Origin of the sequence: Marinobacter sp. LV10R520-4 (assembly GCF_002563815.1) — a bacterium.
Lineage (GTDB): Bacteria > Pseudomonadota > Gammaproteobacteria > Pseudomonadales > Oleiphilaceae > Marinobacter.
Window position 1 is genome coordinate 922746 of the sequence record NZ_PDJM01000001.1, and the last position, 57671, is coordinate 980416.

46 protein-coding genes, 7 tRNA genes, 3 rRNA genes and 1 pseudogene (1 of these 57 only partly in view) are annotated in these 57671 nt (G+C 55.5%); 28 read left to right on the forward strand and 29 right to left on the reverse strand.

The features are described 5' to 3' along the window. The 13 genes from tuf to tyrS all read right to left on the reverse strand — a co-directional run. Positions 1 to 928, reverse strand: the 5' portion of a protein-coding gene (tuf, locus tag ATG98_RS04365; protein ID WP_098419649.1) for an elongation factor Tu. The gene continues 269 nt to the left of window position 1, outside the view; the window shows 928 of its 1197 coding nt (coding positions 1-928); the start codon lies at positions 926 to 928; its stop codon lies off the left edge, out of view. A gap of 49 nt (positions 929 to 977) precedes the next feature. Then, positions 978 to 1053, reverse strand: a tRNA-Thr gene (locus ATG98_RS04370). A gap of 13 nt (positions 1054 to 1066) precedes the next feature. Further along, positions 1067 to 1141, reverse strand: a tRNA-Gly gene (locus tag ATG98_RS04375). A 9-nt stretch (positions 1142 to 1150) separates the two neighbouring features. Beyond that, a tRNA-Tyr gene (locus ATG98_RS04380) sits at positions 1151 to 1234 on the reverse strand. 39 nt (positions 1235 to 1273) lie between these two features. Beyond that, positions 1274 to 1349, reverse strand: a tRNA-Thr gene (locus ATG98_RS04385). 256 nt (positions 1350 to 1605) lie between these two features. Next, entirely contained in the window at positions 1606 to 2346 is a 741-nt protein-coding gene (locus ATG98_RS04390; RefSeq protein ID WP_098419659.1) for a type III pantothenate kinase, read from the reverse strand. Further along, complete coding sequence (locus ATG98_RS04395; RefSeq protein WP_098419660.1) at positions 2343 to 3308, reverse strand: biotin--[acetyl-CoA-carboxylase] ligase; 966 nt, start codon at positions 3306 to 3308, stop codon at positions 2343 to 2345. The genes ATG98_RS04390 and ATG98_RS04395 overlap by 4 nt, the downstream gene beginning before the upstream one ends. 247 nt (positions 3309 to 3555) lie before the next feature. After that, positions 3556 to 3669: ribosomal RNA gene (rrf, locus tag ATG98_RS04400) — 5S ribosomal RNA — on the reverse strand. Positions 3670 to 3780: 111 nt separating this feature from the next. Beyond that, positions 3781 to 6673, reverse strand: a 23S ribosomal RNA gene (locus ATG98_RS04405). Positions 6674 to 7052: 379 nt separating this feature from the next. Further along, positions 7053 to 7128: transfer RNA gene (locus ATG98_RS04410), tRNA-Ala, on the reverse strand. Positions 7129 to 7223: 95 nt separating this feature from the next. After that, a tRNA-Ile gene (locus ATG98_RS04415) sits at positions 7224 to 7300 on the reverse strand. 214 nt (positions 7301 to 7514) lie between these two features. Next, positions 7515 to 9065 (reverse strand): 16S ribosomal RNA (locus ATG98_RS04420). The 16S, 23S and 5S rRNA genes sit together here with 2 tRNA genes alongside, the layout of an rRNA operon. A 487-nt stretch (positions 9066 to 9552) precedes the next feature. Continuing rightward, positions 9553 to 10755, reverse strand: coding sequence for a tyrosine--tRNA ligase (tyrS, locus tag ATG98_RS04425; protein WP_098422219.1), 1203 nt, complete (start codon positions 10753 to 10755; stop codon positions 9553 to 9555). Between the two features lie 302 nt (positions 10756 to 11057). Between tyrS and ATG98_RS04430 the strand changes: the two genes are divergently transcribed. Together ATG98_RS04430 and ATG98_RS04435 are read left to right on the forward strand one after the other, a co-directional pair. Then, complete coding sequence (locus ATG98_RS04430) at positions 11058 to 12500, forward strand: OapA family protein (protein ID WP_098424371.1); 1443 nt, start codon at positions 11058 to 11060, stop codon at positions 12498 to 12500. 2 nt (positions 12501 to 12502) lie between these two features. Further along, complete coding sequence (locus tag ATG98_RS04435; protein WP_098419662.1) at positions 12503 to 13600, forward strand: anhydro-N-acetylmuramic acid kinase; 1098 nt, start codon at positions 12503 to 12505, stop codon at positions 13598 to 13600. A gap of 76 nt (positions 13601 to 13676) precedes the next feature. Here ATG98_RS04435 and erpA read toward each other — a convergent pair whose 3' ends face one another. The 3 genes from erpA to argC all read right to left on the reverse strand — a co-directional run bounded on the left by erpA (position 13677) and on the right by argC (position 15576). Beyond that, a complete protein-coding gene (gene erpA, locus ATG98_RS04440) occupies positions 13677 to 14030 on the reverse strand; it encodes an iron-sulfur cluster insertion protein ErpA (RefSeq protein WP_098419663.1) in 354 nt (117 codons plus the stop codon). Positions 14031 to 14235: 205 nt separating this feature from the next. Further along, positions 14236 to 14433 carry a hypothetical protein gene (locus tag ATG98_RS22170; RefSeq protein ID WP_228706011.1) on the reverse strand — a complete coding sequence of 66 codons (198 nt, stop codon included), beginning with the start codon at positions 14431 to 14433 and terminating at the stop codon, positions 14236 to 14238. A gap of 105 nt (positions 14434 to 14538) precedes the next feature. After that, positions 14539 to 15576, reverse strand: a complete 1038-nt coding sequence (gene argC / locus ATG98_RS04450; protein ID WP_098422220.1) for an N-acetyl-gamma-glutamyl-phosphate reductase — start codon at positions 15574 to 15576, stop codon at positions 14539 to 14541. Between the two features lie 177 nt (positions 15577 to 15753). Between argC and ATG98_RS04460 the strand changes: the two genes are divergently transcribed. The 5 genes from ATG98_RS04460 to hemL all read left to right on the forward strand — a co-directional run bounded on the left by ATG98_RS04460 (position 15754) and on the right by hemL (position 20754). Then, a complete protein-coding gene (locus tag ATG98_RS04460; protein WP_098422221.1) occupies positions 15754 to 17544 on the forward strand; it encodes a chloride channel protein in 1791 nt (596 codons plus the stop codon). A gap of 2 nt (positions 17545 to 17546) precedes the next feature. Beyond that, positions 17547 to 17969: a protoporphyrinogen oxidase HemJ gene (gene hemJ, locus ATG98_RS04465; RefSeq protein WP_098419667.1), complete on the forward strand. Its 423-nt coding sequence runs from the start codon at positions 17547 to 17549 to the stop codon at positions 17967 to 17969. A 79-nt stretch (positions 17970 to 18048) separates the two neighbouring features. Further along, positions 18049 to 18810 carry a bifunctional hydroxymethylpyrimidine kinase/phosphomethylpyrimidine kinase gene (gene thiD, locus ATG98_RS04470; RefSeq protein ID WP_098422222.1) on the forward strand — a complete coding sequence of 254 codons (762 nt, stop codon included), beginning with the start codon at positions 18049 to 18051 and terminating at the stop codon, positions 18808 to 18810. Next, positions 18798 to 19460, forward strand: a complete 663-nt coding sequence (gene thiE, locus ATG98_RS04475) for a thiamine phosphate synthase (protein WP_098422223.1) — start codon at positions 18798 to 18800, stop codon at positions 19458 to 19460. Before thiD ends, thiE begins: the two co-directional genes overlap by 13 nt. A 13-nt stretch (positions 19461 to 19473) precedes the next feature. Next, positions 19474 to 20754: a glutamate-1-semialdehyde 2,1-aminomutase gene (gene hemL / locus ATG98_RS04480; RefSeq protein ID WP_098422224.1), complete on the forward strand. Its 1281-nt coding sequence runs from the start codon at positions 19474 to 19476 to the stop codon at positions 20752 to 20754. A 98-nt stretch (positions 20755 to 20852) separates the two neighbouring features. On the opposite strand, the gene ATG98_RS04485 is transcribed toward hemL, so the two are convergent. Further along, positions 20853 to 21449 (reverse strand): tetratricopeptide repeat protein, encoded by a 597-nt coding sequence (locus ATG98_RS04485; RefSeq protein ID WP_179888038.1) that lies wholly within the window; start codon positions 21447 to 21449, stop codon positions 20853 to 20855. Beyond that, positions 21446 to 23776 carry a penicillin-binding protein 1B gene (gene mrcB, locus ATG98_RS04490; RefSeq protein WP_098419671.1) on the reverse strand — a complete coding sequence of 777 codons (2331 nt, stop codon included), beginning with the start codon at positions 23774 to 23776 and terminating at the stop codon, positions 21446 to 21448. Before mrcB ends, ATG98_RS04485 begins: the two co-directional genes overlap by 4 nt. 193 nt (positions 23777 to 23969) lie before the next feature. On the opposite strand from mrcB, the gene ATG98_RS04495 reads away from it, so the two are divergent. Both ATG98_RS04495 and ATG98_RS04500 read left to right on the forward strand, forming a co-directional pair. After that, the gene (locus ATG98_RS04495) at positions 23970 to 25547 is read left to right on the forward strand and encodes an AAA family ATPase (protein ID WP_098422225.1); all 1578 of its coding nucleotides are present in this window, start codon (positions 23970 to 23972) and stop codon (positions 25545 to 25547) included. A gap of 83 nt (positions 25548 to 25630) precedes the next feature. After that, complete coding sequence (locus tag ATG98_RS04500) at positions 25631 to 25987, forward strand: pentapeptide repeat-containing protein (protein WP_098422226.1); 357 nt, start codon at positions 25631 to 25633, stop codon at positions 25985 to 25987. A gap of 42 nt (positions 25988 to 26029) precedes the next feature. Here the strand turns inward: ATG98_RS04500 and sfsA are convergent, their stop codons facing one another. Further along, positions 26030 to 26761 (reverse strand): DNA/RNA nuclease SfsA, encoded by a 732-nt coding sequence (gene sfsA, locus ATG98_RS04505; RefSeq protein ID WP_098422227.1) that lies wholly within the window; start codon positions 26759 to 26761, stop codon positions 26030 to 26032. Between the two features lie 185 nt (positions 26762 to 26946). On the opposite strand from sfsA, the gene dksA reads away from it, so the two are divergent. The 10 genes from dksA to pgi all read left to right on the forward strand — a co-directional run bounded on the left by dksA (position 26947) and on the right by pgi (position 39068). Next, the gene (gene dksA, locus ATG98_RS04510) at positions 26947 to 27387 is read left to right on the forward strand and encodes an RNA polymerase-binding protein DksA (RefSeq protein ID WP_018402539.1); all 441 of its coding nucleotides are present in this window, start codon (positions 26947 to 26949) and stop codon (positions 27385 to 27387) included. A gap of 57 nt (positions 27388 to 27444) precedes the next feature. Then, a complete protein-coding gene (gene gluQRS, locus ATG98_RS04515; RefSeq protein ID WP_098419675.1) occupies positions 27445 to 28365 on the forward strand; it encodes a tRNA glutamyl-Q(34) synthetase GluQRS in 921 nt (306 codons plus the stop codon). A 72-nt stretch (positions 28366 to 28437) separates the two neighbouring features. After that, on the forward strand, positions 28438 to 28614 hold the full coding sequence (locus tag ATG98_RS21785) for a hypothetical protein (RefSeq protein ID WP_007350199.1): 177 nt from the start codon (positions 28438 to 28440) through the stop codon (positions 28612 to 28614). Further along, positions 28604 to 31585 (forward strand): ATP-binding protein, encoded by a 2982-nt coding sequence (locus ATG98_RS04520; protein WP_098419676.1) that lies wholly within the window; start codon positions 28604 to 28606, stop codon positions 31583 to 31585. Before ATG98_RS21785 ends, ATG98_RS04520 begins: the two co-directional genes overlap by 11 nt. A gap of 7 nt (positions 31586 to 31592) precedes the next feature. Further along, on the forward strand, positions 31593 to 33002 hold the full coding sequence (locus ATG98_RS04525; protein ID WP_098419677.1) for a sigma-54-dependent transcriptional regulator: 1410 nt from the start codon (positions 31593 to 31595) through the stop codon (positions 33000 to 33002). A 701-nt stretch (positions 33003 to 33703) separates the two neighbouring features. Then, positions 33704 to 35068 (forward strand): polynucleotide adenylyltransferase PcnB, encoded by a 1365-nt coding sequence (gene pcnB / locus ATG98_RS04535; RefSeq protein ID WP_098422228.1) that lies wholly within the window; start codon positions 33704 to 33706, stop codon positions 35066 to 35068. Next, positions 35068 to 35571: a 2-amino-4-hydroxy-6-hydroxymethyldihydropteridine diphosphokinase gene (gene folK / locus ATG98_RS04540; protein ID WP_416376567.1), complete on the forward strand. Its 504-nt coding sequence runs from the start codon at positions 35068 to 35070 to the stop codon at positions 35569 to 35571. The genes pcnB and folK (ATG98_RS04540) overlap by 1 nt, the downstream gene beginning before the upstream one ends. Before the next feature lie 116 nt (positions 35572 to 35687). Continuing rightward, on the forward strand, positions 35688 to 36482 hold the full coding sequence (gene panB / locus ATG98_RS04545; RefSeq protein WP_098419680.1) for a 3-methyl-2-oxobutanoate hydroxymethyltransferase: 795 nt from the start codon (positions 35688 to 35690) through the stop codon (positions 36480 to 36482). Beyond that, entirely contained in the window at positions 36479 to 37327 is an 849-nt protein-coding gene (panC, locus tag ATG98_RS04550) for a pantoate--beta-alanine ligase (protein ID WP_098422229.1), read from the forward strand. The genes panB and panC overlap by 4 nt, the downstream gene beginning before the upstream one ends. A 73-nt stretch (positions 37328 to 37400) precedes the next feature. Beyond that, positions 37401 to 39068 (forward strand): glucose-6-phosphate isomerase, encoded by a 1668-nt coding sequence (gene pgi, locus ATG98_RS04555; protein WP_098422230.1) that lies wholly within the window; start codon positions 37401 to 37403, stop codon positions 39066 to 39068. On the opposite strand, the gene folK (ATG98_RS04560) is transcribed toward pgi, so the two are convergent. Together folK (ATG98_RS04560) and folB are read right to left on the reverse strand one after the other, a co-directional pair. Beyond that, positions 39021 to 39569 (reverse strand): 2-amino-4-hydroxy-6-hydroxymethyldihydropteridine diphosphokinase, encoded by a 549-nt coding sequence (folK, locus tag ATG98_RS04560; RefSeq protein WP_098419683.1) that lies wholly within the window; start codon positions 39567 to 39569, stop codon positions 39021 to 39023. The genes pgi and folK (ATG98_RS04560) overlap by 48 nt on opposite strands. Then, positions 39566 to 39925 (reverse strand): dihydroneopterin aldolase, encoded by a 360-nt coding sequence (gene folB, locus ATG98_RS04565; RefSeq protein ID WP_098419684.1) that lies wholly within the window; start codon positions 39923 to 39925, stop codon positions 39566 to 39568. Before folB ends, folK (ATG98_RS04560) begins: the two co-directional genes overlap by 4 nt. Positions 39926 to 40065: 140 nt before the next feature. Here folB and plsY point away from each other — a divergent pair, with 140 nt between their 5' ends. Beyond that, positions 40066 to 40659: a glycerol-3-phosphate 1-O-acyltransferase PlsY gene (gene plsY / locus ATG98_RS04570; protein ID WP_098422231.1), complete on the forward strand. Its 594-nt coding sequence runs from the start codon at positions 40066 to 40068 to the stop codon at positions 40657 to 40659. 51 nt (positions 40660 to 40710) lie between these two features. Here the strand turns inward: plsY and tsaD are convergent, their stop codons facing one another. Continuing rightward, on the reverse strand, positions 40711 to 41769 hold the full coding sequence (gene tsaD / locus ATG98_RS04575; RefSeq protein ID WP_098422232.1) for a tRNA (adenosine(37)-N6)-threonylcarbamoyltransferase complex transferase subunit TsaD: 1059 nt from the start codon (positions 41767 to 41769) through the stop codon (positions 40711 to 40713). A 240-nt stretch (positions 41770 to 42009) separates the two neighbouring features. Between tsaD and rpsU the strand changes: the two genes are divergently transcribed. From rpsU to ATG98_RS21795, 6 genes are all read left to right on the forward strand, one after another. Beyond that, positions 42010 to 42225: a 30S ribosomal protein S21 gene (gene rpsU / locus ATG98_RS04580; RefSeq protein ID WP_007350211.1), complete on the forward strand. Its 216-nt coding sequence runs from the start codon at positions 42010 to 42012 to the stop codon at positions 42223 to 42225. 160 nt (positions 42226 to 42385) lie between these two features. After that, a complete protein-coding gene (gene dnaG / locus ATG98_RS04585) occupies positions 42386 to 44122 on the forward strand; it encodes a DNA primase (RefSeq protein WP_098422233.1) in 1737 nt (578 codons plus the stop codon). Between the two features lie 107 nt (positions 44123 to 44229). After that, the gene (gene rpoD, locus ATG98_RS04590; protein ID WP_098419688.1) at positions 44230 to 46077 is read left to right on the forward strand and encodes an RNA polymerase sigma factor RpoD; all 1848 of its coding nucleotides are present in this window, start codon (positions 44230 to 44232) and stop codon (positions 46075 to 46077) included. Between the two features lie 267 nt (positions 46078 to 46344). Then, positions 46345 to 46421: transfer RNA gene (locus ATG98_RS04595), tRNA-Ile, on the forward strand. A 183-nt stretch (positions 46422 to 46604) separates the two neighbouring features. After that, positions 46605 to 46772 (forward strand): hypothetical protein, encoded by a 168-nt coding sequence (locus ATG98_RS21790; protein WP_179888040.1) that lies wholly within the window; start codon positions 46605 to 46607, stop codon positions 46770 to 46772. Positions 46773 to 46837: 65 nt separating this feature from the next. Then, a complete protein-coding gene (locus ATG98_RS21795; protein ID WP_179888042.1) occupies positions 46838 to 47416 on the forward strand; it encodes a hypothetical protein in 579 nt (192 codons plus the stop codon). A gap of 53 nt (positions 47417 to 47469) precedes the next feature. On the opposite strand, the gene ATG98_RS04605 is transcribed toward ATG98_RS21795, so the two are convergent. Both ATG98_RS04605 and ATG98_RS04610 read right to left on the reverse strand, forming a co-directional pair. After that, positions 47470 to 47691, reverse strand: a complete 222-nt coding sequence (locus tag ATG98_RS04605; RefSeq protein WP_098419689.1) for a hypothetical protein — start codon at positions 47689 to 47691, stop codon at positions 47470 to 47472. Positions 47692 to 47935: 244 nt separating this feature from the next. Then, positions 47936 to 48502, reverse strand: a pseudogene (locus tag ATG98_RS04610) (transposase); the annotation flags it as partial. 521 nt (positions 48503 to 49023) lie between these two features. Between ATG98_RS04610 and ATG98_RS04615 the strand changes: the two are divergent. Continuing rightward, on the forward strand, positions 49024 to 49494 hold the full coding sequence (locus ATG98_RS04615; protein ID WP_098419690.1) for a DUF2489 domain-containing protein: 471 nt from the start codon (positions 49024 to 49026) through the stop codon (positions 49492 to 49494). On the opposite strand, the gene ATG98_RS04620 is transcribed toward ATG98_RS04615, so the two are convergent. The 3 genes from ATG98_RS04620 to ATG98_RS04630 form a co-directional block, all read right to left on the reverse strand. Beyond that, a complete protein-coding gene (locus ATG98_RS04620; RefSeq protein WP_098419691.1) occupies positions 49491 to 50858 on the reverse strand; it encodes an HDOD domain-containing protein in 1368 nt (455 codons plus the stop codon). The genes ATG98_RS04615 and ATG98_RS04620 overlap by 4 nt on opposite strands. Before the next feature lie 90 nt (positions 50859 to 50948). Next, a complete protein-coding gene (gene recG / locus ATG98_RS04625; protein ID WP_098419692.1) occupies positions 50949 to 53024 on the reverse strand; it encodes an ATP-dependent DNA helicase RecG in 2076 nt (691 codons plus the stop codon). Between the two features lie 7 nt (positions 53025 to 53031). Next, positions 53032 to 53988, reverse strand: coding sequence for a hydrogen peroxide-inducible genes activator (locus ATG98_RS04630; RefSeq protein ID WP_098419693.1), 957 nt, complete (start codon positions 53986 to 53988; stop codon positions 53032 to 53034). A gap of 74 nt (positions 53989 to 54062) precedes the next feature. Here ATG98_RS04630 and ATG98_RS04635 point away from each other — a divergent pair, with 74 nt between their 5' ends. Further along, positions 54063 to 54941 (forward strand): NAD-dependent epimerase/dehydratase family protein, encoded by an 879-nt coding sequence (locus ATG98_RS04635; RefSeq protein ID WP_098422234.1) that lies wholly within the window; start codon positions 54063 to 54065, stop codon positions 54939 to 54941. Here ATG98_RS04635 and ATG98_RS04640 read toward each other — a convergent pair. Together ATG98_RS04640 and ATG98_RS04645 are read right to left on the reverse strand one after the other, a co-directional pair. Then, the gene (locus ATG98_RS04640) at positions 54938 to 55324 is read right to left on the reverse strand and encodes a Rid family detoxifying hydrolase (RefSeq protein WP_098422235.1); all 387 of its coding nucleotides are present in this window, start codon (positions 55322 to 55324) and stop codon (positions 54938 to 54940) included. The genes ATG98_RS04635 and ATG98_RS04640 overlap by 4 nt on opposite strands. A gap of 116 nt (positions 55325 to 55440) precedes the next feature. Next, positions 55441 to 57564, reverse strand: coding sequence for a RelA/SpoT family protein (locus ATG98_RS04645; protein WP_098419696.1), 2124 nt, complete (start codon positions 57562 to 57564; stop codon positions 55441 to 55443). Positions 57565 to 57671: the final 107 nt, after the last annotated feature.

A 57671-nucleotide genomic window follows, 5' to 3' on the forward strand; every position in this document is an offset into this window, starting at 1 on the left:
CAAACTTGGTGTGCGGCTTCATGCTGCCTGGCTTACACAGAACCTGACCACGTTCAACGTCATCGCGCTTGGTGCCGCGCAACAGTACGCCAACGTTCTCGCCTGCACGACCTTCGTCCAGCAGTTTGCGGAACATTTCAACGCCGGTGCAAACCGTCTTAACGGTGTCTTTAAGACCAACGATTTCCACTTCTTCGCCAATCTTGACAACACCACGCTCTACACGACCGGTTACAACTGTACCACGACCAGAGATAGAGAATACGTCTTCGATAGGCATCAGGAACGGCAGATTAATCGCACGCTCAGGCTCGGGGATGTACGAATCCAGAGCTTCTACCAGCTTACGAACAGCGGTAGTGCCCATTTCGTTATCATCTTTGCCTTCCAGCGCCATCAACGCAGAGCCAGTGATGATCGGAGTATCGTCAGCCGGGAAGTCGTACATTTCCAGCAGATCGCGTACTTCCATCTCTACCAGTTCAAGCAGCTCTTCATCGTCAACCATGTCCGCTTTGTTCAGGAACACAACGATGTAAGGAACACCTACTTGACGTGACAGCAGGATGTGCTCGCGGGTCTGCGGCATAGGGCCGTCAGCAGCGGAGCAAACCAGAATAGCGCCGTCCATCTGCGCCGCACCCGTGATCATGTTCTTCACATAGTCAGCGTGGCCCGGGCAATCTACGTGTGCGTAATGACGGTTCGGGGAATCATACTCAACGTGAGACGTCGCGATGGTAATACCACGCGCACGCTCTTCAGGAGCATTGTCGATCTGGTCAAAAGCACTTGCGGAACCTGTTCCCCATACGTCGTGACATACACGCGTCAGGGCAGCTGTCAGAGTGGTCTTACCATGGTCAACGTGACCAATGGTGCCCACGTTCAAGTGTGGCTTTTTACGTTCGAATTTAGACTTAGACATCTGACAAACTCCCTAATCAACCAGGACTGTAACGTTGACCGGCAAATAATGGAGCTCATGAGCGGAGTTGAACCGCTGACCTCATCCTTACCAAGGATGTGCTCTACCGACTGAGCTACATGAGCACAAGAACTAAATTGGAGCGGGCAGTGGGAATCGAACCCACATCATCAGCTTGGAAGGCTGAGGTAATAGCCATTATACGATGCCCGCGAGCAATAATGGTGGAGGGGGCAGGATTCGAACCTGCGAAGCTTTCGCGTCAGATTTACAGTCTGATCCCTTTGGCCACTCGGGAACCCCTCCGAGCTAAATCCGCTACGCGGATCTGCAAAAACTTTAAATTGGAGCTGGCGGACGGAATCGAACCCCCGACCTGCTGATTACAAGTCAGCTGCTCTACCAACTGAGCTACGCCAGCCCACACTCGCCTTAACAACGAGGCCGGTATACTACGGATTATCTTTTGGCTTTGCAACACCTTGGCGCTCATTGAGAGCAACAAAATGGATTCGCCAAGAACAACCTGCAATTACCGGAAAGACTGCTCATCAATATGAGCAGCTCCATGCAAAAACGAAGGCGTAGCTTAGCCGAAATCACGTCATCTTGGCCACCCTTAGCTGAGGTTTCGGCCCACTTTTTTGAACCAACGACGCAATTATGGCTTTAAATTATTAACAGGACTGCTCACGATGAATTTGCGCAAGGCCATTAAGCACCAGTTCCGGCTCCAAGCGCCCCTGCAGACCGATGCGCTGGAGTCGTGCGGCGTCGCCGCCGGTCAGTATCGCGTCACGCAAACCATAGCTCTGCATATTTTCCATTATTCGATCGGACAGCGCCGCAGCTAACCACGCTAGCCCGTGATTGACGCATTCGCTGGTCGACAGCCCGGGGCGAATATTCTCGCCCGACTCCGTCTCAAAACCAATGCGCGCCGCATCGCTACTCAGGCTGCGCAGCATCATCTGCAACCCAGGAAGTATAAAGCCGCCCAAGTGACGCCCGCTTGCAGCAACATAGTCGACCGTCATTGCACTTCCAGCATCAACCATCACGAAACCCTGGTGTTCGCTCTGCCAGGCAGCGTACATGCCATGCCAACGGTCTGCCCCCATCTTCTGAGGCTGCTGGTAACCGTTAACCAAGCCATTGCGCTCGCGCTCAGACCAGTAACAGATGACCGGAGCAGCAAACTGCAACTCCAGAGCTGCCATCAGGTTACGTCGGCTATGCTCGGAGGCTACAGTCGATACTGCTACGGATTGCACCCGCTCACCTTTAGGCAGACACAGAGCGTGTAAAGGGTCAGGGTCAGTCAAAAGACCATAGCCAAGGGCAAGCACCTCAGCACTATCCTGGCGCTCAAGCCTCCATTTAAGGCGGGTGTTTCCGGAGTCGACCAACAATATCACGAAGCGGCCCGCAAGCTAATCTCACCCGAGCGCACAGAAAACTCGCCTTTATCTGTGCGCAACACATAGTTACCACTGCTATCAACGCCTTGCCCAGTGCCTTGCCGCTCTCCGTCCCGGGCCATGAGCTCACGGTTAAAAAACTCGTCCCGCGACTGCCAGGAGTCACGGAACCCAGCAAAGCCAACACGCTGAAATTTTTCGCTGGCATCTACAATACTAGCCGTAAGATTGCTTACTAGGGCACTGCGGTTCCAAGTCAGTTGCGGCCGCGCCAGTGCAAGACTGGTCCAAGGCTGGTCAATGTCCGGCGCTTCGGTCATGTGCACATTCAGACCGAGGCCTACAATGGCATGCACTACACCTTCCTGTAGCTCGCCTTGGAGCTCAACAAGGATTCCGCCAACCTTTACGCCATCAATGAAAATGTCATTTGGCCACTTCAACCCTACCGGCGCAGCTCCAAGACGCTCCAACGCTTCTGCGACGGCTACCCCCAGCACCAGACTAAGACCATCCACTGCCGAAAACCCACCGGACAAAGACAGCCCCACACTCAGATAGATATTCTCACCCGCCGGACTGGCCCAGAGCTGACCACGACGGCCACGGCCGGCTGTTTGTGTTTCGGCGGTAACAACAGGCGTTGCACACTCTCCTCTGACCAGCATGCGCATCACTTCCGCGTTGGTCGAGTCAATTTCATCAACTACGCTCAACGTCAGCGGCCGCGAACTAGCGGAGTTGAGGTTTTTTACGATGGCCTCCTGATCCAGAAAGTCCACAAGAGTTGTTAACTGATAGCCACGGCCACGCACGGTTTGTACGTTAAAGCCTTCCTTCAATGCCCGGCGCACAAGCTTCCAGATCGCGGTGCGGCTAACGCCGAACTCGATGGCCATTGACTGTCCAGAATGGATTTTGCCGTCATTCAAACGGGTTATCAGTACCTTGGTTTTCATTTAGGGATGCCCGTGGCCAATGACTAAACGCTGGATTACACACTAAATCTGTACCAATTCAAAGTCTACGTTTGATCTCGTAACTGGTAAATCACCAAACGGGAACATACCGGGGGACGGATTTGAAATCTGTCCCTTACCTTTCTTCGGGGACAGGGGACGGATTTTAAATCCGTCCCCTGTTTCGCTTTTTCCAGGCAAAAAAAAGCCCCCACCGCGTAAGCGGAGGGGGCTTTTAGCAATAAGAGTCTGACGATGACCTACTCTCACATGGGCGAACCACACTACCATCGGCGCAGGCCTGTTTCACTTCTGAGTTCGAGATGGGATCAGGTGGTACCAGGCCGCTATGGTCGTCAGACAAAACGGTTGATCACTGGGGGATGAGATAGAACATTGGCTTGTTGGGCCGTGATATTGATTTTTTCGTCGTTATCCGTGTTGTGTCAAACCCAATTGTCTTGGGTGTTATATAGTCAAGCCGCACGAGCAATTAGTATCGGTTAGCTCAACGCCTCGCAGCGCTTACACACCCGACCTATCAACGTCCTGGTCTTGAACGGCTCTTCAGGGGCCTCTAGGGCCCAGGGAGATCTCATCTTGGAAGGGGCTTCCCGCTTAGATGCTTTCAGCGGTTATCCTATCCGAACATAGCTACCGGGCAATGCCACTGGCGTGACAACCCGAACACCAGAGGTTCGTCCACTCCGGTCCTCTCGTACTAGGAGCAGCTTTCCTCAAATCTCCAACGTCCACGGCAGATAGGGACCGAACTGTCTCACGACGTTCTAAACCCAGCTCGCGTACCACTTTAAATGGCGAACAGCCATACCCTTGGGACCGGCTTCAGCCCCAGGATGTGATGAGCCGACATCGAGGTGCCAAACACCGCCGTCGATGTGAACTCTTGGGCGGTATCAGCCTGTTATCCCCGGAGTACCTTTTATCCGTTGAGCGATGGCCCTTCCATACAGAACCACCGGATCACTATGACCTACTTTCGTACCTGCTCGACGTGTCTGTCTCGCAGTCAAGCGGGCTTGTGCCATTACACTAACCGTACGATGTCCGACCGTACTTAGCCCACCTTTGTGCTCCTCCGTTACGCTTTAGGAGGAGACCGCCCCAGTCAAACTACCCACCACACAGTGTCCTCATCCCCGATAAGGGGACCAAGTTAGAACCTCAAACATGCCAGGCTGGTATTTCAAGGTTGGCTCCACGCAAACTGGCGTTCACGCTTCAATGCCTCCCAGCTATCCTACACAAACATGTTCAAAGTTCACTGTGAAGCTATAGTAAAGGTTCACGGGGTCTTTCCGTCTAGCCGCGGATACACCGCATCTTCACGGCGATTTCAATTTCACTGAGTCTCGGGTAGAGACAGCGCCCCCATCGTTACGCCATTCGTGCAGGTCGGAACTTACCCGACAAGGAATTTCGCTACCTTAGGACCGTTATAGTTACGGCCGCCGTTTACCGGGGCTTCGATCAAGAGCTTCTCCGTGAGGATAACCCCATCAATTAACCTTCCGGCACCGGGCAGGCGTCACACCGTATACGTCCACTTTCGTGTTTGCACAGTGCTGTGTTTTTAATAAACAGTCGCAGGGGCCTGGTATCTTCGACTGGCTTCTGCTCAACCCGCAAGGGGTGTCACATACCACCAGCGTGCCTTCTCCCGAAGTTACGGCACCATTTTGCCTAGTTCCTTTACCCGAGTTCTCTCAAGCGCCTTGGTATTCTCTACCTGACCACCTGTGTCGGTTTGGGGTACGGTCTCAAATCACCTGAAGCTTAGAAGATTTTCCTGGAAGCATGGCATCAATAACTTCCCGCCACATGGGCAGTCGTCATCGCGTCTCAGAATTGAGGACCCGGATTTGCCTAAGTCCCCTCCCTACACGCTTAAACCGGGACGACCGTCGCCCGGCTTACCTAGCCTTCTCCGTCTCTCCATCGCAGTGATCCAAGGTACGGGAATATTAACCCGTCTCCCATCGATTACACCTTTCGGTCTCACCTTAGGGGCCGACTCACCCTGCGCCGATTAGCGTTGCGCAGGAACCCTTGGTCTTCCGGCGTGCGAGTTTTTCACTCGCATTGTCGTTACTCATGTCAGCATTCGCACTTCTGATACCTCCAGCAAGCTTCTCAACTCACCTTCGCAGGCTTACAGAACGCTCCCCTACCCCGCATACAAAGTATGCAGCCGCAGCTTCGGTATCCAGTTTGAGCCCCGTTACATCTTCCGCGCAGGCCGACTCGACTAGTGAGCTATTACGCTTTCTTTAAAGGATGGCTGCTTCTAAGCCAACCTCCTAGCTGTCTGAGCCTTCCCACATCGTTTCCCACTTAACTGGAATTTTGGGACCTTAGCTGGCGGTCTGGGTTGTTTCCCTCTTCACGACGGACGTTAGCACCCGCCGTGTGTCTCCCGGATAGTACTCACAGGTATTCGGAGTTTGCATCGGGTTGGTAAGTCGGGATGACCCCCTAGCCGAAACAGTGCTCTACCCCCTGTGGTATTCGTCCGAGGCGCTACCTAAATAGCTTTCGGGGAGAACCAGCTATCTCCGGGCTTGATTAGCCTTTCACTCCGATCCACAAGTCATCCCCTGGCTTTTCAACGACAGTGGGTTCGGTCCTCCAGTTGATGTTACTCAACCTTCAACCTGCTCATGGATAGATCGCCCGGTTTCGGGTCTATGCCCAGCGACTAATTCGCCCTATTCAGACTCGGTTTCCCTACGGCTCCCCTAAACGGTTAACCTCGCCACTGAACATAAGTCGCTGACCCATTATACAAAAGGTACGCCGTCACAGAACAAGTCTGCTCCGACTGCTTGTACGCATACGGTTTCAGGATCTATTTCACTCCCCTCACAGGGGTTCTTTTCGCCTTTCCCTCACGGTACTGGTTCACTATCGGTCAGTCAGGAGTATTTAGCCTTGGAGGATGGTCCCCCCATGTTCAGACAAGGTTTCTCGTGCCCCGTCCTACTCGATTTCACTAGACTCAGGTTTCGGATACAGGGCTATCACCCACTATGGCGGCACTTTCCAGAGCCTTCTCCTACCCGTTGTCCAGCTTAAGGGCTAGTCCCCGTTCGCTCGCCGCTACTTAGGGAATCTCGGTTGATTTCTTTTCCTCGGGGTACTTAGATGTTTCAGTTCTCCCGGTTCGCCTCTTACACCTATGTATTCAGTGTAAGATACCCAGCCTAAACTGGGTGGGTTTCCCCATTCAGAAATGTCCGGATCACAGCTCGTTTGCCAGCTCCCCGAACCTTATCGCAGGCTTCCACGTCTTTCATCGCCTCTGACTGCCTAGGCATCCACCGTATGCGCTTAGTTGCTTGACTATATAACCCCAAGACAACTGACTCTAAATAGAACCACGAAAAGACACCTTAGCCGAAGCCAAGACGTTCCAGGTGGAACTGATTAGAGATAGTCACTCGAAGTCATACACAACCACTTCAACGACAACACCGGATAACGCTTGAAAAAATCGTTATCACTTGAACACGTCTCTCAAAGACCGTAGAGAAACGTATTCGTGTTCTATCTCATCCAATTTGTTAAAGAGCAAATCTGACCCAGTGATCAGAAAGAAGACCTTCAGACTTAGCGGACGCTAAACTGAAACACTTATTTCTGTACACTGACCGAAGTCAGGCATTCAGGGTAACCAAGTAACTTAGAACGTCTACGAACCCACACATTCACAAATCTGTGTAATGGTGGAGCTAAGCAGGATCGAACTGCTGACCTCCTGCGTGCAAGGCAGGCGCTCTCCCAGCTGAGCTATAGCCCCAAAAAGCTATTTCTAGAATTTTGTAAATCTAGGCATTTTCGGTCGCCGCATAGCTTTCTATGCAAGTCCGGAAATAACGACGAGTTACAAGATTCTGGTGGGTCTGGGTGGAGTTGAACCACCGACCTCACCCTTATCAGGGGTGCGCTCTAACCAACTGAGCTACAGACCCGATTATCACGCCATCTTGTCGTGCCTGGACTGCGTTGCGGCTCTCACTCAGTTGGTCACGTACAACAGTACGCTCCCGTCTTCACTCCATCCGCGCCTTGCCAGACTCAACAATCTGTCGCGCTAATTCAGCGGGTCGGTCGAGACCCTTTGCTCTCTTTAATCAATCAACCAAGTAATTCGTGTGGACTCTGACCGAAGCGTTCGGCATCGTTTAAGGAGGTGATCCAGCCCCAGGTTCCCCTAGGGCTACCTTGTTACGACTTCACCCCAGTCATGAACCACACCGTGGTAATCGTCCTCCCGAAGGTTAGACTAACTACTTCTGGTGCAATCCACTCCCATGGTGTGACGGGCGGTGTGTACAAGGCCCGGGAACGTATTCACCGTGACATTCTGATTCACGATTACTAGCGATTCCGACTTCACGGAGTCGAGTTGCAGACTCCGATCCGGACTACGACGCGTTTTGTGAGATTGGCTCCCCCTCGCGGGTTTGCAGCCCTCTGTGCGCGCCATTGTAGCACGTGTGTAGCCCTGGCCGTAAGGGCCATGATGACCTGACGTCATCCCCACCTTCCTCCGGTTTGTCACCGGCAGTCTCCCTAGAGTTCTCAGCATTACCTGCTAGCAACTAGGGATAGGGGTTGCGCTCGTTACGGGACTTAACCCAACATCTCACGACACGAGCTGACGACGGCCATGCAGCACCTGTGTCAGAGTTCCCGAAGGCACCGATCCATCTCTGGAACGTTCTCTGCATGTCAAGGCCAGGTAAGGTTCTTCGCGTTGCGTCGAATTAAACCACATGCTCCACCGCTTGTGCGGGCCCCCGTCAATTCATTTGAGTTTTAACCTTGCGGCCGTACTCCCCAGGCGGTCAACTTAGTGCGTTAGCTGCGCCACTAAGGATTCAAGATCCCCAACGGCTAGTTGACATCGTTTACGGCGTGGACTACCAGGGTATCTAATCCTGTTTGCTCCCCACGCTTTCGCACCTCAGTGTCAGTGTTGGTCCAGGTAGCCGCCTTCGCCACTGGTGTTCCTTCCTATATCTACGCATTTCACCGCTACACAGGAAATTCCACTACCCTCTACCACACTCTAGCCATGCAGTTCGAAGTGCCGTTCCCAGGTTGAGCCCGGGGCTTTCACATCTCGCTTACATAACCACCTACGCGCGCTTTACGCCCAGTAATTCCGATTAACGCTTGCACCCTCCGTATTACCGCGGCTGCTGGCACGGAGTTAGCCGGTGCTTCTTCTGCGAGTGACGTCAATCCTCAAGCGTATTAAGCTTAAGGCCTTCCTCCTCGCTGAAAGTGCTTTACAACCCGAAAGCCTTCTTCACACACGCGGCATGGCTGGATCAGGCTTGCGCCCATTGTCCAATATTCCCCACTGCTGCCTCCCGTAGGAGTTCGGGCCGTGTCTCAGTCCCGATGTGGCTGATCATCCTCTCAGACCAGCTACGGATCGTTGCCTTGGTAGGCCATTACCCCACCAACAAGCTAATCCGACTTAGGCTCATCTAATAGCGCAAGGTCCTCTCCGAAGAGCGGATCCCCTGCTTTCCCCCGTAGGGCGTATGCGGTATTAATCCGAGTTTCCCCGGGCTATCCCCCACTACTAGGCAGATTCCTAAGCATTACTCACCCGTCCGCCGCTCGACGCCTGGTAGCAAGCTACCATCGTTTCCGCTCGACTTGCATGTGTTAAGCCTGCCGCCAGCGTTCAATCTGAGCCATGATCAAACTCTTCAGTTTAAATCATACAAGATCCGAAGATCTTAAATCTGCTCAAGACAAAAACTCAATTCTTGACGAGTCGTTGACTTGGTATTTCTTACCGAAATACTCCAGTCAGCGCCCACACGAATTACTTGGTTAATTTTTTAAAGAGCGTTTGAGCCGTGGCTCAATCAGGAGGCGAATTATACATCGTTTCGCTGCCCTGTCAACCGTTTATTTCGAGAAGCTTCAGAAGCATTTCCTTCCAAACCCCCCAACCTAACCGGCCGGTACTGCTTGATTCGAGAAGCGCATTCTACAGCGTATCCGAACCGTGTCAACCGTTTTCGCGTTCAAAGTTTAAATCACATTTCCTAAACTTTTCAACGTCTTACTAAACAGTTTCCGCTCGATTCCTGCCCCTCTAAAACCGGCTGTCCCTCAAGCGAGATGCGCATTCTACAGACTTCTCGGGACAGGTCAACGGGGAATTTGAAGAAAGTTCAAATTCCCCGTTATCCGCCTATTTCACCATAGTGATACGAGCAACCTTCTTCTTGCCGGCCTGGATGACACAGGTGTCGCCTTCGGCAAACATTCTGTCACCCTCAAGCTTCACCCCATCTATAAAGACGGCCCCGCGGCCCAGTACATCCCGCGCTGCCGCACCGTTCTTAACCAGTCCGGCCATACGCAGCACCGTACCAATCGCCAGCTGCTCCCGCCCCTCCAACGCAACGCTTACCTCTGGCACGTTGTCGGGTATTTCGCCTAGCGTCACACGGTTGCCCGCAGACTTGTGGGCAGTCTTCGCCGCTTCTTCATTATGGAAGCGGGTGATCAGCTCTTCTGCCAGCAGCTTCTTATAGTCCTGCGGATTGGCTCCGGAACTTACCTGGGCCTGGAACGCTTCCACTTCAGCCAGAGGCCGGAAACTCAGTAGTTCAAAGTAACGCCATAACAACTCATCGGGTACTGACAGAAGCTTGGTGTACATTTCACCAGGCGCGTCATTCACACCCACATAGTTACCCAACGACTTGGACATCTTCTGTACACCATCCAGGCCTTCAAGAATGGGCACCGTCAATATGACTTGCGGCTTCTGGCCGTAGTGCTTCTGCAATGCCCGACCCATCAGCAGGTTGAACTTCTGATCGGTACCGCCCAGCTCGACATCTGCCTCCAGGGCGACCGAATCGTATCCCTGAATGAGAGGGTATAGAAATTCGTGTATCGCAATCGGCTGACCACCAGTGTAACGCTTGTCAAAATCGTCGCGCTCGAGCATGCGGGCCACCGTATACTGTCCCGCCAAAGCAATCATGTCGGCGGCACTCATTTTGCTCATCCACTCAGAGTTGAAAGCCACGCGGGTTTTGGCAGGGTCCAGAATTTTGAACACCTGCTCTTTATACGTAATCGCATTAGCCGCTACCTGCTCGCTGGTCAGCGGCGGCCGGGTAGCGCTCTTGCCCGACGGGTCACCAATCATACCGGTGAAGTCGCCGATCAGGAAAATGACCTCGTGGCCCAAATCCTGGAACTGGCGTAATTTGTTAATCAGCACCGTGTGACCAAGATGAAGATCGGGCGCAGTGGGATCAAAACCAGCCTTTACACGCAGCGGGCGCCCTTCTTTGAGCTTGGCAACAAGCTCCTCTTCAGGAATTAGCTCGTCGATACCACGCTTGATCAGCGCCAGCGATTCATCAATCGATGCCATGAAAACCCCACCTCATAATTTGACTTGAAACAGCTCCAGTTCACAGAGTTCAATGACAACCCTGCCTATTCGCCGCGACTTTGCTAAGATACTATCGTTCGGTTTTTGACCATCACTGCACAGCCGTGGCGACGCATTGTAACAATCGCGCTCCGAGAAATCCGCGCAACAAACACCGCAACTGTAATGTTGACGTCTGTTGCCGGTGATTCTTATACGGTAATCTATCAGTCGAATTACTAAAATCGGCTTTAATACAGCGGCACACGCTGCCGGAATCTCGACTTAAACGGGTGAAATACGTGTTCAAAACATTCCCCAAGACCCACATTACAATCGCAGCAGCGGCGACCGTTGTTGTTACCACTGCCGCGCTGATGAGCCCGAGTGCAGATGTAGAAGCCAAGCGTATGTCCATCGCGCTTGATCTTGAATCGGGCACAGCCACCACCGTTGTTACTACTCTTTCTACGGTGCCAGCATCTTTAGTGCCCGGGGCAAAGACAGAAGCACCCCAGGCATCGAGCACTCCAACCGACGTAAATTCGAACCTGACGGCGACCGTCGCGCCTTCAACCATTCGTACCAATGAGGCGAAGGAGGTCCTTCTCCCCAGCCTTGGCAAGCCGGCAATAAACTGGCAATCGTTTGATGTTCGCTCAGGTGATACTTTATCGACTTTGTTCAAAAGAGCCGGCTTTAACGACGGCATTATGCTGTCGGTTATTCACGGAGCAGGCGAAGCGAAGAAACTGCAGCGCCTCTACGCTGGTGAAACCATCCGCTTCGCCACGAACTCTGAAGGCATCCTTACAGGGGTTGAGCTGCAACGCAGCAAACTGGAACGTTTAAGCATAACTCTTGGCACCGACGGCTTCACTGGAAAAAAGGTGGTTCGTGAACCAGAGGTGCGAACAGCGTTTGCCAAAGGCACCATCGATGGTTCCCTTTATCTGGCCGCCCGCGCCGCTGGTATGGACGACCGGCTAACAATGGAAATGTCTGGCATTTTTGGCTGGGACATCGATTTTGTATACGACGTGCGCAAAGGTGACCGCTTTGAAGTGATTTATGAAGAGCTTTATCTTGACGGCGAAAAATTTGGCAGCGGACGCATCCTGTCGGCTAACTTTGTTAATCGCGGCGAAGACAACATTGCCATGCTGTACACAGACGCTCAGGGTGACACTGATTACTACAGCCCCACCGGCAGAAGCATGCGTAAAGCCTTTTTGCGCGTACCACTGAACGCGCGGGTTTCATCATCCTTTAACTTGCAGCGCCGGCATCCGGTATTGGATGTTGTCAGGCCCCACGAAGGCACCGACTACGCGGCGCCCCCAGGAACGCCCATCAAAGCCGTAGGCAACGGTCGAATCAAATTTGCCGGCTGGAAAGGCGGTTACGGCCGCACGGTTGTGCTGGCACACGGCGACAATATTACAACGCTCTATGCCCACATGAGCAGACTTGGCAAAGGCATCAAAAATGGCGGACGGGTGAAGCAAGGCGAAACCATTGGCTACGTTGGCTCTTCCGGCATGGTCACTGGCCCGCACTTGCACTATGAGTTTCGGGTTAACGGTGCGCCGCGCAACTCACGCACCGTTAAGCTGCCAGACGCCAAACCCATTCCGAAAACTGAACTGACCCGCTTCAAACAGGTCACACAGCAACAGCTGGCGCAGTTCAACACGTTACGCGGCAATGAAAAACAGCCTTTGACTCTGGCTTCAGGGAAGTAAACATGACTGCCTGGATAGGGCTGATGTCTGGCACCAGCATGGACGGCATAGACGCCGTGCTGGTGTCATTTGAAACCAACACCATAAAATTTCACGCTCGCCACACTCTGCCTTACCCTGTCGAACTTCGAGCCAGACTAGAACTGGCCGCACAGAATCACGCAACACCCGATGAGCTGGGTGAACTGGACACACTGACGGGCCAACTGTTTGCCGAGGCTGCCAACATCGTTATTCAGCAATCTGGCATACCCTTAGCAGATATTGGCGCAGTGGGCAGCCATGGCCAAACCATACGCCACCAGCCTAGCGGCAGTGCGTCATTTTCCCTGCAAATTGCCAATCCCAGCATTATCGCCGAGCACACCGGAGTAGCCACTGTTGCCGATTTTCGTCGCCGTGACATGGCCGCTGGGGGTCAAGGCGCACCACTGATGCCGCTGTTTCACCAATCGTTCTTCAGTAGCGCAGAGGAAGATCGCTGCATTATCAATCTGGGTGGCATTGCCAATATTACCTGGCTGCCGAGGGCCGGAACAGGAAGCGTTTACGGGTTCGACACAGGCCCGGCCAATGCCCTGTTAGATGCCTGGTGTGCTGACCAGACTGGTCGTCATTTTGACTCTGACGGCCGTTTGGCCGAAGAAGGCATTGTCAACGAGGCGCTGCTCAGTGATCTGTTTACTGACGCCTACTTTGCAAGCCCGGCACCGAAAAGTACCGGCAAAGAACGTTTTAACCTGGGCTGGATAAAAACCCGGCTGCAGCGTTACCCAAACTTACTTGCCCCCGATGTGCAGCGCACACTGCTGCAGCTGACAGTGCTCAGTATTGCTCAGCAAATGCCGCAATCGAACGCGTTTAAAGTGTACGTGTGTGGCGGAGGGGCGCTGAATCCGGTGTTAATGCGCGAACTGTCCCAGGCGCTTAGCCCGGCTGCCGTGTGCAGCACGGAGGAGCTTGGGCTCGACCCGCAATGGGTGGAACCGGTCGGGTTTGCCTGGCTGGCCCGTCGCACCGTTCTGGGACTGAGTGGAAACCTTCCAGAAGTAACCGGCGCCAGCGGGCCGAGAGTATTGGGAGCTATCTACCCGGCCTGATAAACGCAGAGTACGAACAGTTCATCAGGCATTGCCGGCAGCCAGTTAGACAGACAACGCCAACAGCCCGTCAGATTTATATGGAGAAAGAACTGCCGCAGCCGCAAGTGGCGCTGGCGTTAGGGTTGTTCACCACAAACTGGGATCCCTGAAGGCCCTCCAGATAATCCACCGTCGACCCTACCAAGTACTGATAACTCATCGGGTCTACCAGTAATTTAACGCCGTCACGCTCGATGATTGTATCTTCGTCGTCTAGGGCGTCATCGAATGAAAACCCGTACTGAAAGCCAGAACATCCCCCACCGGTTACATACACCCGCAAATTGAGATCGGCGTTGCCTTCTTCATCAATAAGCTCTTTGGCTTTGGCCGCCGCACTGTCACTGAAAAACAGCGGGGCTGATACCTGTTGCTGAACTGCGCTCAAGTTCCCCTCCGGAATGTTGGCTGAATTTCAATGATTATCGTATTCTTGACTAAAACAATCAACTATTACCAGAGCTCAAACATTACGCATTGAGGCGCCTTGGACCGCAGGCTAGTTCGCCACCAGCTTGCTCCACAAAAAGGTGCGTTCGGCCTGCACTGTTTCTTTGCCTTCTGGCTGCGCGACTACCTGCACTTCCAGAGGCTCAAACCCGTCGGGCAACGTGAGTGAGCCATTGTTGCTGGCGGGCTGCCTGATACTGTTTGCGTAGCTTTGTCGCAGACGCCTTTAACTGGTCACGCTCAACTTCAACCTGGCCCAAGCGTGCAATTTCACTATCAGTGCCGTGCTGCACACCGGCCCAGTAGCCGCCGGCCAAAAACGTCCCACAAACCAGCGCCAACGTCAGCCTGCGCCGGCCGACACGTCTACGCTTGCTTGTTTGAGGGGCGGAGTTAGCCACCCTTAAAGGCCACACCAGTAGCTCGTGTTACAGCTGTTGCGGCTCTCATGGCAGCATGGCCGGCGCTTCCAGGCCCATGGTTTCAGCGATGCCAAACATGACGTTCATATTCTGTACGGCCTGGCCGGCAGCACCTTTCACCAGATTATCAATTACCGAGGTGACAATAACCACGTTGCTGCCTTCCTGCCGGTGCAGCGCCATGCGGCAGTGATTCGCACCACGCACACTGCGGGTTTCCGGATGACTGCCAAACGGCATCACATCCACAAAGGGCTCGGCCCGATAACGTTCTTCGTACAGTTTCTGCAACCGGTCAAAATCGCCCGGGTTATTCAATTCAGCGTAAAGCGTTGCTTCTATACCGCGAATCATCGGCAGCAGATGCGGCACAAATGTTATACCCGCGATGGTTCCAGCGGCCTGGCTCAAGCCCTGGCGAATTTCCGGCAGGTGGCGATGACCAGAGGCGCCATAGGCCTTGAAACTTTCACCAACCTCGCCGTGCAACATACCCACGCTGGCCTGACGGCCGGCACCGCTGGAGCCCGACTTGGCGTCGGCGATTAAGCGGGAGCTGTCTACCAGCCGGTTTTCCAATAAGGGCAGAAAACCGAGTTGCACCGCGGTAGGATAACAACCCGGGTTAGCCACCAGTTGGGCATCACGGAGTTCACTGCGCACGACTTCTGGCAAACCGTAAACGGCCTTTTCTGCCCACTCTGGACTCGCGTGTGGCATGCCATACCATTTAGCCCACACGCCCAGATCTTTCAGGCGGAAGTCGGCTGACAAATCCACGACTCGCACACCCGCTGCCATCAACTCTGGCACCATGCGCATAGCGACGCCGTGAGGCGTGGCGAAAAACACCAGATCACACTGGCAAAGTACAGTCACATCGGGTTCTGAAAACGCCAGATCAAAGTGGCCGCGCAGATTTGGATAAAGGTCAGAAACTGGCATACCTGCTTCCGAACGTGAAGTAATGCAATGCACTTGTGCCTGGGGATGCACCGCCAGAATCCTCAACAATTCTACGCCGGTGTATCCGGTACCACCTACAACACCTACTTTAATCACGTTTAAGCTCCTGCTTGTCTGTTTCCTGAAATTGCATTTTTAGCGGCCATTCTATCATGATAAGCCAACCGCTTATTGCAGCCCTGACCGAGGTGGCTACAATACCAAAGACAGTCTGCGCCGGATTAGACCCGGTATGAAAATCATCAACCGGCCCAGGCCCTGCATGCACCCACTATGATCCGTTCCACACGCCAGCTAACGGCAAAAATGAAAGCCAGCTTCCGACGCCGGATATCCGGGGCAGACGCGCTGCCGCAACTAGCCTTGCTGGGCCTGCTTTCCGGCTTGGTCACCGGCGGCGTCATTCTGATCTTCCGCCTCGCCATTGAGTGGCCCTTGAAATATTTCCTACCCGGGGATGGAACCGGGGCTTTCCCCTCCGAGGCTTTCGAGGGTCTGGATGTTGTCACACGGGGGGTTTTACCTCTGGTCGGCGCGTTTGGCCTTGGCGTGCTGCTGCATCGTCTGGCGACTCATGACCGTAAAGTCGGTGTTGTTCATGTTATGGAACGCCTGAACTACCACCAGGGCTATATTACTGCCAAAAGCGCCTTTATTCAGTTCATTGTAGGCGTTGCAACCGTTGTTACCGGGCAATCTGCAGGCCGGGAAGGGCCCGCAGTTCATTTAGGGGCGGCTTTTTCAAGTTTAATGGGTCAGTGGATGCGACTGCCCAACAACAGCATCCGCACCCTGGTGGCCTGCGGCTGCGCTGCGGCCATATCGGCATCGTTCAACACGCCTATTGCAGGGGTGGTTTTCGCAATGGAAGTGGTGATGATGGAATACACCATCGCCGGCTTCACTCCCATCATTCTTGCAGCCGTCAGCGCCGCGATAGTCACCCAGATCGTGTACGGCCCAGACCCCGCGTTTAATGTTCCTGCACTGATGACGAACTCACTGCTGGAGATACCCTGGATTCTGGTTATTGCAGTCATTATGGGTGTTGCAGCGGCGCTTTTCATTTACCTGGTGGAATACATGGGGCGCTTCAACCACCGCCCTATCTTATTACGCGTCATTATTGCCGGCGTTCTAATGGTTCCCGTCGCCATTTTCGTACCCCAAACCATGGGGATCGGCTACGACACGGTCAATGACGCTATAAACGGCGGACTCGGCTTCTGGCTGCTCTTGAGCGTGGGAGTCGCAAAACTCTTGATTACCGCGCTAACGGTTGGCCTGGGTATGCCCAGCAGCATCATAGGGCCTACGCTTTTCATAGGCGCGACGCTCGGCGGAGCCATGGGGTTGATCGGTGCAGAAATCATGCCGGGCCACGCCTCCTCTGTTGGCTTTTACGCCATGCTGGGCATGGGCGCGATGATGGGCGCGGTATTGCAGGCGCCTCTAGCGGCGCTGATGGCGTTGATGGAACTGACCCGCAACCCCAATATTATTTTGCCGGGCATGCTGATTATCACCACCTCAAGCTTGGTGACCAGCGAAGCGTTTGGCCGTAAATCGCTTTTTTTGACCATTCTCAAATCCCAGGGCCTGAGCTATCAGAACTCTCCGGTGATTCAAGCATTGCGGCGGGTATCGGTGGCAGCCATCATGGATAAGAGTATCCTGCGTATCCAACGCCGGCTGACGCCGGAAGAAGCACGCAAAATCCTCAAATCCGAGCCTAAGTGGCTGGTAATTGACGGCAGCAACGGACCAACGTCGCTAATGCCGGCGGTAGATCTGGCACGTTTTCTGGAGGACAGCGAAAAACTGCTGAAAACCGAAGACCAGCCCCTGCCCGAGCAGATTGACCTGATGAACATACCGGCAAACCGTCGCGATCTGGCACCGGTGCAATATCAGGCCACGCTCGAGGAGGCATTGTATGAATTTGATAACAGCAGCGCAGAAGCTCTTTATGTTCAGCGCCACGTGGCGCCAATGATCCAGAGGGTTCATGGGGTTGTGCTGAAATCAGATATCGAAAGTTACTATCAATATCGGCGGAGTTAAACATGCTTTGGGTTAAGGCTTTTCACATAATTTCGATGGTGTGCTGGTTTGCCGGCATTTTTTACCTGCCACGGCTATTTGTTTACCACGCGGCCTGCGAAGACCAGCCGGGTCGCGAACGCTTCAAAATTATGGAGCGCAAGCTGTACAACGGGATTACCACGCCGTCTATGATTGCCACGGTAATTTTTGGCGTTTGGCTGCTCAGCTATAACCTGTCTGGCTATTTCAGCCAGGGCTGGCTCCACGTCAAACTTGTATTGGTAGCGCTGCTGGTCGTTTATCACTTTTATTGTGGCCACCTGGTCAAAGTGTTCCGCGACGATCGCAACACCCGTGGCCACGTGTTTTACCGCTGGTTTAACGAATTGCCCGTATTTGTACTGCTGGCGGTAGTTATTCTTGCGGTTGTACGGCCATTTTAGGCCATCACCCCACCACTATTCCCAACAACAATCTCAGCGCAAGGAGAAAGCCATCAAACTCCGTAGCCGTCCTCAAGTATTGATCTTGTCCGGGCTGGACCCCTCCGGTGGCGCCGGTGTGCAAGCCGACATTCAATCTGTTACCTCTCTGGGCTGTCATCCGCTGCCCGTACTGACCTGCCTGACCGTGCAAGACACCCGCAACGTTTATGCCGCGGAGCCGATTGACGCCGATCTGATTCGTCGTCAACTTGAATGCCTGGCTGGCGACACGCCCATTCACGCTATAAAAACCGGCGCTCTGGGCAATGCCGACGTGGTGGACGTGCTGGTAGAATTCGTCCGCAAACGGCCACACATACCGCTGATTGTAGACCCTGTGATTAAAGCCGCCGGCGGCGGCGATCTGGCAGACTCAGAACTCATTAACGCCATGCTGACACGGCTCTTCCCTCTGGCGGAAATGATCACGCCCAACGGCGTGGAACTGGAATTACTAACCGGCGAACCTGATCCGCAAAAAGCCGCCATTAAACTCCAGCTGGCGGGCTGCGGTGACGTGTTGGCCACAGGTGGCCACGGCACCGGCGAAGCCATCATCAATGTGCTGTACCGACGTGGTGCCGAGCCCCAGAGCTGGCATATCGAACGTATTGGTGGCGAATATCACGGCACCGGTTGCACGCTGGCGTCTTCTATTGCCGCAGGCCGTGCTAGCGGCCTGTCGCAGCGCGCTGCTATCGCGCAGGCGCAGAACTACGTGCATCGCGCCATTGTTCAAGCGCTGAAAGTGGGCGAGGGGCAACCGGTGCCCGATCGGGGGATTCTGTGGAAACATTAACGCTAAAACCCGGTCTGTATGCCATCACCGACGGCCATTTAACCCCTGGCGACACACTGATAACGGCGGTAGAAGCCGCGCTGGAAGGCGGCGCGGTACTGGTACAATACCGTGAAAAGCGCTTGCCGGCAGCCGAACAGCTGCGCCAGGCCAGCGCCCTGCAATGCGCCTGCAGCAATGCCGGCGTGCCGCTATTGATTAATGACAACATCGAGCTGGCCTTGCGGGTGCAAGCAGCCGGTGTGCATCTGGGCCAAGGCGATACCACCCTGATCGAGGCTCGGCGCCTGATCGGCGAACGGGCCATTATTGGCATCACCTGCCACGCCGATATAGCGCTGGCGCAAGCCGCCTGGAAGCAAGGTGCAAGTTATCTGGCATTTGGCCGATTTTATCCATCAACCACAAAACCCGACGCTTCCGCGGCCGACACGCAAGTGCTGGGACTGGCCAAACAGTTCCAGCTCCCGGTTACCGCTATTGGCGGCATTACCCTGAGCAACGCCGAACCTCTGATACGCGCAGGCGCCGATTTGCTGGCAGTAGCCGGTGGGCTTTTCAGCACCGACATTAGTGCCACCGCAAAACGCGCCCGCGAATTTAGCCGGCTGTTTGCCCAACATCGTTCTCAATTTTTTCAAAACATTTAACAGGAGCCAAGACATGACGCACTCCGAAACCCTGTTCGAACAGGCCCAGAAATACATTCCTGGTGGAGTTAACTCCCCGGTACGGGCTTTTCGCGGTGTTGGCGGTACGCCGATCTTTTTCAAAAGTGCCCAAGGCGCGTATCTTTACGACGAAGACGATCGCCGTTACATTGATTACATCGGCTCTTGGGGACCCATGATTATTGGCCACTCCAACCCGCTTATAAAAGACGCTTTGCACGCCCAGATTGGAAAAGGCATCGGTTACGGCGCGCCGACCGCCATCGAAACCGAGATGGCCAAGAAAGTCTGTGAACTGGTGCCGTCCATCGAACTGGTGCGCATGGTGAACTCCGGCACCGAAGCCACCATGAGCGCGCTTCGCCTGGCCCGCGGCTACACCGGCCGCGACAAAGTGGTCAAGTTTGAAGGTTGCTACCACGGCCACGTTGATTCACTGCTGGTGAAAGCCGGTTCCGGAGCGTTGACCTTGGGCATACCAAATTCTCCGGGTGTACCCGCTTGCCTGGCCGAACTTACCCTGACCCTGAACTTCAACGATATTGATGACGTGCGCAAAACCTTCCGCACCATGGGCAACGAGATCGCGGCCATTATTGTAGAGCCGGTCGCCGGCAACATGAATTGCATTCCACCGGTTCCGGGGTTTCTGGAAGGCCTGCGCGAGATCTGCGACGAATACGGCACGGTGTTGATCTTTGACGAAGTGATGACCGGTTTCCGTGTATCACTGGGCGGCGCCCAGGGCTTGTTCGGTGTAACCCCAGACCTGACGGCGCTGGGCAAAGTGATCGGTGGCGGCTTACCGGTAGGTGCTTTCGGCGGCAAACGCGAAATCATGGAACACATTGCGCCTTTGGGCCCAGTTTACCAGGCAGGCACCTTGAGCGGTAACCCGCTGGCGATGACCGCTGGCCTGGCCACCCTGAACGCAATTTCCGAGCCCGGATTTCACGACGCCCTGACCCTTAAAACTGAAAAAATCTGCGCTGGCCTGAAGGCTGCAGCCGACGACGCAGGTATTCCGCTAGCGGTACAAGGGGCTGGTGCTATGTTTGGCTTCTTCTTCAGTAAAGAATCGTCCGTCACCCGCTTTGACCAGGTAATGGAATGCAATATCGAACGCTTCAAGAAGTTTTTCCAGGGCATGCTGGCGGAGGGCATTTACCTCGCGCCGTCAGCTTTTGAAGCCGGTTTTACCAGCGCCGCCATTTCCGATGAGGACATCGAGTTCACTCTGAACGCAGCACGCAAGGTCTTCGCAACGCTGTAAAATATTGCGATAACGCTGCCCCAAACAAAAAGGCCACTGCTAATCACAGTGGCCTTTTTTATATCCCGGTTTTTATGTCAGCTACCGTTTTTCCCAATTTACAACCGCGCGGCGCGGCTTTCGGCCTGCTGTGCACCGGCCACATTGCCCCGAGCCCTGCGAATGTCGGCCAACAGTAACCAGCCTGAACGCTGCAAACGCTCGTCACGCCCCGCCAGCGACAACCCCTTAAGGGTAAACTGTTCAGCGCTACCAAGCTGGCCGGTCATCACGTAGGCTTCAGACAGCTTGAAATACACCGCCGCAGACCGCGGTGCAATGCGCTGCGCCCGTTCCAGGCGGGTAATCGCCGCAGCCCCATTACCTTGCGCAATCAGGGTATCGGCCTCTTTTACCAAGCCCGCTGCCGCAGCAGGCATCTGATCACCAGATTCGCGGTACCCGGGCACGCCTGTTGGCTGTTGTGATTTCTGTTCAGGCGGCTGTTCGCTTTTGCGCCATACCTGCGGTTCATCGGCTGGTTTGGCGGCGCCGTCGGTCAGTGGCGGCTTAGGCGCCTGCGGACGCTCTCCGGCAGGCACGTAAATACCGCCACCAGGCCCACTGGCACAGCCCGCCAGTAGCAAAACGGCACAAACAACTGCGCGGCGAAACATCTGTGCTTTATTCTGCATGTCCTTTTGTACTCTCATCATTGAAACAACCCTTCAAACCAACCACGGATTTTTTGCGGCAGAGCGCCGGCACAGGTGATTGTCTGCTTTGGCTCGCTGCCGGTGATAAACGGCATCAGGCGCGCATTCTCGCATTGTTCATCGGTTAACGCCTGCTGTTGTACATTTACCCAATGGTATTGCACGCCATCGGGTACCACCGGCGTGAAACTGTTTTGCGGCACCTGCGCCATAAAATTCGACCACACCGGCAAAGCTCCGCTGGCCCCAGTTAACCGGGTAGCGCCGTTGTCGTCCCGCCCTACCCAGACGACCGCCAGCAAGTCGCCGCTAAAGCCGGCAAACCAGGCATCGCGGCCGTCATCGGTGGTGCCTGTTTTGCCCGCCAGCGCCAAAGCGCGGGGAACCGTGTTATAGGCCGAACGGCCCGTGCCCTCTTGCATGGTTTCCTGCATGGCGTATTGCAGCAGGTGCACTGCGGCCGGGTCGGCCACCTGGTTCACTTGCAAGCTGTAGCGGCTAAGCGGTTCGCCGCCCGCGTCGGTCACCTCCCGAATGGTGCGCAGCGGGGTGTTAAACCCTGAGGTCGCAAGGCCCTGGTATATCTGCGCCACATTCACCGGCGTCATTGCCACAGCACCCAACAACATAGACGGATAGTCGGAAATAGCCGAGCTAGTACCAAACACCTGCAGCGTGGACTTCACCTCGGCCAATCCGATGTCCAGACCCACCCGAACCACTGGCAGGTTGTAGGATTTAGACAACGCCTGATGCAAAGGCACTTCGCCCCGTTCCAGACCGTCGTAGTTTTTTGGCTGCCACACCGTGCCATTCTCGAATTTCAGGGTGAAGCGCGTGTCCTGCAACGGAGTAATCAGCGTGTAACGCTGGGGCTGCGACAAGGCGGCCAGGTACACAAAGGGCTTCACCAATGAACCAATCTGGCGGCTGGCATCCAGTGCCCGGTTGAAACCGGCGTAACGCGGGTCGCGCCCGCCGACCAGGGCTAGCACTTCGCCGCTGTCTTTCGCGGTCACCACCAACGCCGACTCCAGCGCTTCGTCGCCCAGCCGCGGCAGCGTTTCCGTTACCGCTTTCTCCGCAGCCATCTGCATAGCTGGGTTAAGAGTGGTAAAAATCCGCAGGCCTTCGCTGCGCAGGTCTTCCTCTTTGTAATCCCGTGCCAGGTGGCGGCGAACCAGATCGATATAGGCCGGGTAGCGATTCTGCGAAAAAGAAGCCTTGTCACTCACGCCCAAAGGCAAAGACCGGGCGCGCTGCGCGTCAGATTCACCCAAAAGGCCTGCTTGCTGCATTTGGTCCAGCACCAGGTTGCGCCTTGCGGTGGCCCGCTGTGAATGGCGGCGGGGGTTGTAATAACTCGGCCCCTTGACCATGCCCACCAGCAACGCCAGTTGGTGGGGCAGCAAATCCTCCAATGCCTCGGCAAAATAGAACTGGCTGGCCAGGCCAAAACCGTGAATACTGCGTGTGCCCGCCTGGCCCAGATAAACCTCGTTAAGATAGGTTTCAAGAATGTCGCTCTTGCTGTAATGCAGCTCCAGCAGAATCGACATCAAAGCTTCGTTACCCTTGCGCAGCAGAGTTTGCTCGCGGGTCAGGAAAAAGTTTTTCACCAGCTGCTGGGTCAGCGTGCTACCACCCTGAACAATGCCACCAGCGCGAATGTTCGCCAGTATGGCGCGGGCAATCGACAGCGGCGCAATACCGTGATGGTCGTAAAAACTGCGGTCTTCCACCGACATCAGCGCGGCCGGCAGCAACTCTGGCAATTTATCCAACTGTACTAAAATCCGGTCTTCCTGATGCGCCGGATAAATACCGCCAATCTGCGCCGGTTCCAGGCGCACAATCCCACTATCAGGGCCTTTAACAACCTTCAAACTCTGCACCTGGTCACCCGCTATATTCAGCGCCAGGTGCCGCCGCGGCTCTTTGCCATCGGGGAAATCAAAGCCGCGACTGCTGATCAGAAAGCGCCCACCGCTGCGCTGATAACTGCCCGAGCGCGAACCATCACCTTTGTGAAAGCCCGCCAATGCCAGCTCCTGCTCAAGCGCAGCGGCACTTACTGGCGCACCGCTGTAAAGTTCCAGCGGCCGGGCGTAAACCCGCGATGGCACCTCGAAGCGGCGACCCTCAAAGCGCGATGTGACCTGCGCATCCAGATACACCATCCAGCCCGCCAGCAATACCAGGCCAAGCAGTGCCAGACGCAGTAAAATACGCCAGAAACCCTTGCGGCGGGACTGTGCGGCGGCGGGCTGTTTACGAGAAGCCGGTTTTTTGCGGCCGGGCTTGCGGGCCTTGTCGGTATTTTTCATGGCGGCAGTATAACGAACGCTCTGGTGTCTGGTGTGACTAATTGGTAAACCTACTGACCTTCTGGGGGGCTTGCGAATTAGCCAGACAAGACACTAGCCTTCGCAGCAGGCCAGTTGTGTGTTATTTCCGTAATCTAGCCATTATGATGTCACATAGACAATTAATGGGTTCAAGCAACACGAGGAAAACACTTTGAGCGATTCGCCTGCGAACACACTGGTTCAAGCTTTACAAAATCCGGCTTTGTACGACCATCCGGTTCACCAGTTTCAGGTTATCGAAACCCACATTTCCCAGGTTCTTCTGACCGGTGAGTTTGCCTACAAAATCAAGAAGCCGATGGATTTTGGCTTCCTCAACTTTTCCACCTTGCCGCGGCGCAAGCATTTCTGCGAAGAAGAGCTGCGGCTGAACCGGCGCCTGGCAGCGCCTTTGTATCTGCAAGTTATCCCCATTACCGGCACGCCACAAAATCCGGTGCTGGGTGGCAGCGGGGAAGCCTTTGAGTACGTTTTGAAAATGCGCCAGTTCCGCCAGGACGATTTGTTCGATCGCCAGCAGGAACGGGGCGAACTGGAGCCGGAGCGCCTAGCGACACTGGCCCAACAAGCAGCGGAGTTTCACGACAGCCTGCCGCCGGTTGACCCCGCAAGCCCGCTAGGAGCGCCCGACGCGGTCTACGCCGCCATGCAGGAGAATTTCGACCAGATTCGGCCGCTGCTGAGCGATGCCGGCCAGCTTGCACAGCTGGACAATCTGGAAATCTGGACCCGCACCACCTTCGAACGCCATCAACCACTGATTGCTGCACGCCACCAACAAGGCCTGGTGCGTGAATGCCATGGCGATCTGCATCTGGCGAACATCACTATTTATAACGATCAGGTAACGGTGTTTGACTGTATCGAGTTCAACGAGCCGTTCCGCTGGATTGATGTTATTAACGATCTGGCATTCCTGCTGATGGACCTGGAATCCCGAGGCGAAACCGCCAAAGCCAACTTGGTGTTGAACACCTACCTGGAATATCGCGACGATTTTGAGGCGCTGCCTCTGCTGCCGCTTTACAAGGCTTACCGGGCAATAGTGCGAGCGAAGATTGCGCTGTTCACTATGGGTAATCCGTCCTTGGGCGACAGTGAAAAAGAAGAGCTGATGCAGCGTTATAACGCCTACGCTCAGCTTGCAGAAGATTACAGCAGCATTCCTAACCGCTACTTTATTGCCACCGTCGGCTTATCCGCAAGCGGTAAAACCTGTGTCAGTGCCGCTTTGGCTGGCGAACTGGGTCTTATTCGGCTGCGATCAGACGTTGAACGTAAACGTCTGCATGGGCTGGCACCGCTGGACAGCAGTCAGTCACCTACCGGAGGCAACCTCTACTCCGCCGAAGCCAACACAAAGACTTATGAACGTTTGGCGAAGCTTGCCAGCAGCCTGCTTGCTGCAGGCTTCCCGGTTATAGCCGACACGGCCTGCCTGAAAGAGCAGGAGCGCGCGCTGTTTGCCGCTGTTGCGGAAAGCCAGGGAGTTCCGTTTGCGCTGATTCATTGCGAAGCGCCAGAGGAACTGCGAAAAGAATGGGTACGCAAACGCAAAGGCGACGCCTCGGAAGCCACAGAAGAATTGCTGAATGCCCAGAAAGACTGGTTTGAACCCCTGACCGCTGAAGAAAAAATCTATACCGCCCACCTTCGTACCGATCAGGAACATGTGGCAGAAGCCGTTGCAGACCGAATTCGACAGCATTTTGGCCTTCCACCCAGGTAAGACCTTGGAGCTACCAAGGCCAAAACGGACTGCATGGACGATGCTCGTTATAAAGCCGGAACAGAACGCTAGAAGGAAACATCATGCCAACAGACACCGTACACCATATTAAAGACCCACTTTACGAAACGCTTCGCACTGAGGATATTAGTGCCTTCAATGCTAAAAAATCAGCTCGCGGCGATCTTCCCAGTTTTGCTCATGGGGATTTCAGAGGGCTGGACTTGCGTGGCATGGATGCCAAAGGGCTCGACATGAGCCACGCCTATTTTCGAGGCGCAGACCTCAGAGGTATAGATTTCAGTCACTCAAACCTGGAAGGAGCCAGTATTGCGGGTGCCAAGATTTCCGGCAGTTTCTTTCCTGACCGGCTTCAAGCCGATGAGCTTTTAATGTCTCTGAACCATGGCACGCGTATGCGGTACAGCACAGGCACGTAACAAGCAGGCAGATGAAGCTGGACGCCTTAACTGAACCGGACGTCAGACTTCAAGAATAACCGGCACCGGTTTGGTCAGAGTCATCTCTCCGGACGGGGTACCGTCATCGTTGGCCAGGTTTGCCCGGTAGGCCATGATCTCTACGCCTGCGTCACAGGCTTGTCGCAACAGCTGGCCGTAATGCCGGTCTATATGATCTGCCGGCCGCACGGTTTCGATAGCCGTGTGATTCACCACAAAAAACAGCACCGCACGATCACCTAACGCAACCTGAGCCATAAGTTCTCGCAGGTGCTTCTGCCCGCGAGTTGTCACGGCGTCTGGAAAAAAGCCCTGACCGTTGTCCTCAAGCGTTACGTTTTTCACTTCTACCCAGGCATCCGGCTTGGCTTCATGGCCGGAAAGTAACAGATCAATCCGGCTTTTTTCTTCGCCATATTTTACTTCCGGGCGGCAATGGCTATACCCAGTCAGCTCAGTGATACGGCTCGCTTCAATCGCCTCGCGGGCCTGGGAATTCGGTCTTGTCGTATTTATACAAGCCAAAGTGCCGGGAGCCGTTTCAACAAGCTCCCAGGTATACAACAGCTTGCGCGCAGGGTTATCGCTGCGGCTCAGCCATACCCTGCCGTCCGTCGGTTGACAACCCAGCATGCTGCCGGTGTTTGGGCAATGGGCGGTTACTTCACTACCATCAGCCAGTCGCACATCGGCCAAAAAGCGCTTGTAGCGGCGAATAAGCCGCCCCTCCAGTAACGATTGTTCAAACTTCATGCATACCTCTTAGTCGTATGTATTGCAGCAAAGCTGGTACCCCCGCAACTTATCTGCTATTTTCCGCAAAATCCCGTTTCAGGGCGAATGCTTTATAATCCAGGTTTTATACCGCACAGCCACGGGGGCTGACGCGAAAGGAAGCAAAGCGTTCTTGTAGCAGTACTCACAAGAGGCCGGGTTCAATGACCAATAAAACAGCCAATTCAAGCGAAAACTTCACCAACTTCACTCCCTACGAAATGAAAAAGGGTGAAGAATACATGAGCGCGCACATGCTTGAACACTTCAAAGGCCTACTGCTGAAGTGGAAGCAGGAGCTGATGGAAGAAGTAGATCGCACCATGCACCACATGCAGGAAGATGCCGCCAACTACGCAGACCCCAGCGACAGAGCTACCCAAGAGGAAGAGTTCAGCCTGGAACTGCGTACCCGTGACCGCGAGCGCAAACTGATCAAGAAGATCGACAAAACCGTTGATCGCATCGACAAAGACGATTACGGCTTTTGCGACCAGTGCGGCGTGGAAATAGGCGCCCGCCGGCTTGAAGCCCGGCCCACTGCCACGTTGTGCATTGATTGCAAAACCCTGGCGGAAATCCGCGAGCGCCAGACCGGCATCTGACCTGCCTGCCAACCTGCCAAAACGGCGCCGGCTGCTATTGCGCCGGCGTGATTCACCATGACGCCTAACGTTTCTTACCGCGGCCGCTTTGCGCCATCGCCCACCGGCCCTCTGCACTTCGGCTCACTGGTGAGCGCGTTGGCCAGCTATCTGGAGGCCAAGCACCACCAGGGCCAATGGCTGGTGCGCGTTGAAGATCTGGACCCATTACGCCAACCGTTAGATGCGACACCCCGAATACTCCGCAGCTTGAGCGCCCACGGTCTGATTGGCGATGAACCTGTACGCTTTCAATCCCAACGCCATAGCGCTTATCGCGCCGCTGCTGAAACCCTGCTGAAAAACGGGCACGCCTATTTTTGCCCCTGCTCACGCAAACAGCTGCTGGCCAACCAAGGTCAACATCCCAACCATTGCCGCAAACATTCCCTCAACCACTACCTCAACCCCAGCGTACCAAACGAACACCCTTGGCCGCCCGGTGACTTCGCCCTGCGCTTTGCCTTGCGCAGCCAACGCTGTCGCTGGACTGACCAGCTGCTGGGTGAACAGCAACAGAACCTGAAGGCAGAAACAGACGACCCGGTGATACTGCGTAAAGAGGGCTTCTACGCTTACCAATTGGCCGTCGTGGTTGACGATATCGATCAGGCCATCAGCCACGTTGTGCGCGGTTCAGACCTGCGCACCATGACCGCCGCCCAGCACCAGATGTTTCAGGCGCTGGGTGCCGTCGTGCCGCAGTTTTTGCACATTCCGGTGATACGCAACCAGCAAGGCCAGAAGCTGAGCAAGCAGAACCACGCCCCGGCGCTGGACGACGCCAATCCCAGCGCAAATTTAATGGCCGCGCTGAACGCTTTAGGCCAACAACCGCCAGCGCAGTTGGCCCAGCAACCACCCGCCAACGTTCTTGCCTGGGCCCATGCCCATTGGCAGCGCAGCGCGATTCCTGTGCCCACCGCCCAGCACTGGTAGCCCGCCATTTCTGACAGCAACGGCGCGATCATGTTATAAAGCCATGAATCCACTGCGGCACGGTTACCCTAGATGTATATCTATCGTCTGGTTTTTTTGCTGGTCCTGGCGATTTACGTATTCTCTCCCAACATTCTTGACTGGTGGATGTCGTCCGGCAATGCCTGGTACAGCCCGTATCTGATCTGGGCCGGATTAATTGCCATTGGCGTATGGTTGGAATGGCGGCGTGATCCCAATGAATTTTAGTGCTGCCGGCCTGCTGCTGGTCAGCGTTGCGTATCTGAGCCTGCTGTTCGGCATTGCCTGGGTATCAGAGCGTGGCTTGCTGCCACGCAAGCTGGTGCGCCACCCGCTCATTTACGTTCTTAGCCTGGGCGTGTACGCCGGCATTTGGTCGGTGTATGCATCGGTGGGTGCCGCGGCGGAAACCGGTTACGGCTTTCTGGCCTATTACGTGGGCATCAGCGGTGCGTTTTTGTTGGCACCGGTGCTGCTGAATCCGTACATGCGTATCGGGCGGGCGTATCAGCTAACCTCGTTGGCTGACCTTTTTGCGTATCGCTATCGCAGCCAATGGGCGGGCACTTTGGTCACACTGTGCTCTGGCGCCGCCATTCTGGCGTTGCTGAGCATGCAGATTCAGGCCGTCACCAGTTCTGCCAGCATTCTTGCCCCCGATGTGTCGCCTAACGTTATTAGTGCTCTGTTCAGCGTAACTGTGGTGCTGTTCGCCATTTTGTTTGGCACCCGCCGCAGCGCCCACGCCAGCAATCACCGGGGGCTGGTGGTGGCCATCGCCTTTGATTCACTGGTGAAGCTGCTGGCACTGCTGCTATTAGGCGGCATCATTCTGTTTGGTGTATTTGGCGGCCCCGATGCCCTTCAGCTCTGGCTGGACCAGAACCAGACTCCCGTTGTTGACATGGCCATGAGTATCGACGACGCCAGTTGGCGGGCGGTTATGCTGATGTCTTTTGCATCGGTGCTGGTTCTGCCACACATGTACCACATGATTTTCAGCGAGAACCCGTCTCCGGCGTCGCTGGCCAAAGCCAGCTGGGGCTTCCCCCTGTACCTGTTGCTGCTAGGCCTGCCGATACCGCTGATTCTCTGGGGTGGCCAGGAGCTTGGGGTAACCACAACTGCCAATTACTACAGCATTGGCATTGGCCAGGCCCTGGGCAGCCCGGCGTTAACGCTGATGATGTACATTGCAGGGCTGTCTGCCGCCAGTGGCTTAATGATTGTAAGCACCCTGGCGCTTGCGGGTATGGCCCTGAACCACATTGTATTGCCCCTGAAAACGCCCAAAGATCAGGCCGACATCTACCGCTGGCTGCAATGGGTCAAGCGGCTGCTGATTGCCCTGATCCTGTTTCTGGCTCTGATGTTTCATGAAACCCTGGGCAAAAATCTGCAGCTGTCGATTCTTGGCGCAATCTCCCTGAGCGGCACCTTGCAACTATTACCCGGCGCTTTAGGTGTCATCTTCTGGCCCGAAGGCAACCGTCGCGGTCTGATCGCCGGCCTGTTGACCGGACTGGCAATCTGGGTGACCACCCTGATGTTCCCCTTTTCCGGCGCTGCAAATCTACTGCTGTGGCTGGGCAGTCCGGTAGTGCCGACTGCCGGTAACTGGCACCTGTTTATGTTCCTCAGCCTGGGCACCAACGTCGCGATGTTCGTGGTGGTGTCTGTGCTTAGCTCCAGCAACAGTGAAGAACGCAGCGCCGCCCAAGCCTGCTCGCTTGGGGCCTTGTCGCGGCCGCAGCGGCGCGAATTGCTGGCCACATCGTCTGCAGACTTTGTACGCCAGCTCAGCGCTCCTCTGGGACAAGATGGCGCCCAGCGCGAGGTGGAACGTGCACTGCTGCAACTGAAACTGCCCGAAGTAGAGTACCGCCCTTATCAGCTAAGGCGCCTGCGAGACCAGGTGGAAGCCAATCTGTCGGGCCTGATGGGGCCGGAAATCGCCCGTGATATGCTCAAGCGCCATTTGGGTTTCAAACCCATGCAGCGAGCAGCTCAGGATATTCGCTACGTGGAAGGCGCCTTGGGCGACTATCAGAACCGGCTCACCGGGTTAGCCGGTGAGCTGGACAATCTGCGCCGGCATTATCGTCAGACCCTGCTAAATCTGCCCATACCCGCCTGTTCAGTGGGTGAAGACGGCGAGATCTTGATGTGGAATCAGACCATGGAGCGCCTGACGGGCATCAGCGCCGACGAAGTGGTTGGCGCGCGCCTGGCCACCTTGCCGCCGCATTGGCACCAGCTTCTGGACGACTTTAACCAGGGCGAAGACGTGCACCGCTACAAACACCGCCTGGACCTGCGTGGCCGGCCACACTGGCTGAACTTGCACAAAGCCGCCCTGAGCGGGCCCGACCATGCCGAGAGCGGCAGCATTATTATGGTCGAAGACCAAACCGAGATTCGCTTGCTCGAAGACGAACTGATGCACAGCGAACGGCTGGCCTCAGTGGGCCGGCTGGCCGCCGGTGTCGCTCACGAGATCGGCAACCCGGTTACCGGCATTTCTTCGCTGGCGCAAAATCTGCGACTGGAAACCGATAACCCGGATATTCTGGACACCGCCGACCAGATTCAGCAGCAAACCCGGCGCATCTCGAATATTCTGCAGTCACTGATGAATTTCGCCCGCACCGGCAATCACGCCCCCGCCAACCGTTACGAGCCTGTGCAAATACGCCGCTGCGTGCAAGAGTCCATCAATTTATTGTCGTTGAGCGACAAGGGGTTGGGCATTTCGTACCTCAACGAGTGCCCTCCGGAACTGCTCATTCTGGGGGATGAGCAGCGGCTGGTGCAGGTGTTTGTAAACCTGCTGACCAACGCCCGTGACGCCTCGCCGGACGGCGGCGAAGTGCGGGTGATTGGCAAGGCCGATGACTACTCGGCTATCATCGAAGTCATTGACCAGGGAAGCGGCATCGCCGCTGACAAGCTTGATCACATTTTTGAGCCGTTTTACACCACCAAACCTACCAATAAAGGCACAGGTCTTGGTCTAGCTCTGGTTTACAGCATTGTTGAAGAGCACTATGGCAATATTCAGGCGCAGAGTCCGGCGTATAGCCCGGCGCAGCTCAACGCCGCAGGCAGCCGCAACCCGGGCACCTGCATTCGCCTGAAGCTGCCTGCTTACGAGCCCGAAGATACACCCGCTGCCTACAGCCAGAATCAAAGGTCCTAGCACAGATATGCCCCGTATCCTGATTGTTGAAGATGAAGACATCATTCGCTCCGCAGTCCGTAAGATGCTGACCCACGCCGGCTACGACGTCACCGACGCTGGTTCGGTGGAGGAAGCCGAAGAGCATGACCTGGGCAGTTTCGATCTGATCATATCCGATCTTCGATTACCCGGTGCTCCGGGCACCGAAATGATCCGACGCGCACCGGCAACGCCGGTGCTGATTATGACCAGCTACGCCAGCCTGCGCTCTGCCGTTGACTCTATGAAACTGGGGGCCGTGGAGTACATCGCCAAGCCTTTTGATCACGACGAAATGCTGGCGTCGGTAGCCGCCATTCTGGCGCGCAAATCCACGCCGGCGGCGGCTGATGACAGCGGCGCCGTGACCACCAAAACAGTGACCCAGGCCTCCGAGTCAGACCCGGCAAGTATCATGTTTGGTCAGTGCGAACCTATGCAGCGGGTGTTCACCCTGATTCGCAAAGTGGCACCCACCGAAACCACGGTGCTTATTCAGGGTGAGTCCGGTACCGGCAAGGAACTGGCAGCTCGCGCCCTTCACTTGATGAGCCCGCGGGCGGCGGCTCCACTGATTTCCGTTAACTGCGCGGCCATTCCCGAAAGCTTGATTGAATCGGAACTGTTCGGCCACGAAAAAGGTGCCTTCACTGGTGCCGTCGGCGCCCGTACCGGGCTGATTGAGGCTGCCAACGGCGGTAGTCTGTTTCTGGACGAAATAGGCGAACTGCCCGCCGAAGCTCAAGCCAGGCTACTGCGGGTTTTGCAAGAGGGCGAAATCCGTAAGGTGGGGTCTACCCAAAGCCTCAAAGTAAACGTGCGCATGCTGGCAGCCACCCACCGCAACTTAAAAGCCATGACCCGCACCGGCGAATTCCGCGAAGATTTGTTCTATCGCCTGAACGTCATGCAGGTGCGCATCCCCCCGCTGCGCGATCGCCAAGGAGATATTCTGATACTGGCGCAGCGCTTTTTAAAGCGCCAAGGTGCCAAAATGGGCAAACCCGATTTACAGCTCAGCGCAGACGCCGTGCGCACTATAGAGCGGCATCGCTGGCCGGGAAACGTACGGGAACTGGAAAATGCCATTGAACGGGCCACTATTTTATGTGATTCCGAACTGATTACCCCTGCACTGCTGGATCTGAACGGCGACGGCGACAGCGAGTACATCCCCGAAACTCTGGTGGCCGGTAACAACAAGCAAGCCCATACCCAAAGTGCAGACAGCCAGGGCGACCTGTCGCTGGAAGACTACTTTCAACACTTTGTGCTGGAGAATCAGGACCGCATGAGTGAAACCGAATTGGCCCAAAAACTGGGTATCAGTCGTAAATCTTTATGGGAAAGGCGCCAGCGCCTGGGCATTCCTCGCAAAAAAACGTCTGGCAGCTGACATCGGCTGCTGTCGACCACTCTGCTTTGTGTTACCAACTGTTTCCCTTGGTAACACTTTCCCCGCCATTTATGACTTACCGGTAACACTTTCCCCAAATACGGGGTAACACCTATCCAGAAGAAAACGCCAAGCCATTGTTTATAGTCATATTCATAAAACTGGCACGGCGACTGCTATGTATATAGGGCACAACAACAAAAACAAGACGTGACAGTGCAGCGTGCCAACAAAAACAAAAAAATAGCTGCGAGAAGCGCTCAGCAACAAAAATAAAAATAGAGCGCGAGCGAATAGAGTGTTTTGGATGCCTGGCTTTTTAGCGGTCCCTTAGCTTGTGAAGGTTGTTGAAGCAGATAAGAATCGTCAACCAGACGGCGCTGCGGATACGTAAGACTTGAACAACGCTTTTGACCACTCTAAGTATTCAAAGTTTTCTGTTTGTTTGAAATACCCTGATATTGGGGCTTACGGTGGGACACAAAAAGTAAGAAAAATCCCGGCAATAACAAAAATAATTTAGATCGTCAGATTTTAGTGGGCGGGTTCGTGTAAGCGGATCCGCCCTTTAATTTATGGGCCCAGGTAAATAACCGGGCATGGGCAAATCATAGCAATCCGCAGCAAACGTGTGCAAAAGCGGCGCAAACCGTTAAACTCATGGTTTTTGCTCATCGCCGCTATGGCCGCAACGGATTTCAATGCCTAAAAGACTCGTCGACAAACTGCGCTCGTTCATGCCCGGCAGCTCCCGGAAGAAACCCCTTGGCTATCAGCGGAGGGACATTTCGCGGGACCAGCACAGCGTTTCCCGCACGGCCATCAGTGAGCCCGCCAAAAAAGTTCTGCATCGCCTCAACAAAGCCGGCTACGAAGCCTATCTGGTGGGCGGCGGCGTGCGCGACATACTGCTCAGTGGCCAACCCAAAGATTTCGACATTGCGACCGACGCAACGCCGGAAGAAGTGCACGAACTGTTTCGCAACTCGCGCCTGATTGGCCGCCGGTTTCGCATTGTGCACGTGGTCTTCGGCCGCGAAGTCATCGAGGTAACAACCTTCCGCGGCAATGCCAACCCCGCCGATGATGACGATGACGATCGCAAAACCAGCGAACACGGGCAGCTGCTGCGCGATAACGTTTACGGCAACCTCGAAGAAGATGCGCTGCGCCGGGATTTCACAATCAATGCCCTTTATTACTGCATTCGCGATTTCAGCGTTATTGACTTCGCAAACGGCGTTGATGACCTGAACAACCGCCAGATGCGGTTGATTGGCGACCCGGAAATCCGTTACCGGGAAGACCCTGTGCGCATGCTGCGCGCCATTCGTTTCGCCGCCAAGCTCGATTTTGCCATCGAGCCGGCCACCGAGGCCCCCATTCGCGAGCTGGCACCGCTGCTCACTCACATTCCCGCGGCGCGGCTGTTTGACGAAGTGCTAAAACTGTTTTCCGCCGGCTACGGCGAAGCAACCTTTGACAAACTACGCCACTACGACTTGCTGGCACCGTTATTTCCCGACACCGCCAGCGCGCTGGCAGCCGGTGAACCCGACGAACTAATCCGCCAGGCCCTGCGCAACACCGACTCACGCATAGCCCAAGGCAAATCCGTTACCCCGTATTTCCTGTTCGCCGCCATGTTGTGGCCTGCGCTGCAAGCCGAATGGCGCCGGCGCCAAGACAACGGCGATCCGGTACAACCGGCTCTGCACAGTGCGATTTCCAAGGTGATTGGCCGCCAGGTACAGGCGACGTCTATCCCCAAGCGATTCTCCGGGCCCATGAAGGAAATCTGGGAACTGCAGATGCGCCTGCCACGGCGCCAGGGAAAACGCGCACTGATCACCTTAGGGCATCCGCGTTTTCGCGCCGCCTATGATTTCTTGTTGGTGCGCGAGAGCGCCGGCGAGATTGAGCCCGGTCTTGGCCAGTGGTGGACACAGTTTCAACGACTTGACGAGCGTGCCCAGGAACGCATGATTACAGATCTTGACAGCGGTGAAGCCAAACCTCGCAAGCGCCGGCGTAAACCGGTTAAGCGGCCCCCGCAGGATTCATGATGACCGACGTATTCGTTGGCCTGGGTAGCAACCTGGCAGACCCGGCTGCGCAATTGGGCAGCGCAATTGCAGAGTTGGCAGCGCTGCCAAACACCACGCTGGTTGCGCAATCCCCATTTTACGCCAGCAAACCGGTGGGCCCTCAGGACCAGCCAGATTATGTCAACGGTGCCGCATGGCTGAATACCGGCCTGACGCCTCACGTTCTGCTAGACCATTTACAGAATATTGAACAGGCCCACGGCCGCGAGCGTCTGCAGCACTGGGGGCCACGCACTCTGGACCTGGACGTGCTGCTTTTCGGCCAACAAACGCTAAACAATGACCGACTGACGGTGCCCCACGCACAACTTTCGCAGCGGGACTTTGCCTTGCAACCTCTGTTGGACTTAAATCCGAAACTGACCCTGCCCGACGGCACCGCATTAGCCCTGCTGCGCCAGCGGTGCCCTGATAACCAATTACGAAAACTGCCCCCAGTCGCTACAAACGGGCACGCCTAAACCGCCCGAAATTTGCTAGTGTTGGGGTTGGAACGATACTGCTTCAGTGGCAGATTCAATTGTGGAGATCCGGCATAGCCGGTATTTAGACCAACTATCGCAAAGGCGAGGAATTTATGGCCGTTACCATCAATACACTGCGGGAATACAAACAGCGCGGCGAAGCATTTTCCGCACTGACCTCCTACGATGCCACCTTTGCCCAGCTGGTCAGCGAAGCCGGCGTAGACGTCATTCTTATCGGCGACTCGCTTGGCATGGTCCTGCAGGGCAACGACAGCACCCTGCCCGTCACCATGGACCAAATGGTGTACCACGTCAGCTGCGTCGCCAAAGGCAATCGCGGCTCACTGGTGATGGCCGACATGCCATTTATGAGCTACGGCACTACCGAAGCCGCGCTGGAAAACGCGGCAGAGCTCATGCGTGCCGGCGCCCATATGGTCAAATTGGAAGGCACCGACTGGATGCGAGATACCATTCAGGCGCTCAGCGAACGCGGCGTTCCAGTGTGCGCGCACCTGGGCCTGACACCGCAGTTCGTCAACAAGTTCGGCGGTTATAAAGTGCAAGGGCGAGACGAAAAGGCCGCAGACCTGATGGTTGAAAACGCCTGCGAGCTGGAAGCCGCCGGCGCCGATGTTATTCTGCTGGAATGCGTGCCCGCCGCACTGGCTGCACGCATTGCAAAAGCCGTCAAAGCTCCGGTGATCGGTATTGGCGCAGGCGCCGACACCGACGGCCAAGTGCTGGTGGTACACGACATGCTGGGCATGACCCCTGGCCGCAAACCGCGCTTTGTGAAAGACTTCTTGGCTGAAAGCGGCTCCGTTGCCAACGCCCTGGCAGCCTACGCCAAAGCCGTTAGCGAGCGCACATTCCCCGCCGAAGAGCACACGTTTAAAGCATGAGAACTGTCAATACCATTAAAGAGCTGCGCGCCATGGTGCGCGGCTGGCGTCAGCAAGGCAAAACCATCGCGCTGGTGCCCACCATGGGCAACTTGCACAAAGGCCACCTGTCGTTGGTTCGACGAGCCGCAGAAGTCGCAGACATCGTGGTCGCCAGCATCTTTGTGAACCCCATGCAGTTTGGTGCCAGCGAAGACCTCGACAGCTACCCCCGCACTCTGGTGGAAGACCAGAGCCTGCTGGTGGAAGCCGGTAATACGCTGCTGTTTACGCCTTCCGCCGCGGACATCTATCCGGCGGGTCTGGCCCATCAGACAAAAGTGGTAGTGCCTGACGTCAGCGAAGACCACTGCGGTGCCAGCCGGCCGGGCCACTTTGACGGCGTGGCCACCGTTGTCACTATGCTGTTCAATATAGTGCAACCGGATTTTGCTCTGTTTGGCGAAAAAGACCTGCAGCAGCTAACCATTATTCGCAAGCTGGTGCGCGATTTGATGCTTCCGGTAGAAATTATCGGCGGCGCCACCGTGCGCGACAGCGACGGCTTGGCAAAAAGCTCCCGTAATGGCTATCTCAGCATTGAAGACCGTGCCCTTGCACCGGCTCTGCAAAAGATTCTTCAGACCATGGCAAAAGACCTGCGAGCGGGTGACACACACTTTACACGCCTGTCTGAACACGCGAAAATAGAACTGTTGAATGCCGGTTTGCGACCCGATTACGTTAACATCGTTAACAGCCAGACCCTGAAGCCAGCAACCGCGGATGATCGCGAGCTTGCCATTCTGGCCGCGGTGTTTCTGGGCACTACCCGGCTCATCGACAATATTTCACTGGTCCGCTGACCGGCTTCGCCCTGTTACGGAAGACTCTGCGCCCGGCGACCCAAGCGCCGGCCATTTTGCTAAGGATGCCATCATGCAAGGCCATGCATCTATACCAACCGCTACAAAAGCCTGGCAGGCGCTGCTGCGCCAACAAAAGCGGCTAGCAACACAGCCCATGGCAAAGATGTTTGCCGAGGACAGCCAACGGGCATCACGCTATTTGCTTGAAGCAGCCGGCCTGACTCTGGACTTTTCCAAGAATCGCCTTGATGATGGTGCCCTCGCCGCTCTGATGGCCCTGGCCGAAGAGTGCCAACTGGCCTCTCGTCGCCGTGCACTGTTTACCGGTGATCCGGTGAACAACACTGAGAACAGGCCCGCGCTTCATACCGCCCTGCGGGCGAGTGCAGATCAGACTATTCAGGTAAACGGCAAGAATGTGATAGAGGAAGTTCACGCCACGCTGGAACACATGCAGCAGTTTGTTAACGCTGTCGCAAGCGGTGAACGCCGAGGCTGCACGGGCGAGCGTTTTACCGACGTGGTCAGCATTGGCATTGGTGGCTCTTTCCTGGGGCCAAAGCTGGCGACAGAGGCTCTAACGCCCTATCACCACGGCGGCTTGCGCTGCCATTACGCAGCCAATATCGACGGCACTGAGATCTGCGAGATTTTGCGCCAGGTAAGCCCGCACACCACGCTGTTTCTGGTGCAGTCAAAATCCTTCAAAACCCCTGAAACCCTGGAAAACGCAAAAGTCGCCCGCGACTGGCTGATTCAGCACTGCCCGCAAAAAGACGCCGTTGCACGCCACTTTGCAGCAGTATCCGCGAACGCTGAGGCCGCTCAAGCCTTCGGCATTGAGGCAGACAGCCTGTTCCCTATGTGGGACTGGGTCGGTGGGCGCTATTCGCTCTGGTCGGCCATTGGCTTACCGGTTGCCTTGAGCATTGGCATGGACAATTTCCGCCAGTTGCTGGTGGGTGCCCAAGCCATGGACGACCACTTCGTGCAAGCGCCATTGGCGCAGAATATGCCTGTGGTGATGGCCATGCTGGGTGTCTGGTACAGCAATTTGTGGGGCGCCTGCAGCCACGCCATTTTGCCCTACGACCAGTATTTACGGAGCCTGCCGGACCACCTTCAGCAGCTGGACATGGAGAGCAACGGTAAGCGCGTGACTCGCGCAGGCATTGCGGTCACCTACCATACTGGCCCGATCATCTGGGGCGGGCTCGGCGCCAACGGACAGCACGCCTACCATCAGCTCATTCACCAGGGTACCCGGCTGATTCCGGCAGACTTCATTATTCCGCTGGTCAGCCATAACCCCATTGCGAATCATCACGCCGATCTGTTTGCCAATTGCCTGAGCCAGTCCCAGGCCATGATGGCCGGAAAAACGCTGGAACAGGCCCGCCGTGAACTGATTGCCGAGGGCCGCACAGAGCAGGACGTTGAACGTCTTGCTCCACATAAAGTGGTGCCTGGCAACCAACCCAGCAGCACCCTGGTGATGCAGCAGCTTACGCCCTACACACTGGGCGCGTTGATCGCCCTGTACGAACACCGCACCTTTGTACAGGGTGTCATCTGGGATCTGGATTCGTTCGATCAATGGGGAGTAGAGCTGGGCAAACAGCTGGGGCAGACCATTTTGCCGCGCCTGCTGGGCCAGCCGGCGCCGGCAAACGCGGGTAATAGTGACAGTTCAACCGATGCCCTGATCGCTCGTTTCCGCGCCGCCAACGGCGTTTGAAATTACACGGTCGCGCCAGCTGAAATTGACCCTGTGCAGGGGTGGGCCAGCGCGGTGCAGCTGCCACAAATCCTGATAGCTTTGCCCACGTTGTGGGTGTAAACGCGACCCGGCCACGTCCGCTAAGGGCTTTAGCACAAACGCGTTCACCAATATTTCGGCACGTGGTAATTCCACACCGCAAAACACTCCTACTTGATCGCCGTAAGTCAGAATGTCGATATCCAGCGTTTGTGCTGCAAAGCGGGCGCTGCCCCGAAGCCGGCCATGGTTGGCCTCCAGCTGTTTAAAGCGGCGCGACAACTCGGCCAGCGGCATTGCAGTATTGAATCCGGCAACCATATTCAAAAACGGCGAACCGTCAAAACCTACCGCCTGGCTTTCATAAACCGGCGACAAGGCCAACTCGCCAAACCAGTCCGCCAAGGCATCTAATGCCACCTGCAAACAGGCTTCGCGGTTCTGGTTGCTGCCTATACCCACCAGCACCGGAGTGTTCACAGGCGGCGCCCACGCTCGATGCTGACGCCCACTGCGGACGCGGCCGGAACGGCGCCGGGTTTGCGAATGCTCAGCCGCAAAAACTCGATACCAAACGCCCGTTGCAACTCGGCCGCCAGTACCTCTGCAGCGTGCTCAAGCAATTTGGGTTGCAGCGCTTGCAGACAGCGGATCACGCAGTCACTGACCGCGGCGTAATCCAGCGCGTCCTTGACGTCATCAGACGCGCCGGGCACGCGGTTATCCCAATCCATGTCCAGGTCTACCACCAGGCGCTGGGTGATATCCCGCTCCCAGTCGTAGACTCCCACAACCGCCTCGACCTCCAAGCCTTCAATAAACACGCGATCTGCCACAGGCACTCCAGATGATGCTGCACATTTTTCGGATTGAATCGGCCCGACAGCGCAGTTAAGGTTAGTTATCAGACTCGACATATTTAATGATTTTCGCACAGTTTGACTCAAACCGTCTGCGCCAGCCAGGACACATCACTATGACATTTGCCAGTGCCCCCGTTGTAACGGTACTGCTGTGTGCCGCAGCCTATCTTGGCGGCTCTGTGCTGTTCGCCATACCCATTAGCCGTGCCTGGCAGCTGCCTGACCCTCGCGCCCAAGGCTCCACCAATCCGGGCGCCACCAACGTGTTTCGCAGCGGAGGCTGGGCGCCGGCCACACTGACGCTGATGCTGGATGCCGGCAAAGGCTGGCTGCCAGTATGGGCGGCACAACAATGGGGGCTGTCAACAACCGTTCAGGCGGCGGTCGCCCTGTGCGCAGTCACCGGCCATATGATCCCGGTTTTCTATCGTTTTAAAGGCGGCAAAGGCGTCGCAACAGCTCTTGGTGCGGGCCTGGCACTGGCACACACAACCACATTATTGATGGCCGCAGTGTGGCTTTTGGTCATGTGGCGCTGGCGCATCTCGGCGATGGCGTCCTTGGTAGCCGTGCTCAGCGGGCCTTTGCTCAGCGCGCTGCTTCAACCCCACACTCTGCCAGTGTTCAGCCTGCTGGCGTTACTGGTGTTAGTTCGCCACCGCAATAATCTGATTCGAATGGCGCAGGGGCGCGAAACCCGCTTCTAGCCCGCACTGTCTTCAACTCATCAGTGCTGCCGGCACCCCAAAGTCTAACCATCAGGCACCCGCCAGGCCGTCATCGCAACGCTGATTCAAGGGCGGCAAGGTATCCAGCGGCCAGCGCGGCACCGCCGCAATGCGATCACCATCTTGCTGCCCTGCCCGCAAGCGCTGGGCCCCGGCGTAGGCAATCATCGCTCCGTTATCGGTACAGAACTCTGGCCGAGCGTAAAACACCGATGCGCCAAGTTTTGCCGTCATCCCCTCAAGGCCTGTCCGCAGTCGCGTGTTGGCGCTGACGCCACCGGCAATCACCAGGCGCTTGCACCCAGTAAGCTGTAACGCGCGTTTGCATTTGATTGCCAAGGTGTCCACCACCGCAGATTCGAAGGCCAGGGCAATATCAGCGCGGGTCTGATCGCCCAGATCACCCGCCTTACGGGCGGCATTTACGGTATTCAGGGTAAAAGTCTTCAACCCGCTGAAGCTGAAGTCCAATCCCGGGCGGTCTGTCATTGGCCGCGGAAAGCGATAACGCCCGGCCTGTCCTTTTTCAGCCAACGCCGCGACTCTGGGCCCACCCGGGTAATCCAGTCCCAGCATTTTGGCGGTTTTGTCGAACGCTTCTCCGGCGGCGTCGTCAACCGACTCACCTAAAAGAATGTACTCGCCGATACCGATGACCTGCACCAGCTGGGTATGGCCACCGGACACTAGCAACGCAACGAAAGGAAAAGCCGGTGGGTTCTGCTCCAGCATTGGCGCCAGCAAATGCCCTTCCATATGATGCACACCCAATACTGGAATGCCCATACTGAAACCCAAAGCGTGAGCCACGGCGCCGCCCACCATTAACGCGCCCACAAGGCCGGGACCGGCGGTGTAAGCAATGCCTTCGATGTCTGCACGTGCAAGCCCTGCCTCAGCCAGAATTTGCTCGATCAATGGCAACAGCTTGCGAACGTGGTCGCGGGAGGCCAGCTCGGGCACCACCCCGCCGTAGTCAGCGTGTATCGCTACCTGACTGAACAACGCATGGGCCAGCAAACCACGCTCGGTGTGATAGAGTGCCACGCCGGTTTCGTCACAAGACGTCTCGATACCTAAAATCAGCATAGTTATGGGCCATTAAAGTAAAAGAAGCTAAATGCAGAGGCGAAGCATTTTAGCAGAAACCCGAGGTGCATCTGCAGTTTCACAGAACAAACATTGACCTCAGCCCTACCCAGGGGATATAGTTGCCGCCCTAAATTACGCACTGGTCGAGTTTTAACCATCCCCGCCAGTGTTAGAACCGCACAGGGCAAGCCCGGCGGAACCCATAGAACCAAATAGACCCAGGTAGGTGATTTCCGAATGCCAGCTGTTAAACTGAAAGAGAATGAGCCGTTTGACGTAGCCCTACGTCGCTTCAAGCGTTCCTGCGAAAAAGCAGGCGTCCTTTCCGAAGTGCGTCGTCGTGAGCACTACGAGAAGCCGACTTCTGTTCGTAAGCGTAAAGCTGCTGCTGCCGTCAAGCGTCACCTCAAAAAACTTCAGCGTGAACAGCGTAAGTTTGAGCGTTTGTACTGAGTTTTAGCAACGCTGCTTGACTGCAAAAATTAATCGCCTGAACGGCTACAGGCCGCTCAAAGCGATTTAAAAATGCCGCCGAGGCCTGGCTTCGGCGGCATTTTTGTCTATTGTCTATCCTGCTATTACGGCCCCGTCTAAGGCCACACTCGGAGCCCGAATGAGCGGACTGATCCCGCAACGGTTTGTTGAAGATCTGCTAGACCGGATCGATCTGGCCGAGCTGATTGGCTCTCGCGTTACCCTGAAGAAAGCCGGTGCGAATTACAAAGCTTGCTGCCCGTTTCACGATGAAAAAACACCGTCGTTCAATGTGCGGCCAGACAAAGGTTTTTACCACTGCTTCGGATGTGGCGCACACGGCGACGCGATCAGTTTTTTAAGGGAATTCGAAGGCCTGGGTTTTACCGAAGCAGTTGAAGATCTGGCGCGCAGAGCCGGAATGGAAGTGCCCTACGATCAGGCTGCCAAGCAGGAAATGCAGCAAACTCGCACGCTGACAGAGGCACTGGATTTCGCCAGCCGTTTTTATCAGCAGGCGCTGAGCAGCGAGGCTGGTGCATTTGCCCGCGATTACCTGCAGCAACGGGGGCTGGACCAGGCGATCATCCAGCAATATCAGCTGGGATTTGCCCCCGCCGGCGGCACAGCATTATGCGACGCCGCAGGCACAAGTTTTAAAGAACCACTGCTGGAAACCAAAACAGTATCCGACCAGTATGGCCGGCCCAGAGATCTGTTTCGCAACCGGGTGATGTTTCCAATCCGCAACACCCGCGGCAAAACCATCGCCTTTGGCGGGCGTACTCTGGGTGACGACAAAGCCAAATACATCAACTCGCCGGAGTCTGATGTTTTTCATAAGAGCCGTGAAATATACGGCTTGTATGAAGCGCGGCAGAACTTGAAACAGCTGGACAAGTTGCTGGTTGTAGAAGGCTACATGGACGTCATCGCTTTGGCCCAGCACGGCATTCAGTTTGCCGTGGCAACGCTGGGCACCGCCACCAATCATGACAACCTGAGCGCCTTAATGCGCCAGGTACGCCACATTGTGTTCTGTTTTGATGGCGACACAGCGGGTTTTCGCGCGGCAGACCGTGCACTGGAAAACGCACTGGAACTAATGGCCGACGGTCTGCATCTGCAATTTCTGATGCTGCCCCAAGGCGAAGACCCGGACACCCTGATTCGCAAAGAAGGCGCCGAAGCCTTCAGTAAACGGATTGAAGCGGCTATACCGCTGTCACGCTATCTGTTTGATCGCCAGAGCAATGGCCTGGACTTACAGTTGCCCGAACACCGCGGAGAGTTGCGCGCCCGGGCCGAGCCCATGCTCAACAGAATGCCAAAGTGCACGCTGCGCGACGCCATGTGGCATGAAATGCTGCGCCTTTGCAGCGGCCGCGACCAATGGCAGAAAAAACCCTGGCAGGAACGGGGCGGCGCCAAAGGCTGGCAGCGGGAGAGAATACAAGAACAGCGGATTGACGTAAAACTGAGCAAAGACAGCTTGCTGTGCCTGGCGTTGACAGAAGCGCCAGACCTGGCCGCAGAAGTAGCCGAAGCCGCTCGTGGCTCACGGCAATTTATTCAGGCGGCGGCGTTCGCCAGCTGGATTCTGGAACGCAAACTTGCCAACCAGCCGGCACTGATCAGCGCTTTGGCTACGGACGTTCAAGCAAGGGACCATTTTTTTCATTTGTTTGACGGCATTGAGCACATACCCGCGCGCGAACATACGCTGGAAGCGGCGCGGGAGCTTCTAAGCCCAGACGAGGAAGCATCGCGACAGCAAAGACTGGCCGCGTTACTGCGGAATTTTGCCAACCTGAGCCCTGAAGAACGCAGTGAATTACGTACATTGAGCAGTGGTACAAAGAACAACGGGACTTGAAAATTTAAGCACTGGTCACCATTTAATCATTCGGTGGCAGAGCATTAGGTCGGCAGCTATACTGGTTGCTTAATATTTATTTACTTTAGCGGGCTTACAGGGTGTCTATGTCGGGCAATTCGCAAAAATCACGTTTAAAAGACCTCATCGCGCGAGGCAAGGAACAAGGTTACCTGACTTACGCCGAGGTGAACGATCACCTTCCGGAAGACATCGCTGACCCGGACCAGGTCGAAGACATCATTCGCATGATCAACGACATGGGCATTCAGGTATCTGAAGTTGCACCAGACGCTGACACGTTGATTATGACCGATGGTGATACAACCGCCGATGAAGCGGCAGCTGCCGAGGCCGCAGCGGCTCTGGCCGCGGTAGAGTCCGACGCCGGGCGCACCACCGACCCGGTGCGAATGTACATGCGCGAGATGGGTACCGTTGAACTGCTGACCCGCGAAGGCGAAATTGTTATCGCCAAGCGTATCGAAGAAGGCATTCGCGACGTGATGGCGGCGGTTGCGCACTTTCCCGGCACCACCGGTACCGTAATCCAAGGCTACGATCGCATTGTCGAGAATGAAGGCCGGTTGAGCGATATTGTTGCCGGTTTTCTGGATCCGGATGACGCAGAGCCGTTCATGCCAGAAGAGCCTGCCCCGGCACCATCTGCCAGCACCGAAGAAGCAGACAGCGACGACGATGCGGATGATGCTGAAGAAGAAACCGAGAGCGGTCCAGATCCCGAAGAGACCCGCCTGCGCTTTGACCTGCTAAAAGAAAAACTGGCAGTCGCCAATGAGCTTTTGGAACAGCACGGCCGCAGCGACAAGCGCACCCAAAAAGCCCTGAACGAGCTGGGTGCGGTGTTTGCCCCGTTCAAGCTAGGCAACAAAGCGTTTGATGGACTGGTGAACGTTGTTCGTTCCACCAACGACATGATCCGTCAGAATGAGCGCACCATCATGCGCATCTGCATTCGCGAAAGTAAGATGGATCGTAAAGAATTTATCAAATCGTTCCCCGGCAACGAGATCAACTTAGAATGGGCTGAAAAAATCGCTCGCAGCAAGAAGCCCTATGCTTCTGCAATTTCTGAGCGCCTGGACGAAATTGTGCGCTTACAAAAGCGCATCAAAAACGTACAGCTGGATGTAAATTTAGACGTTGCCGACATCAAGGAAATCAACCGCCGGGTATCCATTGGCGAAGCCAAGGCCCGCCGCGCCAAGAAAGAAATGGTAGAGGCGAACCTGCGCTTGGTGATTTCTATTGCCAAAAAATACACCAACCGCGGCCTTCAATTTCTCGATCTGATTCAGGAAGGCAACATCGGCCTTATGAAAGCGGTCGACAAATTTGAATATCGCCGTGGCTACAAGTTCTCAACCTACGCTACCTGGTGGATTCGTCAGGCCATTACCCGTTCCATCGCGGATCAGGCCCGCACCATCCGTATTCCAGTGCATATGATTGAAACCATCAACAAGCTGAACCGCATTTCGCGCCAGATGTTGCAGGAAATGGGCCGCGAGCCCACGCCGGAAGAGCTGGGCGAGCGTATGGAAATGCCGGAAGACAAGATTCGCAAAGTACTAAAAATCGCCAAAGAGCCGATCTCCATGGAAACCCCAATTGGCGACGACGAAGACAGCCATCTGGGCGATTTCATTGAAGACATCCAAGCATTGTCGCCGGTAGATTCTGCCACAGCCGAAGGCCTCCGCGAAGCCACCCGCTCGGTGTTGGCCGGCTTAACCGCCCGCGAATCAAAAGTACTGCGCATGCGCTTTGGTATCGAAATGAACACCGACCACACGTTGGAAGAGGTGGGCAAACAATTTGATGTTACCCGCGAGCGGATTCGTCAAATTGAAGCCAAAGCCCTGCGTAAACTGCGTCATCCATCGCGTTCGGACCATTTGCGCGGCTTTATCGACGATCAAGGCAACACTTAAGCGTCACAACACTGGCGAGCGCCTGCTCTCATCGCTATAATGGCGCTCGCTTTTGTTTGTACTTCGCAAACAGAAGCATCGGAATACCCCGCGTTACGGGCCTTTAGCTCAGTTGGTTAGAGCAGTCGACTCATAATCCTTTGGTCAGGGGTTGGAAAGTGAAGAGAAAAGATACACAATACAATCGCTTACCACGTGTAATCGAAATGCAACTGCCACTCCATGTAAGCGGCTTGTAAGCAACACAGGGTACACCCCTAGAGTTTCGGGCCCATAGCTCAGTTGGTTAGAGCACTCGACTCATAATCGATTGGTCGGTGGTTCAAGTCCACCTGGGCCCACCATACAAAGCCTCAAACCATAAGGTTTCGGGATGTGTTCTCAAAATTAGCGAAACTGAGTTTGCCGAATACATTCGCATAGACAGAGGCACCTCAGTAAATTTCAACAGAAAAACTACTACACATTTTTTTTGCAGTGGCTACACTGTGTGTGTGGGTGGCATAGCCCCCTTCAAGGAGGTTCATATGAAAGCTGCTAAGAAAGAATTAAAAAACAATAGCATAGTGACCAAAGTCACACGCTCAGTCAGCTTTAGTTCAGACCGTCTTTCAAACAGAAAAATCGTTTCGAAGGATCGCGAGCGTTATATTAAGCGACTATCGACACAGGCGCTTTCAGCTGTAAGTGCCTAAGATAAAAAGGAAGGCACTGCCTGCGCCCCTTCACTGGGGCGTTTTCGTTTCTAGGGGTATGACAGTTGAGTAAAAAGTGGGTTTTTAATTCTCTTGTTGAAGATGATAAGGATGCAATAGGTCTAGTTGCATACGCTCTCTATAAACACAAAAAGCATACTTTAGCCACCAACTTAAGATCTCAAGGCAAAGAGGAGGGCAGCATCCAGCAACAAGTGGACACCTTTCACGACCAAACTCTTCAAAATAACAGTCTTGATGATTACAGGGAAAAAGCGACAAATTATCTTAATAGCCTCTTCTTGGAAATAGAGAACGAAGAGCGGGAAAAGTTTGCGCGAGAAAGGGCCAAAATCGAGAAGCAGCACCAATCTTCCTTCAAAAAAGAAAAAGCCAAAATTCTCAAGAACATGAGGGAATATCAAAGCTCTCACAAGTCATGGTTTGAGAAGCTTGGTAACTGGTTGATTTCCGGCATCCCCGGCATAGTGTCGTCCTTTCTTGTGACCAGCTTAATCCTTGGCGCCTCCATGCTTTTAGTCAATGAAAGCAAACGCCAAGAAGTCTTCGCTGAACTTGCGGTCGAATACCTTGGCATTTCCGCACAAGTCAACGATAGTACTGGCAATAAAAAGCTCAGATAAATAGCCATAAATTCATATGGCGCAAACCCACATCGACACCTTGGAAGTTGTGGTTATCGACTCGCCACCAGTTCCAGCTTCGGTAGGTCGCCATAATCCGGCGCTTCATCCTTGACCACATTGTCTTTCAGTATCCCCTGCATCCGACTTGCCAGCGCTCCCCATTCGTCCACCTGCACCAATCGCGGGAACATGGCGGCGGGGCGGTTCTCCCCGCGCTGTTGCTCAAGCGCGCCTAAACGCTTGAGAGTAGTTGCGGAAATTCGTGCTTTCACGACACTGCATCCGCTGGGGTTTCATTCGCGGCCGCTCGCCTCATTAGCAAGTGTCCATCCGGAAACCAGTGATTTCCAGCACCATCTCTGATCGTATTTTATACAGTCGTGTGGTGGTCAATCTACCATTAACTGCAGCGGGCGGCATCTCGTTCTGGGGCCATCGTTTTGGCCATTCTGCAGACGGCCGAAGGCCGTGCCACTCATTCTGGCGTGATATGTCTCTTGTTCAGCTGTGTTCAGTTCAAGTCTGAAGCAGTCGTGCCAGCAACAGCAGGTTTCTTGATACCACCGCAGACCAGACGTACGATCTGAAGTGCTCAAGTCCTTTCCAGGTGCAACGGGACAGACCATAAGCCCGCTTCAGACAGGAGATGTTGCCCTCGATGCCGGCACGGAAGTTCCTGAGCTTGCGATACACCCAGGAGCTCTTGACCATCTCACTGACCTTGAGTCCCTTCTTCTTGTGGAAGGCCACGTCTTTGGTGCCCAGCGCCTTGGCCGCCGCCAGGTTCTCCTGGCTGGCATAGCCGCCATCCGTGGCGACCTGGCGCGGTGGACGTCCGTAGATCGTTGTCTGCCGCGCCATCATCGGCAGGAAACGGGCGGTATCAGCCGGGTTGCCTGACTCGATCACCACATCAAGCACGAGCCCACTGCGGCCAGTGGTGAGATTCAGCTTGTGACCGAACGCGACGTCTCTGGCGCCTTTGATGATGATGTCGGTATGCGGCTCGAACAGGCTGAAGACCTTCTTATCCGCCGGCACGGTCTCGCCCTGGAATACCCGCCGCTGCGTCTGATCCATCACCGCTGCGCCCAGAGCTTCGAGCCCGCATACAGCGACCATAAAGCCCGCCAGCGTTGAACGCCCGAGACCATCAATTTGATGGCCTCGGGAAACCTGCAAAAACGGTGAGGATATTTACGCCTTATGTGTTTCTGAGGCCCGGCAACCTGCGGCAAATGCGGCAAGCTCACATGTACCGGCTAGGGGATCGCCGTCACCGCACTGGCGGGGGGGGGAGTGTAAAACCTCAAGGTCTGGCTTTTGGTCGACCGCCTCCCTTAGGTTTACTTTTTTACACACGAAATAAGAAATGTTTTTGAGCCACCTGTTAATGTTCCCGTATAGTCTGTTGAGTACCCGTGGTAGCATCGCAAAGTTGGGGGTACTTATGGGGGTACTTTCAAGAAAGCGAAATACAATAGCTTTTAATAACAGATGGTTACGGACTGAGTTCAAGAGAAGCAAGGCCCACCACCCGTATATCTGTCAAAGCTTGAAGCACCTCCAAAGCCCGCAAACATATCGTCAACACGGAGCATTTCATGGAAAGCTGGCAAGAATGGCTGCTAATTGCATTTGGCTTGGGCGCTATTGTCCTTCTGGCACTTTTTATATATCGCCAACGCGATGCATTAAGCGCTGATCAGCGACGCAGTGAAAAGGCGAGCGAGTTTGCGCGCAAGCGGCGGGAATCGATGATTGAAAGTATCCGTATTCTGGCACAGGCGGTAGAGGCGGATCAGGTGGAGTATTCTGAGGCCTGCTTGCGCATCAAAGGCCTGCTGGATCATGTGGAGCCAACACTGCTGCAAAAATCGCCGTTTGCCGTTTTTCAGCAGGTACACGACAAGTTACAACATATGCCTACCCATCAGGCCCGTCTGGCAACGGAGCCAAAGTTTGTCAACAAGATGGACAAAGAACGCTATGCCATTGAACAGGGCCACGCTGACGAAATTCGCCGCGCAGCCACGGCCATTCGGGTGCATGTGTTCAGCGAGGGTGCGCGCTAGCAGGGCGTCAACATGCTGGCCATTTCCAGCACGTTATCGCGATTGGCGACCAGCCGATCGAAACGTTCATTTACCCGCTTCGCATCCAGCCCTAGCTGTCGGTATATTCTTGGGGTGATAGGCTGACCCACTCCCAGCTCTACTCCGCGTTCAGTAAGCAGCTGCCGTGCCAGCCAAAGCACCTGGCTATAGATTTGATGCTCACCCGCAGCATCAGGGTTTTTATGCTGACGAATGGCGCTGGTGACCTCTTCCGGCATGCTCCAGTTTTCCATCAGTTGCGCTGTAATCTGCCCGCCGGTAATACCCAGCAAGTGGCGCTCGACGATGGACGAATCCAGGCCCGGATTCACCTCTTGCGCGCGGCAGAGCAGGCTGAAATGGGGCGGGAACACATGAGCCAGCACCAGAGTGCCGAAATTGTGCAGCAAGCCAGCCAGATAAGCCAAACCGAAAACAGGGCGCTGAGCGCCGGTTATCAGGCTGGCCAGCAGCCCTGCACCGTGAGCCAGCCAAGCGGCCTGCTGCCAGTAATCCAGATAGCCGCGAATGCCGTGTGCCGGCGGGCGCAGCACCCGGCCTAGCGATAGCCCCATTGCCAGGTTCATCACCATATCAAATCCCAACACACGGGATATGGCATCGTGCACCGAGTTTACCCGGCCGGGAGCCGCATAAAACGACGACGATGCCCAGCTGATGACTTGCGCTGCAAGGCTGGGGTCGCTCTCCACAATGTCTACCAGATCAGCCAATACAGAATTGGGATCTGTGCGCAGGCGTATAATACGGCGGGCCGTTTCCGGAAGCGGCGGCAGCTCCAGCGTGTCTTCCAGGCGTTGACGTATCCGCAAACTGGTAAAGCGCTTGATGGCAAAATGAACCTGATCACGATCATTTCCGTGGTCTGCTACAGCCTCGGCCAGGGGCGCGACAGCAACTGCGCAGCCCAGGCGATCGGCCTCCCCGCACAGATTTATAAAATCATTAGCGGGCATAACCATGGCCACGTGAGGATCTTGCAGTACCAGAGCCACTGCAGAGCACGCATCTACCGCCGAATCGATAACCGTGTGCCAGCCCGTCAGCGCCGGCAGTGCAGGCAGCTCAGCCAATCCCAGCCGGCCGCACAGCCTTTGCTGTTCGGCCGGCGGCAACAGTGCGTAACTGTAGCCCAGCTGCGTGTTCAGCGTTTCAAGATCCAGCAAGTCACAGCTGCGGTAAATGACCTGAAGCTTGTGGCAGCCGTCGCTAAGCAGCACCATTCGCAGCAGTTGATCCGGGTCAGCTTTATCGACATCCCGCAATGCAATGCTGGTTGCGCACTCGCCAAGAGCCTGGCGAACCGTAGCCGGAACTTCCATTGGACATAACCTCGTGTTGATCGTTCTTCAGTTATTACAGTAGCCCACCTGAGGACAACAACGTTGCCATTCGTCAAATGCAGATGAGGTTTAAACTTCGCCGTAGCGGGTTTTTTCACCCAACCAGCGCCGCACCAGGCCCTGCACCGCGGCTTTATTGCCCATAAGTCGCGGAGCTATTTCACGAACGATTTCGATCCAGTGCTGATCACGCTCGAAATCCGCCAGCCTGAACTGCATCATGCCGGTCTGACGAGTACCTAAAACCTCGCCAGGGCCACGAAGTTCAAGGTCTTTTTCCGCAATTACAAAACCGTCCTGGCTATCGCGCAAAGCCTGCAGCCGCGCTTTACTGTTCAGCGATAGCGGTGGGTGGTACATCAGCACGCAGTAACTGGCCTGTTCGCCACGCCCCACACGGCCCCGCAACTGGTGCAGCTGGGCCAGACCGAGGCGTTCAGGATTTTCAATAATGATCAGCGACGCGTTGGGCACATCCACCCCCACCTCTATTACGGTGGTAGCCACCAGAAGGTCTAGTGCACCACTTTTGAATTGCGCCATTACCTCGGCTTTTTCCTGACTTTTCAATCGCCCGTGAACCAATCCGATGCGCAGGTTTGGCAGGCGTTCGGCGAGCTCAGTCGCACTTACTTCTGCCGCCTGACACTGTAACACCTCGGATTCTTCAATCAGTGTGCACACCCAATACGCCTGCCGCCCGGCCTGACAGGCATTGCGTACCCGCTCTACCACATCGTCACGGCGACCGTCAGGCACAACAATGGTTTCGATGGGTTTGCGCCCCGGTGGCAGCTCGTCAATGACCGAGGTGTCCAGGTCGGCATAGGCGCTCATGGCCAGTGTACGCGGAATGGGCGTGGCAGTCATAATCAGCTGGTGGGGCGCCAGCGCGCCACCAGCGCCTTTTTCCCGCAATGCCAGGCGTTGATGCACGCCAAAGCGGTGCTGCTCGTCAATAATCACCAGCGCCAGACGGTCGAATGCCACATCGTTCTGGAACAGCGCATGGGTGCCAATAGCGATACCGGCGGCACCGCTTGCTACAGCTTCCAGGGCTTGCTGGCGCGCCTTGCCTTTCACTTTGCCCGACAGCCAGGTGAGCTGGATACCCAGCGGCGCAAGCCAGGTGCAAAAATTCTGGTAGTGCTGCTCCGCCAGAATCTCAGTGGGCGCCATCAAGGCCACTTGAGTACCCGCCGCAATGGCCTGCAAGGCCGCCAGCGCTGCGACCACGGTTTTGCCTGAGCCCACATCGCCTTGCACCAAACGCAGCATAGGCAGGGGTTGGGTAAGGTCCTGGCGGATTTCCTGCAACACCTGGCGTTGAGCGCCGGTTAGGCGAAACGGTAAAGAATCCAGAAAGCGCTCGCTTAAATCGCCCCGGGGCAGCAACGGTAGCGCCTGGCGCGTCTGAATTTGTTCGCGCACCTGCAATAAGCTTAGCTGATGCGCCAGCAGCTCTTCCATCACCAACCGCTGCTGGGCCGGATGGCGCCCTTCCAGCAATTGCGCCACCGAAGCGCTAGCGGGTGGTGAATGCACCAGCTCTACCGCGGCGGTGATGGCCGGTAACTGATAATCCGCCAGCACCCAGGGCGGCAGCCAGTCGTAAATGGGGTAACGCTTCAAATACGCCACCGCCTGCTGGCACAAAGCCCGCACCCGGGGCTGCTGAATACCCTCGGTAAGTGGGTATACCGGGGTTAATGTGGCGCTGCCTTCATCCGCCATGGGCGTCGGATTGGTCTGGTATTCGGGGTGATACAGCTCGTAGCCCGAACGGCCCGCCCGCACTTCGCCAAAACAACGCACCTGGGTGCCTTCGGCAAGCTGGTTTTTCTGGGCCGCGTTAAAATGGAAAAAGCGCAGGCTGACAAAGCCGCTGTGGTCTTTGAGGGTGACCTGCAAGCTGCGGCGCCTGCCCATCACAATGTCGGTTTTCATGACCTCACCTTCCACCACCGCCACGTCGCCAATGCGCAGGCTGCCCATGGCTGTAATGCGGGTGCGATCTTCATAGCGGTGAGGCAAGTGAAACAGTAAATCCTGAAGCGAGGCGATACCCAGCTTGCCCAGCCTTTCTGCGAGCGCGTTGCCCACGCCCTTAAGCTGAGTGACCGGTATATCGTCCAGTGCCATCATAGCCGGCCTAGCCCTTAGCCGCTGCTGGCTTGGCTGCACTGGCTTTTGCCACAACCCGGCACTGGCTCGCCGCCAGCGACAGCACGTCAATGGCTTTGGGCCGCGGGAAAGTTACCCTCCAAGCCAGAGCTACGGTCCGAAATGGCACTGGCGCAGCAAATGGCCGTACCGCCAGCACGCCTTCGTGATAGTGCATGCCGGTGGCCGCTGACAGCGGCACAACGGTCACGCCCAAGCCCGAGGCTACCATGTGGCGAATGGTTTCCAGCGAGCTGCCTTCGGTCACCAGCGTGGGGCCATTGCCTTCGCTGCGTCGGGTAACGGTCGCAACCAAAGGCGGAAACGATTCAAGTACCTGGTCACGGAAGCAGTGCCCCGGCCCCAACAACAGCAGCTGTTCTTGCGCCAGCTGCTCCGCGGTAATTTCATCGCAGGCGGTCAGCGGATGATCTGCCGGCAGTAGCACCACAAAGGGTTCGTCATAAAGCGGCAGGGTAACCACTTCGGCTTCTGCAAACGGCAACGCCACAATGATCGCGTCCAATTCTGAATGGCGCAGTTTCTGGCGCAAACTCGCGGTGTAGTTTTCTTCTATATACAACGACATATCTGGCGCCGCGCGCCGCAGCTCCGGCAGTAAATGCGGGAACAGGTAGGGACCTATGGTGTAAATGGCTCCGACCTTTAGCGGAGAACTAAGCTGGTTTTTGCCATCCTGCGCCATGTCCTTAATCACACCCACCTGATCCAGCACCCGCTGCGCCTGCTCGACAATGCGCAGTCCGCTTTCGGTGACCCGAATGTTACTTTTACTGCGCTCAAACAATGGGATACCCAACTCTACTTCAAGCTTTCGTACCGCCACGCTGAGGGTGGGCTGACTGACGTGACAGCGCTCCGCAGCACGGCCAAAATGCCTTTCACGGGCAAGCGTAACAACGTATCGTAACTCGGTAAGAGTCATGGCAGGCTCCGGTGCTGAACAGCGTTCAGTGTCTGATTTATCTATGGTTCAAAGCATAAGGATTGAAATTGTCTATGGCAATCGCTGAAAGCCTGAAAAACCAACGAATTTTGCTGGCCGGGTGCGGCAACCTGGGGGGCGCCATTGCCACCCGGCTACTGCAATCCGGGGCCGAAGTGTTTGGCCTGCGCCGCAGAACAGATCAACTGCCCCAAGGTATCACGCCGGTAGCCGCGGATTTGACCCAGCCCGCGACCCTGAAAAACACACTTCCACCGCGGCTGGACCAGGTTATTTATTGCCTGACGCCGTCGGATTATACCGAACAGGGCTACCACGCGGCTTATGTGACAGCCCTGGAAAACCTGCTGGTTGAATTAAAGGGACAGACGCCAAGCCGGTTGTTCTTTGTCAGTAGCACCGGGGTTTACGGGCAAGACGATAACGGCTGGGTGGATGAGAGGAGCCCTACGCAGCCGAGCGGGTTCAGCGGGCAGCAGGTGTTGCTGGGAGAGCAGACCGCGTTGGCCAGCAGTGTTGCCGCCACAGTAGTCAGGTTCAGCGGCATTTATGGCCCGTCGCGCCAAGGTTTTTTGCAAGCGGTGATCAATGGGCGACTGAAACCGCCGGCCCACTCACATTACAGCAACCGAATTCACGAGCAGGACGCCGCTCGGGCTATCGTGCACTTAAGCACCATGGCAGCGGCCAGTGAAACTCTGCAGTCCTGCTACCTGGCCAGCGACTGCGAGCCGGCAAGGCTGGATCAAGTGGTGCAATGGATTCGCCAGCATACGGATTGCGTAGCGCCAGCCGACGACGCCCGTGATGGTGGCCGGGCGGGTAGCAAACTGTGCAGTAACCGGCGTCTGTTGAAAACCGGTTTTCAATTCCGGTACCCGGACTTCCGCGCCGGATACCGTGAACTAACTGATCAGCGCAAAGGCGCTTAGGTCAGCACCATCACCGCTTCCATTTCGATGGGTACGTCTTTTGGCAGCGCGGCAACGGCCATAGCTGCGCGGGCCGGGTAAGGCTTTTGAAAGTAAGTGGCCATAATTTCGTTCACAACCGCGAAATTGGCCAGATCGATCATATAAATGTTCAGCTTTACGATATCCTGCAATGAGCCACCGGATGCCACACAAACTGCCTTCAGGTTGTCGAATACCTGACGGGTGTTTGCTGCAAAATCGCCCTGTACCAGCTCCATGGTTTCTGGCACCAGCGGAATCTGGCCAGAAATGTACACGGTATCACCGGCCTTTACGGCCTGAGAGTAAGGCCCGATTGCTTGCGGTGCATTTTGGGTTTCAATAATCGATTTGTTGGTCATGGTTGTTTATATCCCTGTTGTTAACAAATAAAAATCCTCACCCGCCATAACGCCGGGTGTTAAATCTAACAGACCCACGATAGCAGAGAACTACGATGGCAGAGTCTTATGTGCCTTTAGTAGCGAACCCGGCTGATGTGGGTAACCGCCCGAATATTGCGTACCCGTCGCATTACTCGCGCCAAATGGTGGCGGCCGGTTACGTGTACCACCAGGCTGACAACGCCAAAACGGGCGTTTTGATCTTCCACGTTAATGCGTTCGATATTGCCGTCGGCCATAGCGACGGCGCTGGCCATTTCCGCAATAATGCCACGCTGACGCTCCATTTCCACCCGCAACTCCACTGAAAACTGGTCGGTAATGTCCTTGGCCCATTTCAGATCGGTCAGCATGGCCCTGCCCTGCTCGTTGTCTGGCAGATGGGAGCAGGTGTCTGAGTGAATCACCATGCCGTTACCCGAGTCCATGATGCCCACAATCGGGTCACCAGGAATGGGCTTGCAGCAACTGGCAAATTTCAGCAGCAGGCCATCTGAGCCACAAATCGTCACCGGGCCCTGGCGCCCGCTTTCCTGAAGCGCGGCTGCCGCCGGGGCATCACCTTCAGCTTCGGGCGCGCCCACCACCAACTGGCGCGCCACCAGAAACGCCATGCGATTGCCCAAACCAATTTCGCTAACCAGGTCCTCAAAGCTGTTGACCTGATTGTGAGCCACAACCCGCTGCTTCTGAGCGTCAGTGATATCACCAAGACGCGTGCTAAAACCTTTCAGGGAACGCTTAAGCAGCGTCTGACCCAGCTCCAGAGACTCCGCATGTTTGTCGCTTTTCACCACATGGCGAATACTGCCACGGGCCTTGCCGGTTACCACAAAGTTGAGCCAGGCGGGGTTCGGCCTCGCGCCGGGCGCGGTGATAATTTCCACCGTCTGCCCGCTTTGTAAAGGCTGGCTTAGGGAGCCCAGATTGCGGTTAATGCGGCAGGCCACGGTAGCGTTGCCAATATCGGTATGGATGGCATAGGCAAAATCCACCGGCGTGGCACCGCCGGGCAGCTCCATAATTTTACCACGGGGCGTAAATACGTAAATTTCGTCAGGGAACAGGTCTTCTTTAACGCTCTCAATAAATTCCAGCGAGTCATCAGCGCGCTCACGCATCTCCATCAGGCCTTTCACCCAGCGATCTACCCGAGTCTGGTTCACGCTGGTGCCGTTAGACGGCTCATTCTTGTAAAGCCAGTGAGCGGCAATGCCGTTGTTCGCGATGTTCTCCATTTCTTCCGTGCGAATCTGAACTTCGATATTCACGTGCATACCAAACAAGGTGGTGTGCAGCGACTGGTAACCGTTCACCTTGGGCATGGCAATGTAATCTTTGAAACGCCCCGGCATGGGCTTGTACAAGCTGTGCACGGCACCCAGGATTCGATAGCAATCGTCTTCGTTGTCGGTAATGATGCGGAACGCGTATACATCCATAATTTCATGGAAAGATTTCTGCTTGAACTTCATCTTGTTATAAATGCTGTTCAAGTGTTTTTCGCGCCCTAAAATCCGGCCGGGCATGCCCCGCTCTTCCAGCTTTTCGTGCAGACGGCCACGAATTTCATCAATGATTTCCCGATGGCTGCCGCGCAGCTTGGTCACCGCTTTGGAAATGAATTTCGAACGCATGGGGTACATGGTCGAGAACCCGAGGTCTTCCAGCTCCGTCGAAATGCTGTGCATACCCAGGCGATTGGCAATAGGTGCGTAAATATCCAATGTTTCAGTGGCGATGCGTTTGCGCTTTTCATAGGGCATGGGGCCCAGCGTGCGCATGTTGTGCAGGCGGTCCGCCAGCTTGACCAGAATTACGCGAATATCGCGGGCCATGGCCAGGGTCATTTTCTGGAAATTTTCGGCCTGGGCTTCGGCGCGGGTGCGAAATTCAATCTGGGTCAGCTTACTGACGCCATCTACCAGTTCGGCGACATCTTCACCAAACTGGTCAGCGAGCGCATCTTTGGGTATGCCGGTGTCTTCAATCACATCGTGTAGCATGGCCGCCATCAGGCTTTGATGATCCAGCCGCATTTCAGCAAGAATGCGGGCGACGGCCAAGGGATGGGTTATGTAGCGGTCACCACTCTTGCGCATTTGGCCTTCGTGGGCCTGTTCCGCAAAATAGTAGGCTCGGCGCACCTGATTGATGCGATTGGTGTCCAGATAGCTGCTCAGCTCTCTGGTTAACATGTCTACCGCTGCTTCTGATGACACCGCGCCCTCACCTGTTTATGAAACCCGGAAACAAAAAAACCCGAATGCATGCATTCGGGTCCTTCCTTAGTCCTTAAAGCACG

Coding starts and splice junctions, on each gene's coding strand:
- ATG98_RS04640 (WP_098422235.1), bottom strand. CDS start 55,324: ATGACCAACAAATCGATTATTGAAACCCAAAATGCACCGCAAGCAATC.
- dksA (WP_018402539.1), top strand. CDS start 26,947: ATGACCAATAAAACAGCCAATTCAAGCGAAAACTTCACCAACTTCACT.
- panC (WP_098422229.1), top strand. CDS start 36,479: ATGAGAACTGTCAATACCATTAAAGAGCTGCGCGCCATGGTGCGCGGC.
- folK (WP_416376567.1), top strand. CDS start 35,068: ATGACCGACGTATTCGTTGGCCTGGGTAGCAACCTGGCAGACCCGGCT.
- ATG98_RS04620 (WP_098419691.1), bottom strand. CDS start 50,858: ATGGAAGTTCCGGCTACGGTTCGCCAGGCTCTTGGCGAGTGCGCAACC.
- tsaD (WP_098422232.1), bottom strand. CDS start 41,769: ATGCTGATTTTAGGTATCGAGACGTCTTGTGACGAAACCGGCGTGGCA.
- rpoD (WP_098419688.1), top strand. CDS start 44,230: ATGTCGGGCAATTCGCAAAAATCACGTTTAAAAGACCTCATCGCGCGA.
- ATG98_RS04460 (WP_098422221.1), top strand. CDS start 15,754: ATGATCCGTTCCACACGCCAGCTAACGGCAAAAATGAAAGCCAGCTTC.
- ATG98_RS04500 (WP_098422226.1), top strand. CDS start 25,631: ATGCCAACAGACACCGTACACCATATTAAAGACCCACTTTACGAAACG.
- panB (WP_098419680.1), top strand. CDS start 35,688: ATGGCCGTTACCATCAATACACTGCGGGAATACAAACAGCGCGGCGAA.
- plsY (WP_098422231.1), top strand. CDS start 40,066: ATGACATTTGCCAGTGCCCCCGTTGTAACGGTACTGCTGTGTGCCGCA.
- sfsA (WP_098422227.1), bottom strand. CDS start 26,761: ATGAAGTTTGAACAATCGTTACTGGAGGGGCGGCTTATTCGCCGCTAC.
- mrcB (WP_098419671.1), bottom strand. CDS start 23,776: ATGAAAAATACCGACAAGGCCCGCAAGCCCGGCCGCAAAAAACCGGCT.
- ATG98_RS21785 (WP_007350199.1), top strand. CDS start 28,438: ATGTATATCTATCGTCTGGTTTTTTTGCTGGTCCTGGCGATTTACGTA.
- ATG98_RS04525 (WP_098419677.1), top strand. CDS start 31,593: ATGCCCCGTATCCTGATTGTTGAAGATGAAGACATCATTCGCTCCGCA.
- gluQRS (WP_098419675.1), top strand. CDS start 27,445: ATGACGCCTAACGTTTCTTACCGCGGCCGCTTTGCGCCATCGCCCACC.
- ATG98_RS04630 (WP_098419693.1), bottom strand. CDS start 53,988: ATGACTCTTACCGAGTTACGATACGTTGTTACGCTTGCCCGTGAAAGG.
- tyrS (WP_098422219.1), bottom strand. CDS start 10,755: ATGGCATCGATTGATGAATCGCTGGCGCTGATCAAGCGTGGTATCGAC.
- hemJ (WP_098419667.1), top strand. CDS start 17,547: ATGCTTTGGGTTAAGGCTTTTCACATAATTTCGATGGTGTGCTGGTTT.
- pcnB (WP_098422228.1), top strand. CDS start 33,704: ATGCCTAAAAGACTCGTCGACAAACTGCGCTCGTTCATGCCCGGCAGC.
- dnaG (WP_098422233.1), top strand. CDS start 42,386: ATGAGCGGACTGATCCCGCAACGGTTTGTTGAAGATCTGCTAGACCGG.
- ATG98_RS04435 (WP_098419662.1), top strand. CDS start 12,503: ATGACTGCCTGGATAGGGCTGATGTCTGGCACCAGCATGGACGGCATA.
- recG (WP_098419692.1), bottom strand. CDS start 53,024: ATGATGGCACTGGACGATATACCGGTCACTCAGCTTAAGGGCGTGGGC.
- hemL (WP_098422224.1), top strand. CDS start 19,474: ATGACGCACTCCGAAACCCTGTTCGAACAGGCCCAGAAATACATTCCT.
- ATG98_RS04395 (WP_098419660.1), bottom strand. CDS start 3,308: ATGAAAACCAAGGTACTGATAACCCGTTTGAATGACGGCAAAATCCAT.
- ATG98_RS04645 (WP_098419696.1), bottom strand. CDS start 57,564: ATGTTAACCAGAGAGCTGAGCAGCTATCTGGACACCAATCGCATCAAT.
- ATG98_RS04485 (WP_179888038.1), bottom strand. CDS start 21,449: ATGATGAGAGTACAAAAGGACATGCAGAATAAAGCACAGATGTTTCGC.
- ATG98_RS04520 (WP_098419676.1), top strand. CDS start 28,604: ATGAATTTTAGTGCTGCCGGCCTGCTGCTGGTCAGCGTTGCGTATCTG.
- ATG98_RS04615 (WP_098419690.1), top strand. CDS start 49,024: ATGGAAAGCTGGCAAGAATGGCTGCTAATTGCATTTGGCTTGGGCGCT.
- rpsU (WP_007350211.1), top strand. CDS start 42,010: ATGCCAGCTGTTAAACTGAAAGAGAATGAGCCGTTTGACGTAGCCCTA.
- ATG98_RS04635 (WP_098422234.1), top strand. CDS start 54,063: ATGGCAATCGCTGAAAGCCTGAAAAACCAACGAATTTTGCTGGCCGGG.
- pgi (WP_098422230.1), top strand. CDS start 37,401: ATGCAAGGCCATGCATCTATACCAACCGCTACAAAAGCCTGGCAGGCG.
- ATG98_RS21790 (WP_179888040.1), top strand. CDS start 46,605: ATGAAAGCTGCTAAGAAAGAATTAAAAAACAATAGCATAGTGACCAAA.